Origin of the sequence: Paraglaciecola hydrolytica (genome assembly GCF_001565895.1) — a bacterium.
Classification (GTDB): domain Bacteria; phylum Pseudomonadota; class Gammaproteobacteria; order Enterobacterales; family Alteromonadaceae; genus Paraglaciecola; species Paraglaciecola hydrolytica.
Window position 1 is genome coordinate 283684 of record NZ_LSNE01000002.1, and the last position, 48334, is coordinate 332017.

Sequence of the window (48334 nt, forward strand, 5' to 3'; positions counted from 1 at the left end):
TAATATTGTTTAATTTTTGTGCCACTAGTTCAAGTTCTTCGACAGTGAGTTCCTTTACTGCACCTTGTAATTTTCTTCCATGAGTTAATATAGCTACAAATTCAGACATACAACCTCAGTTTTAATTGTTTATGGCCTATAAAAATATAACTCAATATTAAATTAGGCAATAAATAAAGCGAGAATTATCTCGCTTTATTTAATTAATCTAAAAATAACTTTAATTATTTACATATTGGGGTAATTCGGACCACCGGCTCCCTCCGGTACCACCCAATTTATATTTTGCGTAGGATCTTTAATGTCGCAGGTTTTACAATGTACACAATTTTGTGCATTGATTTGCAGAGCCTTTTCACCTTTCGCATTATCAATAATTTCGTATACACCAGCAGGGCAATAACGTTGGGCAGGTTCGTTATATTTGGCTAAGTTAATTACAATGGGAACAGCAGTATCGATAAGTTGTAAATGACAGGGTTGGTCTTCTTCGTGATTGGTATTGGATAAAAATACTGACGATAATTTATCAAAACTTAATATGCCGTCCGGTTTTGGATAAACAGGTTTAGTGCAATCTGTGGCTAATTTTAATTGTTCATGATCTTTGTGTTCATCACGTAAAGTTACAAATAAGTTACCGCCAAATATATTTTGTTCCAATGTATTAAAGGCACCCCCCCAAAACGTACCAAATTTATGGATCGCCGGGCCAAAATTACGTGAAGTGAATAATTCTTTATATAACCAAGATTGTTGGAAGTTTTTGGTAAAAACAGTTAAATCTTTACCTCCAATTGATTCAACTTGGCTTAGCTCAGAAAATAAAGTTTGTGCAGCGATCAAACCAGATTTCATTGCAGTATGATTACCTTTAATTTTGGCAAAATTTAAGGTGCCGGCATCACAACCTAACAATAAACCACCAGGAAAGGTCATTTTAGGCAGTGAATTAAAGCCGCCTTTTGCTATGGCTCTGGCACCATAAGTGACACGTTTACCGCCTTCCAGATATTGTTTAAATATCGGGTGATGCTTAAGACGTTGAAATTCATCATAGGGACTTAAATGTGGGTTACTGTAATTAAGGTCCATAATTAAACCGACCAAGACCTGATTGTTTTCAGCATGATACAAGTAGGCACCACCAGAAGACTCTGTTAATGGCCAGCCTGCACTATGTACAACCAAACCTTCTTGATGTTTAGCAGGATCAATGTCCCATATCTCTTTGAAACCAAGACCATAATGTTGTGGTGATTTACCCTTATCTAACGCAAATTGTCTGATTAACTGTTTGCCTAAATGGCCTCGGCCCCCCTCGGCAAAAACTGTGTATTTAGCTCTAAGCTCCATGCCCGGCATAAAGGAGTCTTTCGCGTCTCCTTTTACGTCAATACCCATATCGCCCGTGATAATACCAGCCACACTGCCATCTTCATTGTATAGGATGTCTGATGCGGCAAAACCTGGGAAAATCTCCACGCCTAATTCTTCGGCCTGAGCGGCTAACCAACGACAGATATTGCCCATACTGACTATATAGTTGCCATGGTTATGCATGGTCTTTGGCACAATTAAGTTGGGCAATTTAGTGGCTTTTTGTCCATCTTTTAACAAATAAATATGATCTTCTGTCACTTTGGTATTAAGTGGCGCACCACGTTCTTGCCAATCAGGGAATAGTTCATCTAGGGCTCGGGTTTCAAATACTGCACCCGATAAAATATGCGCGCCGACTTCAGAACCTTTCTCCACTACACAGACTAGCAATTCTTGTCCTGCCTGTTTAGCTAGCTGCATTAAATGACAGGCTGTTGAAAGTCCCGCGGGACCAGCACCGACTATAACTACATCAAACTCCATCGATTCTCGTTCCACTATGTGTTCCTCTTTTATATTTATCTATTCATTAAAAAAATACTGGTTTTGTTACAAATATTAGCGAAATAGGGGTTAAAACAGGCAATATTGATATTGCTATCATGTTTGTACAACTAAATTATAATTTAAAAATGTTATAAAGTTTTTAACATCTGTTTTTAATATTCTTAGCTTAAATTTCAAATTTATCAATTACATAGCTCGCTATCGTTAATGAAGTGTAGTGTTTTTTATAGCGATTTGTGGAGTAAATTACTTAGTCATCATACGCGACCTTGGCTATTGTCAAAATGTGTATACAGTATAAAGCTAACTACTGTGTTGTAAGTTGACGTTTACGTCAACTTTACGTAAATTGTCGGCCAAGCAAAAAACATCAGTGATGCTTATCCAATTAATCGACATCTATAGGTAGAGGTAATAATGAAAATTTTAGTGCCAATCAAGCGTGCTATTGATTACAACGTGAAAGTCAGGGTAAAAGCTGATAACACGGCTGTCGATTTAGCTAATACCAAAATGTCACTCAATCCCTTTTGTGAGATTGCTGTTGAGGAAGCCGTTAGGTTGAAAGAAAAGGGCATAGCTACAGATATCTTAGTGGTTTCTATTGGTGATAAGTCTTGCCAAGAACAAATCCGCACAGCTCTGGCTCTTGGAGCCGATCGCGGTTTGCAAATTGATACCAGCGAAGCTTTAGATTCGTTACAAATTGCTAAGTTGTTACAAAAGGTGGTTGAACAAGAAAGCCCTGATCTGGTGATACTTGGTAAACAATCCATCGATTCTGACAATAATCAAACAGGCCAGATGCTTGCTGCATTAACTGGCATGCCACAAGGTACCTTTGCATCAAAAGTTGATTTGGCTGATGGCAAAGTGCAAGTGACTCGTGAAATCGACGGTGGTCTGCAAACACTTAGCCTAAGTCTCCCAGCAGTTGTGACTACTGATTTACGCTTAAATGAACCACGTTATGCGTCTCTACCCAACATCATGAAAGCAAAACGTAAACCTCTTGAGGTTAAGGCCGCTAGCGATTATGGCGTGTCATTGGTTTCGAACGTAAAAGTATTAAAAGTGGAAGCTCCAGCCCAGCGTAAAGGTGGTATCAAGGTGGCTAATGTAGCCGAGTTGGTTGATAAATTGAAAAATGAAGCGAAGGTGATCTAATGGCTATTTTAGTTTATGTAGAACATGATAATCACGAACTGAAATCTGAATCACTTAAGCTCATCCATGCTGCGAGTCAGATTGGTGGCGATATTCATGCGTTAGTCGTAGGAGCAGATTGTCAGAATGTGGCTAAACAAGCTGCTGAAGTACAAGGTGTAACGAAAGTATTATGTGCAGATAATGCGCAATATTCCTATCAACTAGCAGAGAACGTCGCGGAATTGGTGGTCGAACTTGGTAAAAGCTATAGCCACATTTTAGCCCCAGCAACAACGACCGGCAAAAACTTTTTACCGCGAGTCGCTGCTTTGTTAGATGTCGCGCAAATATCTGATGTTATTAAGGTTATTAGTGCTGACACCTTTTTACGTCCTATTTACGCAGGTAATGCGCTAGCTACTGTGCAAACAAGTGATGCCATTAAAGTACTTACCGTTAGAACCGCAGCTTTTGATGCTGCAGCATTAGGTAACACAGCTCCTATTGAGGCTTGTGCTGAGGTTAAAAATGCAGATAAATCAACTTATGTCAGTGCTGAGCTTACTAAGTCAGAACGTCCTGAATTAACTGCTGCCAGTGTCATCATCTCAGGTGGTCGTGGCATGCAAAACGGTGAAAACTTCAAATTACTTGAGGGGATAGCCGACAAACTCGGTGCCGCTATGGGCGCTTCGCGTGCTGCAGTTGACGCGGGTTTTGTACCTAACGATATGCAAGTAGGTCAGACGGGTAAGATAGTCGCCCCCCAATTATACATAGCTGTCGGGATCTCCGGAGCCATCCAACATCTCGCAGGGATGAAAGATTCGAAAGTTATCGTTGCTATTAACAAAGACGAAGAGGCACCTATTTTTCAGGTGGCGGATTATGGACTTGTTGGTGATTTATTTACCGTCTTACCAGAGCTTGAAGCACTACTTTAATATGTATTAGTAGTTATATAACTTAAAAGCCACAGTAAGTTTACTGTGGCTTTTCTTTTATATTTTAAAGTTAAACCTGTACTACCGAATTGTTATCAAATGACATTGCCGAAGGCACATAAGCATCTGCAGACCAATCGTTTTCCCACTCGCTATCATTGAGTAAATACCTAAATTGGTATTCAGCATCTTTAGCTAACTCGACTGTGGCAGTAAAACTACCATCTTTAAGCTTTTTCATTGGGGCAGTGGTTTTATCCCAATCATTAAAGTCACCCACTAAACGCACACTTTCTGCTTCATGAGCTTCATCTTTACTGATCTTGAAGGTCACTTTGCATACTGCTTTGGATTTAAGGTATTGCTTTTTAAAGGCCATATAAGCTCTCCGGTTGCTAATTAAAAATGTAATGTTGTTAAAAATTCAGTAACGAGTTAACCCGTCTCACCGCTGTTTTATTAATACTTGTTAAACAAAGACTGTTTTTATTTTGTACAAAATAAAGGCAGACATGATTCATTTTGGTGCGCGTGGCAACTTTCTAATATTTTCCCATTTTTGCAAATTAAGTTATTAATATTTATAGTTATATTTTCAAAATAGGGTGTTTTATTGACACATAGTATACCTGTCTTTCGTGACAGTTTAGTAAATATAACCAGCCTGCGCATATTAACAGCAATTTTTATGCATATTTTTTGTGGTATCAAAAAATACAATTTTTTTGCTTAAAGTCGTCAAGAAACAATGTCTTTAGCGTTTAAATTTTTTAGCGTACTGGCTTGGCGATAAACCTGTGTGTTTTTTAAAAAGGCGAGTAAACGAACTTAAATCGTCATATCCAACATGGTTAACAATACGCTGGGCATTGTCGTGAGATTTTTCGAGGAGTTTTTTTGCTGCTTCAATACGTAAATTTTGTAGATATTCCAGCGGATTTTGCTCGGTAGCTTGTTTAAAACGGCGGTTGAGTGTGCGAGAGGTTAAATTGACTAAGTTTGGCAGTTGGCTGATTTGGATTGGTTTTACATAGTTGGCTTCGAGCCATTCCTGCACTAATAATACTTCAGGATCTTGATGATACTTTTTGGCTCTGATACTCGCATAAGCAGCTTGTTGTCCACGGGATAAATCTATTACATGGGCTTTGGCTGTGGTGCTTGCTACGTCGTGTCCACAATATCGTTCAATCAATAACAAAGCTAAATCAAACCACGCCATACCACCACCAGCGCAATAAATATTTTGCTGAGAAGTAATGAGTTTTTCGGCGCAGAGTTTTACCTCTGGATAACGTTTTCGGAATAGCTCGGCATAACCCCAATGAGTGGTGGCTTCTTTACCATTTAATAATCCGGCTTCGGCCAGGAAAAAGGCGCCACTGCAATTACTCGCAATATCAGCACCTAAATCAAAATGACGTTTTATATGGGGTAACAAAGCTTGGTTATCGGCCAGCACATTCAGTAACGATCCGCCAATAGTAGGGATCAATAACAAGTCGGTTTGTTTAACGTCTTCGATGGCAATATGACTACGTATTTCTAGTTGATTTATGCAGCGTAGGGGTTGTTTTTTAATCGTCGCAATTTGTACATTAAAATAAGGAGTGGGACTAATGCCTTGCATACGTTGCCAAGTCACCCCGGCTAGGGCAAAGAGATCTAAAGCCCCGGTAATGGCGCTCGCATAAGCTTGATTGAAACCAAGAATAGTGACATTAAACACGATTTGACTGCCTACATATAAAAAGAAAGTGCCTGCATAAACGTAGGTGTTGAGCCATTATAATCAAAATTTATCGCTGTCTTAAATGACCATTAATGTGTCATAAATGACAATTATTGTCAGTAACAATTTTTGTCAAGCTAGAGGTATCAAGCACGACAAAGCGATGAATTACATTTTATGCACAGCGAATTAATCAAAGATAAAGAATATCAGTTTCAGTTGTATGAGTTGTTGGATACACAAGCCCTGTGTGGCAGAGAACGTTTTAGCGAGCACAACAAAGAAACCTTTGATGCAGTCTTAGATACGGCTAATAAAATTGCGACTGAAAAATTTGCTCCGCACAATGCCAAAGCCGATGCTAATGAGCCTACTTTTGATGGTGAAAAAGTCACTATGATCGCCGAAGTGCAAGAGGCCTTTGACGCTTATGTCCAAGCAGGTTTGCTTGCCGGTCGTTACGATTTTGACGAGGGAGGAATGCAACTGCCCGAAACCATTATGATGGCGAGCGCCGGCTATTTTATGGCAGCTAATCCATCAACCACTGGATACCCATTTTTAACCGTGGCTGCGGCCAACGTTATTCGAAATTTTGCTTCTGACAAAATTAAAAGCAGCTTTATGCCACGTATGTTAAGCGGTGAATTTACCGGCACTATGGCCTTAACTGAGCCTCATGCAGGTTCTTCGCTGGCTGACATTCTTACCACTGCAATTAAGACCTCCGACGGTGAATATCGTATAAAAGGCAATAAAATGTATATTTCGGCAGGTGATCATGAACTATCTAAAAATATTGTGCATTTGGTATTGGCAAAAGTTCAGGGTGCGCCCGCTGGCGTGAAAGGTATTTCTTTATTTGTCGTGCCTAAATATCGCCTAGATAACCATGGACAGCCGAGCGAGCGAAACGATGTGGCATTGGCTGGGCTAATTCATAAGCTTGGTTATCGTGGCACCACCTCTACCGTGTTAAATTTTGGCGAGCAGGGTGACTGCCATGGTTACTTGGTGGGTGAAGAACATCAGGGGCTGCGTTATATGTTTTTGATGATGAACGAAGCGCGGTTGGGAGTGGGTTTTGGAGCCGCGATGATAGGTTATCGTGCTTATCAATATTCACTGGTGTACGCCAAAGACAGAACTCAAGGACGTATCCCACCTAATAATAAACCGACCGATAAAGCCGTAAGTATTATTCACCACGGTGATGTAAAACGTATGCTGCTGGCGCAAAAATCCTATGTTGAAGGCGCTATGGCTCTGTGTTTTTACGCCGCCCGCTTGGTAGATGATAGTCATACTTTAGAAGACGAGGCACAACGTCAACACGCTTTAGAGTTACTGGATTTACTTACGCCCATCGTTAAAGCCTGGCCATCCGAATATGGCCCTAAAGCCAATGATCTGGCGATTCAAATTCTTGGTGGCGCCGGTTATACCCGTGAATATCCGGTAGAACAATGCTGGCGCGATAATCGTTTGAATCCAATCCATGAGGGCACTAATGGTATTCAAGCACTCGACTTACTCACCCGTAAATTATGGCAAGCACAAGGCGCAGGTCTTAAGCTTTTACAACAGCGTATGCAACAAGACTTTAGCCAGATACAAGGGCCGGCTTGTCAGTCTTTGCTAAAACGACTACACCCTTATATTGCACAAATGGCTCAGTTGATCCCGGCTTTGGCACAGGGATTAGCCAATGATAAACAGCCAATTTTGCTAGCCAATGCCAGTTGTTTTATGAATGTATTTGGCCAAATTGTAATGAGTTGGATGTGGATCCGTCAGGCCAATGTGGCTGAGCAAGCTATACATCAAACTGACTTGAGTGGCGATGATCAGGCTTTTTATAGGGGCAAAATACAGGCAGCTAAATACTTTGTTCATTGGGAATTACCTACCATAGCAAGAGACTTGAGCTTATTAAGCGAATTAGATGATAGTTGTGCGGCAATGCACAGCGAATGGTTTTAATTTTTTATCACTTTACAAAACGCAGGACAGCAAATGAAAAACAAACAATTTTTACTTAAATCACGCCCCGTCGGCAAACCTACTCGCGATAACTGGGATTATGTTGAAAACGACGTTCCTGAGCTAACAGACAATCAGGTATTGATCAGAGTCGATTATATTTCACTTGATCCGGCGATGCGCGGCTGGATGAACGAAGGTAAGTCTTATATCGAACCTGTGCAGTTAGGTGCGGTCATGCGTGCTGGCACGGTAGGTCAGGTGCTTAAATCCACCGACAGTAAATTTGCCGAAGGTGATTATGTCTATGGTCACTGTGGGGTGCAGCAATACGCGGTAGTAGGTACACCAGGTTTGCATAAAATTGATCCAGCCTTAGCGCCTCTTGAACGTTATCTAGGTGTATTGGGCATGCCGGGTATGACAGCCTATTTTGGTCTGCTTGATACCGGTTTACCTAAAGCTGGCGAAACATTAGTTGTATCGGGCGCTGCTGGAGCTGTGGGTACTGTAGTGGGGCAAATCGCTAAAATAAAGGGTTGTAGAGTCATTGGTATTGCCGGTGGTGCGGATAAGTGTAAATACCTAGTTGATGACTTAGGTTTTGATGGGGCGATTGATTATAAAAATGATGATCTTAAAAAAGCCCTTAAAGAACACTGTCCAAAAGGCATTGATGTTTATTTTGATAATGTCGGTGGCGAAATTCTCGATACAGTATTAACCCAAATTCGTATGAAAGCCCGCATCGTTATTTGTGGTGCTATTAGCCAATACAATAATACGGCTCCAGTTAAAGGGCCTTCAAACTATCTCAGTTTGTTGGTCAATCGTGCGCGTATGGAAGGTATAGTGGTATTTGATAATGCCGCCAATTATGGCAAAGCCGCAGCCGAAATGGCTGGCTGGATCTCTCAGGGTAAATTAAAGGCCAAAGAGCATGTGGTAACAGGTTTTGATAATTTCCCCGAAGCCTTATTGATGTTATTTAACGGCGAAAACACCGGTAAGTTAGTCCTTAAAGTTGGAGCTTAAATAATTAAGCAAATAGGAAATAACATGCATAAAGAACTATTTGATTTAAGTGGTAAAGTCGCGCTCGTAACCGGCGCTAGCCGTGGTATTGGTGAGGCCATTGCTCGTTTACTCGCGGCTTATGGTGCTAGAGTCATAGTATCCAGCCGTAAAATAGATGCCTGTGAGGCAGTGGCTGCGAGTATTCGCGCACAAGGTGGAGATGCTAGCGCTATGGCCTGTCATGTAGGGGATATGGCACAAATAGACGCTATTTTCAGTGAAATAAAAGATAAGTTTGGTCGCATAGACATACTGGTTAATAACGCCGCTGCCAATCCGTATTTTGGACATATTCTAGATACCGATTTAGCCGCTTATGATAAAACGGTTGATGTGAATATCCGTGGTTACTTTTTTATGTCAATTGCTGCCGGCAAAATGATGAAAGAGCAGGGCGGTGGCGTGATCCTCAATACGGCCTCGGTAAACGGTATTTCACCGGGTGCCATGCAAGGTATCTATTCCATCACCAAAGCCGCGGTGATCAGTATGACCAAAGCTTTTGCCAAAGAATGTGGACCATTAAATATCAGAGTAAATGCTTTGCTTCCTGGCCTAACCGAAACCAAGTTTGCCTCGGCGCTTACTTCTAACGAAAAAATCCTCAAAACGGCCTTAAAACAAATCCCCTTGGGCCGCACCGCACAACCTGAAGAAATGGCCGGTACGGTATTGTATTTAGTCTCAGATGCATCAAGTTACACCACCGGAACCACTATTACGGTGGATGGCGGATACTTAAGTTAAAACTGTTTACCTTCATACTTTTGAATAAACACATACCTTTCTATAAAATAGAAAGGTATGTGGTATTTAATGCGCTTTTTATTCTTATTGGTTCACATAAAATTGCTCCCATCTTAATTGGAGTGAAAAGCATGAAAAATATCTTAGTGGTTAATAGCAGCTTAAGCAGCGCAAATGGTAACTCTAACAAGCTAACGAGTAAGTTAGTGACACGTTTAAAATCTGAGCATAGTGATTTGACAGTGGTTGAACGCAATCTCAACGACATGAATATCTCCCATTTAAGCATGGAAGAAATGATTGCTTGGAGAACGGATAAATCGACTAGAACCTCTGCCCAGGAAGCGCTGGCAGCTTTATCTGATACCTTGATTGCCGAGTTACAGCAAGCTGACGCAATAATTATTGGAATGCCCATGTACAACTTTGGTGTCCCCAGTACGTTTAAGGCGTGGATTGATCGAGTTGCCCGTGCCGGTATTACCTTTAAATATACTGAAACTGGGCCACAAGGTTTGTTGGCTAACAAAAAAGTTTACGTACTCGCTGCTCGTGGTGGTAAATATGCAGGTACTCCCAAAGACAGCCAAAGTCAGTATTTAAATGATGTACTTGGTTTTATTGGTTTGAACGATGTTGAGTTTGTTTATGTAGAAGGTTTGGCCATGGGCGGCGATGCCGCTGAATCAGCTTGGTCCTTTGCTGAACAACAACTAGAGCGTTTAAGTGCTTGATGTTTAGTATAATTTGACAATTAAGCCTTAGCTTTACATTAAGCTCGCCCACATTGCTAATATGGGCGGGCTTTTTGTATTTTAATTTACATGGTATCTACGGAACAATTCGCACCCTTGATTATTTTGTGTCTTTCGTCTGTATGAGCATTGAAATAAATCTAAGCTATACAGAGAGTTAAAGACTATGTTAGAAATACAGTTTGATTGATAGCAAACATCACCAAGGATAGCTGTATGAGCTACATAGAAGAGTCGTTGTCAAAAGACGAAAAAATTCACGAAATTTTTAACTTACACTGGTTTGCAAAAATACCTATGGTGAGTTGGATTATAGTGGCCATCCTCGCATTAGGACTTACCCTGGTAGGTGGCAGCGACACAGGCCTAGGAGGGCTTGGTCTCGTTGTATGTGGCATCACTCTGATTCTGGCACTTTGGGAATGGTTAAAACTCAGAAGTCTGGAGCAAGGTGTCACCAACAAACGAGTTGTTAGAAAAACCGGCATCATCTCGCGTAAAACCGATGAAATGAAAATAACTTCTATTGAAACAGTTGAAATCAATCAAGGAATTATCGGTCGTATCTTTGGTTTTGGTAATGTGAAAATTACCGGCCGCGGTATTAGTGACGTCGTCTTTGTTAAAATTGATGAGCCGCTGAAAGTGAAAAAATCCATAGAGAGTGTTGACTCGATTTAAGTCGATAAGCCCAAACTCCCCATCCTATTCGTTTAAATGAACTAGATGGGGAGGTGACATAGGCTCATGTACATAAAACCTAAGTTATTTCGCCAGTGTTTTTTCTAAAGTAGCAATAAAATCTTCATCGTTGGGTTTGGTTGTTGATGCATAAGATTCAACCACATTGCCGTCTTTATCCATGAGGTATTTATAAAAATTCCACTTGGGTGTGGTACCGGATTTTTTGGCTAACATACGATAAAGTGGATCAACATCATCACCACGTACCGCGATAGTTTCAAACATCGGGAATTTAACCCCATAGGTTAATTCACATAATTCTGCCGTTTTACTTTCGTCAGCAAACTCTTGTTTAAAATCATTAGACGGAAAACCCAGTACCACTAATCCTTGATCTTGGTAATCAGTGTAAAGTTTTTCCAGTCCTTCAAATTGTGGAGTAAAACCACACTTACTGGCGGTATTTACAAACAATACGGTTTTGCCTTGATAAGCTTCACACATGTTGACGGTTTCCTGAGAATTCAGTTTACGTTTCATAAACTTAAGTAAATCCGGGCAGTCAGCTGCATTAGCTAAACCCGAACATAACAATAAACTTGCGATAATACCTTGTTTCATAATTTTCCTAGCCTGGCTGGTTTATTAATTTATACAATCAAAAAGTGATTTTGGATCATTTACTTACGTTTCTTTTTACTTGTTGATTGACCGAAAGGGTTTAATAATACTTTCGACATCCGCAATAAAAATATAATTTGGAATAATAACTATGCGCCATTTTAAACGCTGTGCCTTGGTTGTGGGCATGACAAGCATGTTGCTTGCTTGTGCTGCGACAGAAAGCTCAACCACCTTACTCAACCCTACACCACAAACAAATAATCAATCTACGCTAGCCACACAAACTATTCAATCTAGCCAAGTGTTTGTCGCTGAGCAAGGTTTGACCATAGAGCAAATCATGGCTGATCCAGACTGGATAGGCAATGCGCCAGAACAAGCTTATTGGTCTGATGATAGCCAGCAGGTTTTTTACCAACGCAAACAACAAGGCACTCCTTTAAGTGATTTGTGGCTAAAAAGCCTAAGTGATAGCAGTAACGGACAGATCGTGACTTTGTCTGAGCAGCATAATGTCGCTTATAAAAACAGAGTACTTAGTTTTGATAAAAAATTCAGTGCATGGGTTTATGAAGGCAATATATTTTATAAAAATTTAGCCACCGGTAGCCTTAAACAACTTACTCAAGACAGCAACAAAGCCTACAATTTGCGCTTTTTACTCGACGGTAAGCTGAGCTTCCAGTCGGGTGATAGTATTATGGTATTGGATCCCGAAAATGGTTTTCGTGAGCAGCGTGTAAGTTGGAAGTTTGCTGATGAGCCGAAGGCTTTAGAAGCACCTAAAGATTATATAGCTGAGCAACAACAACGTTTGATTCAAGTTATAGCGAAAAAACGTGCTGACCAAGCCCTACGCTTTGAACAACAGCAACAATTACAAAAGCAAAATTCTAGTTTAACTGCGCAAGCGTTTTATCTACCCAAAGGCCATCAGACTGTTACCGCCAGGTTGTCTCCTAACGGACAATGGTTATTGTTGGTTGAAGAAGTTGAAAATAAAACCCGCAGTGATAATGACATTATGCCCAATTACATTAATGAAGACGGGCGAATTAAAACGGATAACGTTCGCCAACGTGTGGCAGATGGTAAGCCCGTTGAGCAAACCTTATGGTTATTAGACCTAGCAGGCCATAAGGCTCAACAACTGCCATACACTGCCTTACCTGGATATAACGAAGACGTACTCGCCGCGGTAAAACGCGAAAACGCAGTGGTCAAAGGCGAGACTTATCAGGAAAATCGACTACCTCGTACTATCGGTTTAATTGATGATTGGCGCTGGTCACAAAGTGCTATTCAATGGAATAGCCAAGGTGACAAGGTGGCGGTAATGGTCGCAGCGTTTGATAACAAAGATCGCTGGTTAACTACAGTTGATATTAAGGAACAAAAACTGCTTACTCAGCATCGTTTACATGACGATGCGTGGGTTAATTATCAATTTAATGGTTTTGGTTGGTTAAATAACAGCGATAGTTTGTATTATTTATCTGAAGAAACAGGTTACGGCCACCTTTACTTAAAATCATACACTGGCAAAGCAAAAGCCCTAACTAAGGGCAAATTTGAAGTAGATAGTTTGACATTATCTGCTGATGATCAGTTTATGTATTTTCAAGCCAATAAAAAACACCCGGGTATCTATGAAATTTACCGCGTTAATTTAGCCTCTGGCGATATTGAAGCCTTAACCGACTTAAACGGTATGACAGAGTATGTATTGAGTCCAGATGAGCAATCACTGTTGTTAACCCATTCTAAGGTAACGATGCCACCAGAGTTATATGTTAAAGCACTTGCTAAACCCGTTGCAGAGCAACTAACTCATACGGTTAGTGAGGCCTTTTTAGCCATTAATTGGTTAGCCCCAGACATAGTCCCTATAAAGTCTTCACACACCGACCAGCCAATCTATTCGCGGGTGTACGCTACCCCTATGACTGAAGGTGAAGCGAAACGCCGTGCTGTGGTATTTACTCACGGAGCAGGTTATTTACAAAACTCCCATTTAGGCTGGTCAGCCTATTTCCGTGAATTTATGTTTCATAACTTTTTGGTGCAACAAGGATATGTGGTCTTAGACATGGACTATCGTGCATCCGCCGGTTATGGCCGAGATTGGCGCACAGCCATATATCGCCATATGGGCAAACCTGAAATTGAAGACTTACGTGATGGTGTTAATTGGTTGGTCGCCAATACTGGTGTAGATGCAGCGAAAATAGGCACCTATGGCGGCTCTTACGGTGGTTTTATGACTTTTATGGCCTTATTTACCGCCCCTGATCTATTTCAAGCTGGTGCAGCTTTACGGCCAGTAAGTGATTGGGCACATTATAACTATGGTTATACTTCCAATATCTTGAATACCCCAGATGTCGATCCAATCGCTTATGAGCGTAGTTCACCGATTTATTTTGCGGAAGGTTTAGAAAAACCCTTATTGATCAACGCACCTATGGTTGATAACAATGTGTTTTTTGTGGATACCGTGCGTTTGGTTCAACGTTTGATTGAACTCGAAAAAGTGGACTTTGAAACGGCTATTTTTCCGGTTGAGTCCCATGGTTTTGTGCAACCTAGTTCATGGTTAGATGAATACCGTAGGATCTACAAATTGTTTGAGACTAATCTCTAACAATCCTCAGTATTTTAGAGGCCAATCCGGTTGATTTGTCGCCGGATTGGTTTTGACTTCTCTTGAATCCTTATCTTTTTATATTTTTTAAGTACAACAACAAAATAATGACTAAGGCACTTAAACTGCCGTATAAATGAGCATCAATGGCAACATTAGCGCCAATTAGTTCAGCAATATCATCACTAGCGCCATAAAATTGTTCATGGGCGACTTTCACCAGTACACCGATAAGCAACAACCAACCACTTAACAAACCATGTTTAATGTCAAAATAAGCACCCAATATAAACAAGCCATGTAAGGCACCAGACAAACCAACATACCAGCGTAATTGTGGAGCAAACCCATAAATACTTAAGGTAGTGCCCAAACACAATAGCGTCATAAACAGTAAATATTGTTTAGTTTTGAAATACTGACCATGTAATGCCCAAAGTAACAAGACGCCAGCGCTGTTTAATAACAGATGGTTTAAATTAGTGTGAAGTAGATTGCCACTGAATAGACGCCAAAATTGCTGTTGTACGATAAGGTCACGATCAAAAGCTAGCCATTCGCTGCTAATGGGCTCAAACAAAAACAGGCTCCAGCACAAAGTCAGTAAAATAATAGGGCCGATTATAAACGGGCGAGATAAGGGTAAATTTAACATGGTAAAGCCGTTTTACTTTTCATAGCTTATGTTAACACCCTATGATTAATTGGCGATAAGTCAAAATTGGCGTCTTGTGTGGTTGCAAAACAATTACGTGCTGGTTAGTGTGCAGCATATTATCTATTTACTAATGCAGAGGTCACGTGCCGATCCGATTTTACTTATCAATAACTTGCTTAGTCTTGAGTTTAGCGACTCCCGTTTTGGCTCAGCAACGAGAAGATCGTGAACCAGAAGCTGCGACAGGTCGCCATGAAAAACAGGCATTTAGCTCAAAAACCTTTATGGTGGTGGCGGCTAATCCTTACGCGTCTTGGGCTGGGAAAAACATCTTAGTTAAAGGTGGCAGTGCTATTGATGCGGCGGTTGCAATACAGGCCATGTTGACCTTAGTAGAACCCCAATCTTCGGGCATTGGCGGTGGGGCTTTTATCTTGTACTGGGACAATAAAGCTAAAAAATTAATCGCAGTTGATGGCCGTGAAACTGCACCTAAAGCGGCAACTCCCGATCTGTTTATGCAAGGTAAACAAGCCATGGCTTGGCAAGATGCCGTTATGGGAGGTAAATCCATCGGTGTGCCTGGGGTGCTAAAAGCACTGGACATGCTGCACAAAGAATACGGCAAACAACCTTGGAATAGCTTGTTTAATGATGCAATAGTTAAAGCGTCTGAGGGCTTCAAAGTATCAGACAGACTGGCTAAATTATTGGCTGCTAATATCCACCCTGGGCTAAAACAATTTCGTAGTTCGGCGATATATTTTTATCCAGAAGGTATACCTTTGGCTAAAGACAGCCTCAAAAAAAATAGCCTATTAGCCAGAACATTAACAACCATTGCCAATGAAGGGGCTGATAGTTTTTATAAGGGCGAATTAGCAACTAAAATGGCCAGTGCCGCACAATTTTCTACCATCAATCCTGGTGTATTAAGTGCAGAGGATTTTGCCGATTATCGTGCGATAAAACGTTCCGCCGTGTGCGGCCCTTACAAAACCTATCAGGTATGTGGCATGCCCCCACCCAGTTCTGGCGGGGTTAACGTATTACAAATTTTACGTATGTTAGAACCTTTTGAATTAGCCCGTTATCCCGCCAATGATCCAGATGCACTGCATTTGTTTACTCAAGCATCTCGTTTAGCTTTTGCTGATCGTGATATGTATATTGCTGATAGTGATTTTAGTCACCTACCTTTTGGCGCACTGATTAGCCAAAGCTACGTCAGTGATAGAGCTAAGCAGATTAACCTGGAAAAGGATATGGGTAGGGCAGGTGCAGGGCAACCATTTCCGACCTTCGATTTTGCTGACGACAATGCCTACGAGCTGCCTAATACCAGCCATTTTTCTATTGTAGATCAAGAAGGTAACGCGATCTCCATGACCACCAGTATTGAGTTTGCCTTTGGTTCAGGTGTGTTTGTTGAAGGTTTTTTACTGAATAATCAAATGACCGATTTTTCTTTAGTTCCTTATCGTCACAATCGTCCAGTATTGAATCGCATAGAGCCACGTAAACGCCCCCGCAGCGCCATGAGCCCAACCATGGTGTTTGATAAATCTGGCAATTTATCCTTGGTCTTAGGTTCGCCCGGCGGCAGTCGTATTATTGATTATGTGGCCCAAACCTTAATTGGGGTATTGGATTGGAATCTTGATATCCAACAAGCGATAAATTTACCCCATATCACCAATCGTAATGATTACACCGCACTGGAAAAAGATACTGCCGCAGAACGATTAGCTCCACAACTTAAGGCCAAAGGTCACGAGATAAAAATTATTGATTTAAACAGTGGTTTGCACGGTATTCAAATTCAAAACGGCGTCTTGATTGGTGGTGCAGATCCACGTCGAGAGGGGGTAGCTGTCGGTTTGTAAGAGAAGAAAGAATTGACCAAGCAAATAGCGTGGTCAAGTTATTTTATATACCCAAACAACCTGGAAATGCGAGTTTCAGCGTTTCTGAGGGGACTTAATTCAAGGCGAACTGATGCAGGAATGGCTTTACCCTTTCAAATCAGTTCAACACCGAAGTAAGTTCCCTCAGAAGCGCCATGCTGGTGGGTTTAAATCCGTTTTATACCGCGTTAAATGCTTTCGATTTAGGGCCACTAGACCTTCAATCATTCGCCTTGTCTAAAACGGATTTAATTCCCACTGAATCCAGCATTTCCAGGTTGTTTGGGTATAGTGGTTGGAGCTTAGTTACTTAAGACTGATTTTATCTACTTTCCATTTGTCATCGATGCGGACCAAATCCACAATTCGCATGTCTTTAATGACATTGCCATTGAGTTGGCCTTCAAAAAACACAAAAATTTTGGTTTCTTTGGAAAACTCATTACGCCCCGCGCTACCAGCATGGGGGGTGATTTCAACTTTATCAAAACGCAAATTGAGTATGTGGCGCTGTACGTTTTTATTGGTGTTATAGGATTTGATTAGTCTTTCAAGACTGGGGCTGGCTAATTTTAAGGCTTCTGTCAGATTTTCATCGTGATAGATATGATCAAAAAATTCTACCGCAGCGTACTCAGGAATATTGGGATCCATCATACCGTATTTACCGACCCGAGGCTTCTCATCACCACAGCCAAGCAGAGCAGTGACTAATAAAAGGAAAAGGCTTAGTTTTACGATCTTCATGTGACTACAATCCATACTTTGCTTGGTAATGCCGAATGTTATAACCAATAGAAAAACAAAAGGGAAGCCTTTGCTTCCCTTTTATAATGCTTAAGCTAAGGCAAGTGCTTATTGCACGGTTTCTGCTTCTGAAAATTCACCGGCAAATAATGGGCTACTTAAATAACGCTCGGTGCTACTAGCCAGAATAACTACAACGTTTTTATTGGCGTTTTCAGGCTTTTCGGCCCAACGTTTAGCCGCAACTACTGCTGCACCAGAAGAAATACCCACTAATAGGCCTTCCTCTTTCATGAGGCGGTGACACATGGCCATACACTCTTCATTGGTGACTTGCTCAACTGCATCAACAATATCTAGATCTAGGTTGCCTGGAATAAAACCAGCGCCAATACCTTGAATTTTGTGAGGACCAGGGGTTAAGGGGAGGCCGGCTTTGGCTTGCGTAATAACCGGCGAGTCTGCTGGTTCTACCGCTACCGATACAATGGCTTTACCTTTGGTTTTTTTCAGATAACGGCTCACACCAGTAATAGTACCGCCAGTACCTACACCAGCAACAAAAATATCAACATTACCATCAAGATCGTTCCAAATTTCAGGACCTGTGGTGAGCTCATGAATTTCTGGGTTAGCTGGGTTTTCAAATTGATGTAAAGGCACGTATTTATCAGGATCAGAGGCCACTAACTCATTTGCTGCCGCTAACGCACCTTTCATGCCTTTGGCTGCTTCGGTTAATACTAAGGTTGCTCCCAATGATTTAAGCAACTTACGGCGCTCTAAACTCATGGAACTTGGCATGGTTAAGGTTAATTTATAACCACGAGAGGCCGCGACAAAAGCCAATGCTATACCGGTATTACCACTGGTTGCTTCAACTAACTCTTTACCTGCAGTTAATTTACCTTTTTTTTCTGCATCCCAAATCATGTTTGCGCCAATTCGGCATTTAACACTAAAGCTTGGGTTACGTGCTTCTATTTTTGCATATACATTACCGCCTGTTACGCGATTAAGTTTTACCAGCGGGGTTTTACCTATGGATAATGAATTGTCGTCGTAAGTTTGCATTATTATTTCCTAGCTGTTTTTAGTTTTGCTCAATCCTATCAATTAGAAATTATTCATAGAATTGATACATATGAGACATAGATCTGTTTTACCATGACAAGATTAAGGCGAAGTTGATAAATTCAAAGTGCTATTTCGCTATATCTTATGGTTAATCTTTTGTTAATTTGGGATTGAGGTAAATGATGTCGTTTAAAGGAACTGAAAAATATATCGCCAGTCGAGAGCTACAACTGGCTGTAAACGCAGCGATTACACTGCAAAAACCACTACTTATTAAAGGTGAACCGGGCACCGGTAAAACTATGTTGGCAGAAGAGTTAGCCTCAGCTTTGCAAGCTGATTTAATTCAGTGGCATATTAAATCCACCACCAAAGCCCAGCAGGGCTTGTATGAATACGATGCGGTATCTCGTTTGCGTGACTCACAATTGGGCGATAGCAAGGTACATGACATCAGCAATTACATCATCAAGGGTAAACTGTGGCAGGCTTTTGAAGCTCAAAAACGCACTATTTTATTGATCGATGAAATAGATAAAGCTGATATTGAGTTCCCTAACGATTTGTTACTTGAGCTGGATAAAATGGAGTTTTTTGTCTACGAAACTCAACAAGTAGTTAAAGCCCAACAGCGCCCAATCGTTATCATCACCTCTAATAATGAAAAAGAACTGCCTGATGCGTTTTTACGCCGCTGCTTTTTTCATTATATCCAATTTCCAGATGCCGATGAGATGCGCCGTATAGTCGATGTGCATTTTCCTAACATTAAAAAAGACTTGTTAAATCAGGCCTTAGAAGCCTTTTTTGGCTTGCGTGATATTCCCGGATTGAAAAAGAAACCTTCTACTTCTGAACTCATCGATTGGCTCAAGCTGCTGGTAGCAGAAGATATTTCACCTGAAGCGCTACAAAACAAAGATGGCAAAAAGTCTATTCCGCCCTTGTATGGCGCCTTACTTAAAAATGAACAAGATATTCATTTGTTCGAAAAACTGGTTTTTATGGCCCGTCGCTAATGTTAATTGATTTTTTTGGCAAATTACGGGAATACCAACTGCCGGTCAGTTTACGTGAATTACTTGACCTGCTGAATGCCTTGCAACAGGGGGTGATCTTTGCCAGCCTCGATGATTTTTATTACTTGTCCAAAATGATCATGGTCAAAGATGAAAGCCAGTTTGATAAATTTGATCGGGCGTTTGCTGATTATTTCAAAGGGGTACAGAGTCTCGATTTGTTTGGTAAAGACATCCCAGCAGATTGGCTTAATAATGCCTTAGAGCGTAATTTTAGCGAGGAAGAAAAAGCGCGGATCAAAGCATTAGGTGGTTTAGATAAACTGCTCGAAACCCTAAAGGAACGTTTGGCCGAACAAGAAAAACGTCATCAGGGTGGTAGTAAATGGGTGGGCACTGGCGGTACCTCTCCCTTTGGCGCGAATGGTTATAATCCAGAAGGTATACGCATTGGCCAAGAGGGCAATCGTAATTTTTCCGCCGCCAAAGTATGGGAAAAACGCGAGTTTAAAAACCTCGCTGGTGATGTTGAACTCGGTACCCGCAATATCAAAATTGCCCTGCGTAAATTACGTTTGTTTGCCCGCACGGGCGCAAGTGAAGAACTTGACATAGGTACAACCATAGGTGCTACGGCCAAAAACGCTGGCATGTTAGATATCCACATGGTTAAAGAGCGCCATAATGCGGTTAAAGTGCTAATGTTTTTTGATGTGGGCGGCTCGATGGACGCTCATATCAGTGCTTGCGAAGAGTTGTTTTCAGCGGTGCAAAGTGAGTTTAAACATCTTAAGTACTTTTATTTTCACAATTGTGTATACGAAGGGGTATGGAAAGATAACCGCCGTAGAAGCCGTGAAACCTTGTCGGTATGGGATGTTATTCATAAATATGGTCGTGATTATAAATTGATTTTTGTCGGTGATGCGACCATGGGGCCTTATGAAATTACTTATCCCGGTGGCAGTGTCGAACATTGGAATGAAGAAGCAGGGGCTACTTGGATGCAACGTTTACTTAACCATTTTGAACATGCGATCTGGCTTAATCCACAAACAGAAAGTTATTGGTCTTATACCCATTCTATTACTATCATGCGGCAGTTGATGGGAGAACGTATGTTTCCGCTTACTTTAAATGGTTTAAGTGATGGCATTAAACGTTTATCAAAACGCCAATAAATAACAGGTAGAACATGGAAAAAATTAGTAATAACAGTTCATTAGATGAAAAAAAAGATACTCACCATCTTAGTCAAAAAGAAACTCGTCAAATTGTTACTCCTTATGCATTTCATGTGTCGCCAGAGTTGTTTGGTACCGCGTTGGCAAGGCCTAAAAAACGCGCCATGGCCATAGGTATAGACCTGCTATTGGTGGCTATATTGTCCCAGTCGGCTAGTTTTGTTTTAGCTGGTGTCGCCGCGGTAACATTTTTTAGAGCAGGTAATCGCCTTAATCTTAAAAAACGCTTTAATAGCGCGCGTTTAGGTTTGCGTTTTATGGCGGCCTTTTTGTTGTTTGTTTTTGCTTGGGGATTATTTGGTGAGTTTGAGGATAAAGATAACTTTGCAACTACAGACAGTGCCATTGTATCGGGAGTAAATGGCATCGCATTGGCGGCGATCAGTGCTAAATATTTGCTGGCTGCTAACACACTGGTTGAGGATGTTAATGCAGCAAAATGTCAACCAACCTATGAATGCTGGCAAACACTAGGTGACGAATTTGTCGCTGCCTTAGTTGAGATTTCAGCGACTAAAAATGATTCAAATGATTTACTTGAGGCGTTTTTAGAGATTAGTGATGAGCAACTTTCCTCCACCGAAAAAGAGCAATTGAGTGTTCATTTACAGCAGCAAATTCCACGAAACAATCTAAACCTACCAGAATTTAAGAATCCTTTTGAAAATCCACTAAAAAATGCAGAGGAGCAAGTCACAACCACTAACAAATTGACTGAGCAAATTCCAGCAGAAAAAGAGGAGCCTAAGGTGGGCATAATTGCTTGGGTTGAGAGTTTGATCGAGGATTTGGGGCTAGGCTTTGGTTGGGCGGCATTCTATTTTAGTATTTTTACTGGCTGGTGGAAGGGGCAAACACCGGGCAAAAAACTGATGGGTATTAAAGTGATTAAACTTGATGGTTCAACTCCAACCTTATGGGAAAGCTTTGGCCGTTATGGTGGTTACGGCGCTGGTTTTGCTACAGGTCTGTTAGGTTTTTTACAGGTTTATTGGGATCCAAACCGCCAGGCCATTCAGGATAAAATATCAGAGACGTTAGTCATTGATTTACGCATTGCCAAAGTGCCATTTTTCCCAGAGCAAAACGAAAAAACACAAGTAGCACTAATCGATGGCTAATCGTATTGATCAATTATTAAGCCAGTGGCAGGGCACTAAAGATCAGCAGTGGGTATTGGCCACCATCATTAGTACTGACGGCTCATCTTATCGAAAGGCCGGTGCCATGATGATGATCAATGAAAACGGTCAATATTTTGGTTTATTAAGTGGTGGCTGTTTAGAGTCTGACATTATGCGTCAGGCACGACGTTGCTGGGATGATGGACTCAATCGCATTATTAAATACGATATGCGTGAAGAAGAAGACCTCGCCTGGCAGTTAGGCATAGGTTGTGGTGGCATGGTCGAAATACTGTTACAGCCGGTTAACGCTGCTAATCATTATTTGCAGTTAGATGGTTTATATCAGCAACTGCAACATAATCTAGCTGCTGGCTATAAACAAAACATCAATAATACTGTGCCCAGCAACCAACTCATTAACGAGCTAAATGAATTAACTCAGCTCACAAAAGGTAAACATGGTGAGGGCGATCTTTCTTATTTTTATCAAGTCATTAAACCGGCACCATTGTTAGCCGTATTTGGTGGAGGTGTAGATGCGCGCCCTGTAGTGGCTATTGCTGCGCAACTTGGTTGGCAAGTTATCTTGTGTGACTCACGCATGAGTTACGCCCGAGAGGGATATTTTAATGGTGCACATTCAATCTGTAGACTGCCCTTTGCTGAGCTTAGCTTAGCCCCTTGGTTACAAACCCTAGATGCGGCATTAGTCTTAACCCACAATGTAAAACTAGATGGCGAAGCCCTTAAACTGTTAACACTCAGCAAGGTGAAATATGTGGGTCTATTGGGGCCCTTGCACCGTACCGAGAGGGTAATGCAAAACGCCGAGTTAGACCCAACAGCGTTTAATTTTGTCTTGGCCAATCCAGTTGGATTAAGGCTTGGCGGAGAATTACCCGAGTCTATTGCTTTGTCTATGCTCTCAGAAGTACATGCTTTTCTGGAAAAAACTGACGCCTTATCAATCAGTGACGCGCTAAATTATGATACTTGAAGCGGTAATGCTTGCTGCTGGCAAAAGTCAGCGTTTTGCTGGAGTTAAACAATTAGCGTTAATAAATGGCCGTACAATGTTGGAACATTGTCTCAGCCAGTATTTTATTGGAGAGATGTTAATACCACAGATCACAACCATGACGGTGGTACTTGGCGCTAATAAAAGCCAGCTAGAGCAGTGTGATCTATCTCAAGTAAGCGTTTTTACGGCAGCCAACTGGCAGCAAGGAATGGGCGCTAGTCTAGCTGATTTTGTTAAACAGCTCCCTGTAACAACAAGCCATTTACTGATTGGTTTGGCTGATCAAGTAGCGCTAAAAACGCCAGACTTTGTGGCCTTAATTGAGTCTTCACAGCAAAACCCCGAAATGATAATTTGCGCGCAATATGGGCACGTGCAAGGTGTCCCTGCTATCATACCTCGCCGTTTTTTTGCTGAACTAAGTCAGCTTAATAGTGACAAAGGGGCGAGGGCCTTAATCAATCAATATCCAGAGCATGTACACAGCCTTGCCATGCCTAATGCCGCCATTGATATTGATACCCAACAAGATTTAAATTCACTGAGTAACTTTAAATTCTGAATATGCCGCCCAATATAGGGTGAATGAAGGAAAATAAACGTTTTACTCAATGTCTACTTTATAGCCTGTTTGCGGTGTCATTCTTATGGTGCATCAAGTCTGCGCAAATTCTATTTCACTGGGATCTGAGCTGGATGGGCGTGCATCCCCATGAACCCTTTGGGCTGATCGGCATTATCACCGCGCCCTTAGTACATGGCTCTCTTGAGCATTTATTCAATAATACCTTGCCGCTGATCATTATGAGTACAGTGTTAGCTTTTGGTTATCCCAAAGCCTTTTGGCGAGTACTGGGTTTAATTTGGTTAGTGTCTGGGCTTGGGGTGTGGTTATTTGCTCGCGAGGCCAATCACATTGGAGCCAGTGGCATAGCCCATGGTTTGTTTTTCTTTATTTTAGTTGCCAGTATTTTCCGCCGTGACAAAAGCTCAGTGGCCATCATGATGATCGTATTTTTATTATACGGAGGCATGACCATGACAATTTTACCCCGCGAAGAACACATCAGTTTTGAATATCACTTTTTTGGCGCGGTAGCCGGTTTTATTGCGGCTTTAATATGGCGTAATCGCGACCCTAAACCCGTCATCAAACCCTATGCTTGGGAATTAAAACCCGATGATGATCCTATTATTGGTGATGATTGGCAGGTGAGTGAAGAGTTTGAAAACCTGGTAGAACAAGATAAACAATCTCAGCCCATCGACATTAAATATCACTAAAAACAGCAACTCGTAGCGAGTAAATAGATACTAGTTAAAAGCCAAACACCTTTCATCTTCGAGAAGTTGTTAAGAGCCAAATTTGCTAATTTGGCTCTTATCTTGGTAATCCTAAACCCTGCAGCACTTCCAGCAAAACATCGAACGCAGTTGTGTTAGATATGAGGCTTGCGCAGGGTAAGTTTGACTGCTGCTTTTAAACAAGCCGACTTCGTCAGGCATATTGTTAGTTTTGCTGTAGTACTTAAAGGTGCCAAATAGTTGATCCCAGACAATTAATGCATGGCCATAATTGCAATTGGCTTGGGCGGCGCGCGCAGAATGATGCCAGCGGTGTAGCTCGTTAGTGCTAAACAAGTAATTTAACACACCGTTTTTCAAGTCAATATTGGCGTGTTGCAACATGATGATGGGCAACGACAATGCTAAATAAGCTAGTAATAAATCCCCAGGTACACCCAACAACATCAGTGGAAAGGTGCTAAACATAAACATCAATATATAATTCAGCGGATGAAAGCGAAAATTGTTTAGTGTATATAAGCGAGTACTGCTGTGGTGCATGGCGTGTAACCACCATAGCCAGCCGAGAGTGTGATGCAATCTGTGCAACCAGTAACGGGCCAACTCAATAAACAACGTAATCAGCAGCAATTGCAGCCAAAATGCCGTGTCACCAAACAATCTGCTGTAGGTAGAGGCTAGATCTAACACTGTGTATAGCGCCACTGCGGCAACAGGGCTTATATATTTGAGCAAGGGATCGATTAGGGCAAACAATACGGTAGTGCTGGTTACATCGGTGCGGATGTCATTGTGTTTATGATTCCATTGGGCTCGAAATGGCAGCCAGCGCTCTAATAGCATGGCTAATACTAAAATGCTGCTTGCAGCGCCAGTCACTACCAGCTCTAGGTTAAGGCCCCATGCTCGCGCCGTAAAAAAGGCGAGCAAACAGGTGATAATAGCGAAGGTTAACAAACCTCTAGCGACAAGCGTTTTTAATAAACCTTTTGATTCATTTTTGGTGATGGTTTTACCTTGAATAGTGGACATTGGCAGCTTCCTTAATAGCAAATAAGCTAGAGGATAAACCTTGCCCTTAGGGGATGAGTCAATAGGAAATGTACCAACAATTACACAGAAAAAATGAAAAAGTGACTTAGGCAAGTGGCGCTGGGCAGTTTGGATCGTCATCCAAACATACTCGAATTGCGCGTTGTTGATTATGTAGTAGCAGGCGTTTGTGTTCTAGTGCAGTTATTTCATGGTTTATAAGTTGTAGTTTTTGCTCAATCAACGTGTTAATTGTCAGCCAGGGGATGCCATCTTTACTACGATTAAGGGCTTGAGTCATTTCTGCCAAACTAAAACCAAGCTGCTGTGAATGTTTAATTAAACGTACGAGTTCAATATCTTTTTCACGGTACAAACGATAGTTACCTTTACGTTCTGGCGTCGGCAATAAGCCTATCTGCTCATAGTGGCGAATTGTTTTGGTTGTAACCGCACATAACTTTGCTAATTTTCCGATATACATAATTCCCCATTTTTGAGCATAAAGCACGGCTCCAAACGTGCGATAAAGTTAAAAGTTATCTACACCTTTAACACTGCAAATGTTTGATTGTTGACCACAGTTAAGTAACCCAATTCCCCCAGTCAAACAGGAACATTCATTTTATGTGCACTACACTCTTTCTTCCTACCTAGGCTTTTGGCAACAGTAGTTTTTATTGGCTTGCCAAAATCCATATCAATCAGACGAGGTGAACTACATGTTAAGACGTCAATTTTTAAATGCAATAGGGCTAAGTGTAGGGGCGAGTATCATTGCCCCAAGCAGTTTGTTGGCCTCCTCATCCAGCAATAATGCGCTAAATCTTCCAATCAAAGCGGGAGACTGGACAGCCTTACGCAATTTATTTCCGCTGACGCGCAGTTACATACAATTAGCGACTTTTCTGCTCGCATCACACCCTAAACCTGTGGCGGACGCCATCGAAAAACACCGTCGTGCTTTTGATGAAAATCCTGCCGACTATTGGCATCAACACTTTTTAACTATTGATGCCCAAATTAGTCAAGCGGCGGCTGATTATATGGGCGGTAAAGCGGAAAATATTGCCCTGACTGACAGCACGACTATGGGCTTAGGTTTGATTTACGCAGGTTTAACCCTGCAAGAAGGGGATGAAATATTACAAACCGTGCATGATCACTACTCCACGGATATGTCATTGGCTTATAGAGCAAAGCGCACTGGCGCTAAAGTTAACCGTATCGCTTTGTATGATAATCCTGCGCAAGTTGATGTGGCACAGGTAGTGCTACGTTTAAAAGCCGCAATTAATAGCAATACCCGTGTGGTAGCGGCTACCTGGGTGCATTCGTCCACAGGCGTTAAATTACCTATCCGAGTCATGGCCGATACTATTACTCAGCTCAATACTCAGCGTAAGGCCCATCAACAAATATTGTTTTGTGTCGATGGCGTACATGCTTTTGGTATTGAAGATCAGGATGTGAGTCAATTAGGCTGTGACTTTTTTGTCGCCGGTACGCACAAATGGATATTTGGGCCAAGGGGCACAGGGGTAATTTGGGGAAATGAACGTGCTTGGGCACAAACCGAGCCTGTGATCCCAAGTTTTAGCGCGTCTTATGAAGTGTGGCTGGGTGGTATGACTCAGGATCAAGTGCCTATTGGTGAACATATGTCGCCCGGTGGTTTCCATTCTTTTGAGCATCGTTGGGCTTTGCCAGAGGCTTTTAAATTGCATCTGCAATTGGGTAAAGACAAGGTGCAAGCTCGTATTCACCAGCTAAACCAACAAACCAAACAAGGTCTGGCAAAAATGCCCCATGTCACGCTTTACACACCGGCGAGCAGTGAACTGTCTTCAGGCTTGGTTTGTTTTGATGTTAAAGGTATGAGTGCTGACGCCGTGGTGGAAAAAATGCACGGTAAAGGCATTATTATGAGCAGTACTCCATATCGACAAAGTTACGCTAGATTTGCCCCCTCATTGATCAACAATGAACAGGAAATTGAGCTAGCGTTGGCACAGATAAGGGCTATGGCATAGAGCCGCGAGCAATTAAATGGTCTACCTAGTGAAGTTCCGTTTTTTGTTAAATTTCAGTTGTAGCAGCAAGAAAGTCTAGTGCTTGGTTTTGATCTAAAAACTGTTGGCTAAGTTGCTGCAGACTACGTTCTATTTCACTTATATTCACCAATGCCTCTGTGGGTTTATGTTGAGTCGCCACAAATCGTCCGTAACCGGCTAAGAGGCAATACCAAGACACTGCCGAATAATAGCCAGCTATCTGTTGTTGGTTTATTTCGGCTAATAAATCACCACCTTTATCCCAACATTCTAAAATCGCCTGCAACGAATTTGACATATTGGTGTTTGCACGATTATCTCGCCAGTAAGCACTGTCGTGACGTTGGTTAACTTTATAATGGCAGACTATGTAGTCGCGAATGCCATCAAAACGAGCGTTTATACGTTGATTAAACTGGGCTTGATGTTGTGTGCTGAAATTACCCGCGCTAAAGGCGCTAATAAATGATTCAATAGTATGCTGGACTAAATGCAGAGCAGTAGCTTCCAACGGTTCGATAAAACCTTGCGACAGCCCAACAGCCAAACAATTGTTGTTCCAATGCAGTGCCACACGGCCGACTTTCATTTTTAAGTGTTTGGCAGCAACTGGGTAGTTGATCATGTTTAGCTTTTGGCGTAATTCAGTTTCAGCTTGCTCGGCACTGCAATAGTCACTGCTATAGACATAACCATTGCCGGTACGATTGCTGAGTGGAATTTCCCACGCCCAACCATGGTTAAGTGCCGTTGCAACAGTCTGTGAAGTTAAAGGAGTTAGTTGAGTTGAGGGTAGGGCAATGGCGCTATCGTTAAATAATTGCGAACGGTAGCTGATAAACTCAGTGCCTAAGGTTTGTTGAATTAACAGGGCTTTAAAACCACTGCAATCCACAAAAAGTTCAGCCTCAATAACTTGACCATCAGCCAATTGCAAAGATTTAATATCACCATTGAGATGCAGTTTTATACCAACAACAGTACTTTTTATATGTTGCACACCTTGTTTTACTGTCAGTTTTTGCAAGTACTTCCCAAGAAGTACTGAGTCAAAATGGTAACCATAACTTATACCCACAGCGCCGGATTTTAATATTGGCGAACGGTTTTGTTTAGCTAGTTGTGCTGCCAGAAAAAAACGATCCGTTTGGGTGTCAACATTGCGCCCTTGTTGTTTAGCTATACAATGTTGCAAAAAACCACGGGCGGTGTGTTGGTCAACGGCCGAGGGAAAGGGATGAAAATACTCTCGATGATCTTTATCTACAGACCAATTTTTAAAGCTAATACCATTTTTATAGGTAGCATGACATTGTGGCATCCATTGAGACTCGGTAATGCCTAAGGCGCTAAAAAAACTTTTAAGCTGAGGAGTTGAGCCTTCACCTACGCCTATTGTTGGAATGTCTGGGCTTTCAATTAAGATGCAGTTAAAACCAGAAGAGCCAAGTTGTTGTTGCAACATATTGGCTGCCATCCAGCCGGCAGTGCCTCCACCAACAATGACGATGTTTTGCCTTGTATTCATTGTTTTTCCATTGCTGCGTAAGTTTTATCGCGCCGTAAAATACTGCTAATAACATGAAATTATTAAATTTTTTAAATTTAATTAAGTGAATACGTATGCAATTAGTTGTTGAATCAAAGTGACAACGGGTAGTCTAGCAACTTTAAAATATTACGATATATTTACAAGCCATTAACCTTGCGGCTTAACTGGCGCAAACAAAAAAATAGCTCACCACGAAGAGAATAATAAATGAACAAGTCTCAACCCTCGTTGAATTTTTGGCAAATATGGAACATGTGTTTCGGTTTCATGGGGATCCAGTTTGGTTTCGCTCTGCAAAATGCCAACGTAAGCCGAATTTTTGAAACCCTTGGGGCCGATTACAACAATATGGCGGTGTTGTGGGTCGCCGCGCCAATTACTGGTTTAATAGTGCAACCGATTATTGGCTATTTTAGTGATAAAACCTGGAATCGATTAGGCCGTCGTCGCCCTTATTTTTTGTTTGGCGCCATCGCTGCCAGTTTAGCTTTGTTTATCATGCCTAATTCACCGGCCTTGTGGGTGGCGGCCGGTATGTTGTGGATCATGGATGCATCAATCAATGTGTCGATGGAACCCTTTCGCGCTTTTGTTGGCGACATGTTACCCAAAAAACAACGCCCCATGGGTTATGCCATGCAAAGCTTTTTTATTGGTGTGGGTGCGGTGGTTGCATCAATGTTGCCCTGGATGATGAGTAACTGGTTTGGTATCGCTAATACGGCCGAGGCCGGTGTGATCCCAGAGTCGGTTAAGTTTTCGTTTTACGCTGGTGGTACGATATTTTTACTTTGTGTTTTGTGGACGGTTTATTCCACCAAAGAATATTCACCTGAGGAATTAGCCGAGTTTGAGCGCGCAGAGAAGGGCGTTGAGGCCGACAAACTGGCCAATCCTCCACAACGCAGCGCCGCAAGTTATCTAAAAGGTGGCGCTCTTTTTACTATAGTGGGTGGTATTTTAGCGGCCATTATTGCCATCAATATCGAGAATTTGGATAAAAACTTGTATATCGCGGCCGGTATGTTGTTAGCTTTTGGTGCATGTCAATTAGTGGCAGGTTTAATGGCAAAAAACCAACAAAACCAAAATGGATTTGCGGAAGTAATGAACGATCTATTTGCGATGCCTCAAGCTATGCGCCAACTCGCGGTAGTGCAATTTTTCTCGTGGTTTGCGTTTTTCGCCATGTGGATCTACATGACATCAGGCGTTGCTGCTTTCCATTTTGGAAGTACAGACACAAGTTCCTTGGCTTATAACGAGGGGGCTGACTGGGTTGGTGTACTCTTTGCGGTTTACAACGGTACGTCTATTTTTGCGGCGATCTTAATTCCTGTCATCGTCAAACTGACTAATTTACGTTTCGCGCATTTAATTAATCTGGCGCTGGGTGGCATCGGGTTTATTTCGTTTATGTTTATTCGTGATCCTCAATGGTTGGTATTGTCGATGGTTGGTGTGGGTTTTGCCTGGGCCTCGGTTTTATCGGTGCCTTATGCTTTGTTATCGAATGCTTTACCGGTGAAAAAGCTTGGAGTTTACATGGGCATTTTTAACTTCTTTATCGTTATCCCGCAAATTTTAGCTGCCAGCATTCTGGGGTTTATGGTGACCAAACTATTTAATAATGAACCGATTTATGCCGTGGTCGTCGGTGGTGTCAGTATGTTGATTGCCGGTTTGATGACCTTACGTGTGTCTAATCCGGTTGAAGAATAAGGGTTTGTTTATGTTGAATTCTTTCCAAAATATTAAACAAAAAAAGTTGCCCACAACTTTTTTATCTTTATCTATCATTTCAATTTTAAGTGCTTGCCAGCCCGCTCCATCGGAGTTGGTTAAAAGCACAAAAGCGGAATTTTACGGCACAACTCAGCCTTTTGTTAAAGATGCGATTTATTTTGTCATGACAGACCGCTTTGTTGATGGTGACTCAAGCAACAACCATGAAGATCAGGGCGGTGAATATCCAACCTTTGGATTACCCATTGAAGGCGACAACGACGAAGTTGCTTATGTTGGTTATATGGGCGGGGACTTAAAAGGAGTACTTAACAACGGTAAATATATTGCTGACATGGGGTTTAGCGCCGTATGGTTAACTCCAATTCTAGATAACCCAGATGAAGCCTTTAGTGGTGGTGAACCGATTACTTTTGGCGGTGCCTTTAAAGATGGGGGCAAAACCGGTTATCACGGTTATTGGGCCAATAACTTTTATCAAATTGACGAACATTTACCCTCAGAAGGGCTGGGATATAAAGAATACACTCAGCAAATGCGTGAGCAATTTGGTTTAAAGTCGGTATTTGATATTGTGGCTAACCATGGCTCACCGTCTTTTAGTATGCCAGTTGATCAGCCAAAGTTTGGTGAGCTTTATGATATCAATGGGGTTTTAGTTGCCGATCACCAAAATCTGCCGACTGAACAACTTGATAGCAATAATCCCTTGCACGATTTCTACCATAAATTCCCTGATATCTTGCAATTATCCAATCTGGATGAAAGCAACGCCGCGGTGAAAGATTATTTAATTAACTCCTATTTATACTGGATAGAGCAGGGCGCTGATGCTTTTAGGATAGATACTATCCGCCATGTTCCACATGCCTTTTGGAAAGAAATGGCGGATCGTATTCGTACTGTGCATCCTGACTTTTATATGTTTGGCGAAAGTTTTAATTATGACGCTAACTTTATTGGCCAGCATACCCTTGCTAAAAATGGTGGGATCAGTGTTTTGGATTTTCCTGGTCAAAAAGCCATCGTTACTACCTTCGAAAACCCCGCGAGCGATTATGCTGAGCTTGAAAAAGTCTTGTTTTTAACCCATGGCCCTTATCTTAACCCCTATGAGTTAGCGACCTTTTACGACAACCACGATATGCCACGCATGAACGCATCCGATGAAGGATTTATAGATGCCAATAACTGGTTGTTTACCGCCCGTGGTATTCCAGTGGTATATCAAGGCTCGGAATTAGGTTTTATGCGTGGTAAGGCCGAACACATGGGTAACCGTAACTACCTTGGTCAAGACAACATCGAACTGGCAAAACATCACCCGATACACAATGCCTTGAGTCGTATTGCTCAGGTGCGCAAAGCTGTGCCAGCTTTACAAAATGGTTTACAAGTTAATATCGAGTTTACTGGCAATAAAGCTGCTTTTTATCGGGTACTTGTCAAAGACGATGTGACTCAGACGGCCTTAGTTTTACTAAACAAAGGTGACACAGCAGCTGACTTTAGCATTAGTAAATACCTGCAAGGTGGACGTTGGCAGAGTCAGCTAAGTGATGACACCATTAATATTGGTGCGAGAGACAACCAGCTTAATACCAGTGTGGCAGCACATGGTGTGCAGGTTTGGCTTAGAGAAGGGAAAATAGAAAACACTGACTTACTCAGCCAACTTGAAAAACTAATGGCTAATAAATAATACACATCTAATAAAAAATAGCGCAAGGTTTAAGCACCTTGCGCTATTATTTTAGAGACTAGAGACTAGAGACTAGAGACTAGAGACTAGAGACTAGAGACTAGAGACTAGAGACTAGAGACTAGAGACTAGAGACTAGAGACTAGAGACTAGAGAATGCTATTCCACAAGATTGGCGTACCACCAAATCTACCGGCATTAACGTTTGCGGTACTTCTTGACCGTTAATCAACTTGATCAAACTATCTACTAATATTTCACCGGCTAATTTGGTGTTTTGTTGCACAGTGGTCAGGGCTGGGTTAGCAAAACTCGAGATCGGAATATTATCGTAACCTGCTATTGCTACTTGTTCAGGAATTGTCAGTTTGTGTTCCCGTAGTGCCCGCATCGCGCCCATTGCAATTAAATCACTGGCACAAACTAGAGCATCAATTGACTTACCTTCTGCTAACAAGGCCGAAGTGGCTTGATAGCCTGAATCTTCAGTAGAAATAGCTTCAATTTGTAAGGATGAATCATGGGGCAAACCGGAATTTTTTAAGGCATTACAAAAACCAATATATCGATCTAAAAATTCAGGGCAGTGTTTATCCGCACCACCAATAAAAGCAAATTTTTTGCGGCCTAGGTTGATCATGTGCTGAGTAATATCAAATCCACCTTGCACATTATTGCTGCCGATAGAAATACCGGGATGATCAACATCATGAGCCCCCCAACGCACAAAATGGGTCTTTTGCTCTTCTAGCTTACTGAGTTTGTTGCGGTAATCCACATAATCACCATAACCTAACAAGATAAGTCCATCGGCTTTATTGGAGTCTTCATATTCAGCGTGCCAGTCATCATTGAGATTTTGGAAAGACACTAATAAATCATAACCTGCTTTAGCGCTGGCTTTGGTAATGCTACCCAACATCGACAGAAAAAACGGATTGATCAGTGAATCATCGGACGTAGGATCTTCAAACAACAACAAAGCTAAGGTGCCGCTTTGTTGCCGACGTAAATTACTGGCGTTTTTATCAACCTTGTAATTAAGTTCTGCGGCAATGGCTTGCACTTTTTCACGAGTTTCTAGATTGACTAAGGGGCTGTTACGTAAGGCTCTTGATACGGTAGATTGGGATACACCTGCGCGGTGGGCGATGTCAAAGGAGGTTGCTTTATCTCTCATAGCTACTTTATTTTTTCCAATACATCAAAGTGCAGTAAGTGCACCTTGCAGACTAATTCGTGACTTTTATACACCAGCTTAAAACTTACTGCCTTAACATTCTGCATTTTTAGTTAAATATCTAAAAGTTGTATAGCCAAAATCATTGGAATTGCGCGGCGGCGGCAAATGAATGAGGCCCCATGAGCTTAACGGTACTCAGTGATTGGGGGAGAGCAGCCAATAACGCTGCAGTTGTAAAGGTCAAGGGGATAACAGTAAGAGTATTTTAAAAATCCTTATGCAGTCACTTTATCCTGTTATAATATGCGCCCTGTTAAATACCTGTAATTGCTAAGAGGAAATGCTTAATGGCCGAGACTGAAAGTCGTCCGACCAACTTTATTCGTCAAATAATCGACAACGATCTTAAGAACGGTTTACACACTAGCGTTCAAACTCGCTTCCCTCCAGAACCCAATGGTTATTTGCATATAGGCCATGCCAAATCAATTTGTTTGAATTTTGGTATAGCTCAAGATTATGCCGGTCAGTGTAATTTGCGTTTTGACGATACTAATCCAGAAAAAGAAGACATTGATTACGTGAATGCTATTCAGCAGGACGTGAGCTGGTTAGGTTTTCACTGGGATGGTGAGGTGCGTTATTCCTCTGATTATTTCCCGCAATTACATGCTTATGCAGTAGAGTTGATCACTAAAGGTTTGGCGTACATGGATTTTTCTAGTCCTGATGACGTACGTCGTATGCGTGGTTCACTTAAAGCGCCAGGTGAAAACAGCCCTTATCGAGATACCTCTGTCAGCGAGAATTTGGCCTTATTTGAAAAAATGAAAAATGGCGAATTCAAAGAAGGTGAGTGTTTATTACGTGCCAAAATTGATATGGCCTCACCTTTTATGTGCATGCGTGATCCGGCTTTATACCGCGTTAAATTTGCCCATCATCATCAAACCGGTGATGCTTGGTGTATTTATCCCATGTACGATTTTACCCATTGTATTTCGGATGCGATTGAAGGTATTACTCATTCGTTATGTACCTTAGAATTTCAAGATAACCGCCGCCTATATGATTGGGTGATCAGCAATATTACTATTGACTGTGAACCGCGCCAGTATGAATTTTCACGCCTTAATCTTGAATATACCGTATTGAGTAAACGTAAACTTATTCAGTTAGTTGAAGAAGGTCATGTTGAGAGTTGGGACGACCCACGTATGCCTACTATTGCCGGTTTACGTCGCCGTGGTTTTACCCCAAGTTCAATCCGTGAATTTTGTAAACGCATCGGCGTGACCAAAATGGACAATATGGTTGAGATGCCCATGTTGGATGCCTGTATCCGTGAAGAGCTAAATGAGCTTGCCCCACGTGCCATGGCGGTAATTGAGCCGGTGAAGCTGATTATCGAAAATTACCCCGTCGATAAAGTAGAAATATTAACAGCCCGTAATCATCCTAATGATGAGGCTATGGGTAGTCGTGAGCTGCCTTTTACTCGTGAAATTTATATTGAAGCGGAAGACTTTAAAGAAGAAGCCAATAAAAAGTTCAAACGTTTAGTTTTAGGTAAAGAAGTGCGTTTACGTAACGCCTACATTATTAAAGCCGAGCGAGTTGATAAAGACGATGCAGGTAATATCACCACGATTTACTGTACTTATGATGATGAAACCTTAGGTAAAGATCCCGCTGATGGCCGCAAAGCTAAAGGTGTTATTCATTGGGTATCGGCCTCACATGGTATTAAAGCAGAAGTCAGACTATATGACAGATTATTTACGGTGCCAAACCCCGCGGCACAAGATGATTTTTTAAGCACGATAAATCCTGACTCGTTGTTGGTTAAAAATGCCGTAGTAGAGCCTAGTTTGCGTAATGCAGAGTTAGGTAAACCTTTGCAGTTTGAACGTATGGGCTATTTTAGCCTTGATAGTGATAGCAGTGCAGAAAAACTGGTGTTTAATCGTACCGTTGGTTTACGAGATACTTGGGCTAATAGCGAACAAGACTAAGTTTTTACCTTAATGATTTAAACTAAAAAAGCAGACATCTCAGTCTGCTTTTTTGTAGGTCCTTCCTTCGTACCTATATAAAGAATGCCATTAAGCTCCGATTTTTACGATCTTAAGACAGACTTACATTCGACGATGTGCTTATTCAAGCTTGCGCATGTAGGGTAATACCATGCTCAGTACAATTTTCTGCATCCATCAAATACAGATAGTAAGACATAATATCATCAGGGGTAAGCAGCAGCGTATTGTCTTCGGCCGGATAGGCTTTTGCACGCATGTTGGTGCGAGTTGCACCTGGATTAATACAGTTTATCTTAATACCACTGTTTTCAAATTCATCGGCCAATACTTCCATCATGCCTTGAATAGCAAATTTAGATATTGCATAGGCCCCCCAATAAGCTCGGGCTTTTAAGCCAACACTTGAGGTGGTAAAGATCAATGAACTGCTTTTAGCTTTTTTAAGCAAGGGCAGTAGGGCTTGGGTTAAATTAAACTGGCTAGTGACATTCACTTGCATCACGCTTTGCCAGTCTTCCTGACTAATAAGCAAAAAAGGACCTAAGTCAGTTAACTTACTGGCATTGTGTAATAAACCATCAAGCTTACCAAACTGCTGTTCAATGGAACCTGCCAAGCCTGCGTAATGATTTGGTGTGGCTCCGGCTAAATCCAGTGGCACTATGGCAGGGTCTGCACCGCCGTTTGCAATGATTTGATCGTAAACTGCTTCGAGTTTTTTAACGGTTTTACCGAGTAAAATCACTGTCGCACCAAAGCGTGCATAACTTAGGGCGGCTGCTTTGCCTATGCCATCGCCGGCACCAGTAACTAAGATGATTTTATTCTTCAAAAATTGGGGTTTGGGATTATATGTAAACATGAATTAACTACTGCAATATCGAGCACAGGATAGTACCACTGATAGTTATTTTTTTGCACCTACTGTGCGAGCCAATTGTGATATCGCTAGCCTTACAAAAAATTAACAAAGCTTTGCAAAAAATCATTAAAGCCAATAATATGGCTCTTCATCAACTGGTCTTACATGTTGGCTTGCAAGTCTTAATTACGCGCTAACATGGTAAGCTAAATTACCTTTAAAATAATAAACATCATACATTGGAATGTGAGGAACGCAGAATGAAAAAAATACTACTCAGTACGAGTATTGCAGCGGTAATGGGATTGTCAGGCTGCGGAGGCGGGGATACAGTCAAGGAGCAAGATGCTAATACAGCAAAAGATAAGCCCTATGTCAGAGTAGTATTTGATCCCGCCACGAGTAATTTAAATATTCCTAATGATTTATTAATGATACCTAATGATGATCTTTTTGATTTTACGTTAGCTACAGAAGGCAGTGCGGATCTTAACCCGGCTAACCCACAACATGCATTGAGTATGTTAGATGGCTGGTCAACCAATCATCCCTTCCAAATCCGTTTAACACTTGCCGCAGGTGTTGATGTTAACCCAGCCACTGTAGGTCCAACTTCCATTCGTTTATTTCAAGCCACTCAGGCTTTAGAAGGGACTTCGGCTACGTGTCAGGCTATTGCTGCACAAGTTCAAGCACCGGGTATACCTTGTGAATTAGGTGATGAATTACAATATGGTGTTGATTTTGTAGCGGCTTATACTGCCGGCTCTGGGGCTATTTCGGTAGTGCCCTTAAAACCAATGAAGGCAGCACAAGGCCATATGTTGGTGGTTACTTCGGAACTAAAAGATACTGATGGTAAGGCTGTATTGGGTTCAAGTTCATGGGAATTAGCCCGTCAGGATATTAATACTTTGCCACTTAGCTCACCGGATCAACTGCAGTTGCAAGGGCTGGTTAATTTTCTGGTTAATGTCTTAAAACCGGTTGGTTTAGAAGCAACACAAGTATCTTATGCCGCTTATTTTTCAACCCAATCGACTACTAGTGTGCTGGCCACTATTAAACAATTGCAGATTGGAGGTTTTGCGCAAGCCCTACAAGGCGCATTAGCCACTGGCGCGACTTTGCCTGCAGCTCAACAATTTGCTGCCCAATATTTGCCAGCAATAGTGACTCAAGCACCCGTTAAAGGGGCAACTGCCTTTGAATATCTAGCACCCTTATTACTGCCTGCTGAGCAATTAGCTCAACTAAACGCAGTGGGTTTGGATACTTGTGCGGGCTTAATGAATACCTTGGCAAATCCTGCATCACCTCTATTTACCACGGCTCAGCAAACCTTTACCACCGCAGGTCCACTATGTGCAGCTAAACGAGTTGAAGGCACTATTAATCTGCCTTATTACCTTAATCCAACCAACCCCTTAGGTGATTGGTGGAAAGCCGCTTGTACTAGCGGTGCGATGTTAAAAGCCATGGGTGCGGCAAGTGTAGGTGCATTATTACAAGGTGGAGCGGCTGGCCCGAACAATGCCTTATGTCAGGCAGCGTCTGGTGGCCAATTATTTGATCTTAATTTGGCGGCTATTGGCATTAATGATCCACGTAATGTAACGAAATATAGTCCTATTCCACAAGCTCGCGGTCGTAATATGGATAACGCTGCTACGGTGTATAACGAAGCTGGGACTGAGACCCTAAACGTGCAGTTTACCGTGCCCGATGAGGCAGTGATTGCTGCTTTAGCTGCAGCCAGTGGCGGGGCGATTAGTCCCGTTACTAAACCGGCAGGTGGCTGGCCTGTTGTGGTATTCCAACATGGAATTACCGGTAGTAAAGAAAATGTGTTAGCTATGTCGGCAGCCCTCTCTTTGGCAGGTTTTGCTTCGGTTGCTATTGATCATCCTTTACATGGCGAACGTGAATTTACCCTTGATAATGGTGATGTAGTAGGGGCATCTAGTCATACTCCAACAGACTTTATGAACCTACAAAGTTTGTTAACAGCTAGAGATAACTCACGTCAGAGTATTGTTGATACTATGGCATTACGTTTGTCATTAGTGGCAATCGCCGATACGACCGGAATGGTTGATGTTAATGCTAATGACGTGCATTTTATCGGTCAAAGTTTAGGGGCAATTACGGGCACTGGCACAGTAGGTTTATCTAATGCGAGTTTGCCAGAAAGCCTAGCTAGCCTGAATAGTATGTATCACTTTAATTCGGCAGTGTTTAATGTACCGGCCGGTGGTATTGCATCATTCTTGTTTTCCTCTGCTGATTTTGGCCCCTTGATTAAAGGCTCTTTGTTAGCGGCTTCTTCAGATGCTTTTGTGCAGTTTTTAACCCAGTACGCTATGGCAAATCAACTTCCAGTTAACGACGCTATTCGTCCCGCGTTTAAGGCATTTGAAGCTAGTTTAGGTGCTGCAGATTTGGCTGCTATTAATGCTACCTTTGCTGCCTTTAATTTCGCTGCACAAACCATATTAGATAGCGCAGACCCGATTAGCCTAGCGGGGATAACTGCATCCAATACCCCATCACTAGTGCAATTAATGGTAGGTGGTGGCACTAACGATGATGGCAGTACCGCTTTGACGGATCAGGTAAATTCGGTCGATGTGCCTAATGCACCTTTGTCTGGTGGTAATGCATTAGCCAATATCATTATGGGTTTACCTGCCGTGTCATCTACCACTCAAGGTAGTGGTGTGGTTAGGTTTAGCACAGGTGAACATCAATCCTTGTTAACCCCTATACCTAGCCAAGCGGCAACCACGGAAATGCAGATGCAAGCTGTTGGCTTTTTTAGTACCGATGGCCAAACCATCGTCATTAATAATCCTGCCGTGGTGCAAAACTAATAATTATCTTTATTTAAGAGCCAAGTCTGTGACTTGGCTTTTTTTTTGCTGATCCGCCCCCATAAACAGGAAAACAAAAACAGGAGTAAGAGCATTTGGAATTTTTATACGAATATGGGCTGTTTCTCGCTCAAGCAATCACTATTGTTGTGGCGATTTTACTCGCCTTAGGCGGCATTATAGGTCTAGTGAGTAAACAAAAATCCGGTAAAGGACACTTAGAAATTAGTTCTTTGTCAGAAAAATTAGAAGACTTGGCTAACTACTCTCGCAGCATGTTGTTAAGCAAAGAGCAGTTAAAAAAATTTACTAAAGAGCAAAAGAAAGCCGCTAAACAACAAAAGAAAACCGCAGAAGACAAACCCGCGGGTCAACTGTTTGTGGTTGATTTTAAAGGCTCAATGGATGCCCATGAGGTTGATTCATTGCGCGAAGAAATCACCGCTATCTTAACCGTTGCCAAAGCAGAAGACGAAGTACTCATACGTTTAGAAAGTGGTGGCGGAGTCGTGCATGGTTATGGTTTGGCTGCTTCGCAATTGCAACGTTTACGGGACAAAAACATCAAACTCACTGTGGCAGTAGATAAGGTAGCTGCTAGTGGGGGGTATATGATGGCTTGTGTGGCTGACCATGTATTGGCGGCTAAATTTGCCATTATCGGTTCAATTGGCGTTATTGCACAATTACCCAATTTTAATAAGCTATTGAAAAAGAGCAATATTGAGTGGGAACAACACACTGCCGGTGAATTCAAACGTACCCTTACCATGTTTGGTGAAAACAACGATCAAGGCCGTGAAAAATTCCGCGAAGAATTGGAAGAAGTGCATCAGATGTTTAAAGGTTTTGTGCATGAACATCGTCCGGCATTGGAAATAGCGAAAGTAGCAACAGGCGAATATTGGTATGGCAGTAAAGCCTTAGAGTTAGGTTTGGTTGATGCTATTCAAACGTCTGATGACTACTTATTACAAGCCAATGAAACTAAAAAGATCTTCATAGTTAAGTACGCAATCAAAAAGAATGTGGCTGAACGTTTAGGTTTAGCTGCCAGTACTATGTTTGAATCTATCACGATGAAATTATGGGATTTTCAGCAAAAAGCCGGTAAATAACTTATTTTTTGCTCATTGTTGTATTTCGAAAATCCGCTGTCTATCAGCGGATTTTTTATATATACCCAAACAACCTGAATCCTGCATCTTCAGGTTGTTTGGGTATATATCCTTGAAATTGTTCGTTTTTTAGCTGTACTCATTCACAGCCTCAGTGTAAATCCAATGACACAAAAACCAGTACAGGGTGTTTACGCCTGAAGGCTCTCCTACAGAGGGTGGGGGGTTGTCTTTTGTAGGAGGGGACGTTAGCCCCGAATATCTTGTCGCCCTTCTTTGTTATAAAAGAATGCCGTCAAAGTTGTGTAATCAATGGGGGCTAATTTGCATTAACTAGACAGCCCGTTATAATCCGCGCCTTTATTTATTCCTCGTTCAAATGAGTTTTAGACCTATGAAGTTTATTATCAGACTACATCCAGAAATTATCATCAAAAGCCGCAACGTGCGTAAGCGTTTTACCCGTTTACTCGAAGGCAATATACGTCTGATATTTAAACGCAATCATTTATCGGTAGAAGTACGCTCGTCATGGGACAAATTATTGTTGCTGGTTAATCCTTCAGCCCAAGACAAACAAGAGCAAATTATTGAGTTATTACAACGCATACCCGGAATTGATCAAATTTTACTGGTACAAGAAAGTACATTCAGTGACCTAGATGATATTTGTCGGCAAGTGAAAGCGTCATGGCAGGCAGTTTTAGTTGGGAAAAGTTTTGTTGTCAGAGCTAAACGTCGCGGTAGTCACCCATTTTCATCCTTAGAGGCCTCTCGTTACGTTGGTGGTTATCTTAACCAAAACTGCGACAGTGCAGGGGTTAAACTTAAAAATCCTGATGTAACTATCGAGTTTGAAGTGGATGGCGATAAACTGATCCAAAGCCATTGGCGGATTAAATGTTTAGGTGGCATGCCTTTGCCCAGTCAAGAAGACGTTTTATCTCTGATATCAGGTGGTTACGATTCGGGAGTGGCAACTTATCAGATGATCCGCCGCGGTGCCCGCACTCACTATTGCTTTTTTAATTTGGGTGGCCGTGAACATGAGATTGGGGTGAAACAAGTTAGTTATTATCTGTGGAAACGATACAGTGAATCTCACCGTGTTAAATTTGTTGCTGTAGATTTTGCACCGATCGTAGCTGATATCCTCGAAAATGTTGAAAACAGCCAGATGGGGGTGGTGCTCAAACGCATGATGGTCAGAGCGGCCTCCCTCGTCGCCGATAAACTGGATATTTGTGCTTTGGTCACGGGTGAAAGTTTAGGCCAAGTGTCGAGTCAAACCTTGACCAACTTAAGTGTCATTGATAGAGCTACAGACAAACTCATCCTGCGGCCTTTGATCTGTATGGATAAACTCGAAATTATTGATGCGGCAAAACATATAGGTACCGAAGAGTTTGCCAAAATAATGCCCGAGTATTGCGGAGTAATATCCAATAAACCGACCATAAAAGCCGATCTCAGTAAAATAGAAGAAGAAGAAAGTAAACTCGACTTCAATCTACTAGAAAGAGCGATCATGCTGGCTAAAATGCGTGATATTCGCACTATCGCAGAAGAAACTGAGCAAGAAACCCAGGTGGTAGCCAGTGTTGATGTATTGCCTGTGGACAGTATCGTACTCGATATTCGCTCGCCGGATGAGCAAGATGAAAAACCCTTGCTGTTGCCAAATGTCACTGTGATGCATATTCCATTTTTTAAATTGGCTTCGCAGTTTCCATTATTGGATACCGATAAAAAATATTTTTTGTATTGTGATCGTGGGGTCATGAGCCAGCTTCAAGCCTTGTTGTTACACGAACAGGGTTATGACAAAGTGCAGGTATACCGGCCATAAACCAGAATTAAGCGCATAAGGCGATGTTATGATAAGTAAAAAAACTAGCACTTGTGCCAATAATGAGAATTGTCATTGAGAAATAGAAGACCACAAGGCCGTCAGGCCAAACCGCAAGTTTTAGGGCTTCCACAACGTTTCTACGTTGATGGGATAACTCATGAAGCCAATGGGGTTGCTCGCCTGGATGGCAAAGTCACTTTTATCCAAGGGGCATTACCAGGGGAGTTGGTAGAAGCCAGAGTGAGCAAAGCTGGTAGTCGTTTTGATCAAGCGATAGTGACTCAGATCATCGAAGCTAGCCCACATCGCATCACTCCGCCTTGTCCGCATTATGCCGAGTGTGGTGGGTGTAGTTTTCAGCATTTATCTGAGCCACAACAACTCGCCGCTAAAAAACACTGGTTACAAGGTCAGTTACGTAAAGTACTTGGTGATCATGCAATCAGTGAATTGAAAGAGCAAGGTTTTGCTTATCGTCGCCGTGCGCGCATTGCGGTATTTGTTAAAGACGGTCAGCTTTTTATGGGCTTTCGCGCCAAAGCCTCTAAACATATAATCTCGATTAATAACTGTATGGTGCTGACGGAGTCATTGCAGCAGGTTTTTAGTCATTTAAAACAGCGTTTGAGCAGTAATGAGTTGGCTCCATGCTTAGGTCATATTGAATTATTAGAAGATAGCCAAGGTACTGCTGTGTTGCTGCGTTTAACTCATGACATTAGTACTGAGCTAAAATCGAGTTGGCAACAATGGGCGCTAACTCAACAAGTCGCACTGTATTGGCAACATCCCGGCGAAAATCAAGCTCAAGTAGCTGAAACCGAATTGCGTCATTATCAGCTTGATGGTTTAACTTTGGCTTATCATCCTCAGGATTTTATTCAGGTTAATGCCAGCATGAATGAGTTGATGGTGGCACAGGCCATGGAATGGTTGGCACCATGTAAACAAGATGTGGTACTCGACCTATTTTGCGGGGTAGGGAATTTTTCGCTGCCCTTGGCTAAACGAGCCAAACAAGTGATCGGTGTCGAGGTGCAAGACAGCATGGTTGCTGCCGGTCGAAAAAATGCTCAACTTAATAAGCTCAATAACCTCAGCTTTATTGCCGCTGACTTAACTAAACCAGTTGCCAATGAATTTACTCAACGTGGTATCACTAAGGTCTTACTTGATCCGCCCAGAGCTGGTGCAAAGGAATTTTTAGATACCCTGATAGCACTAAAACCCCAACAAATACTCTATGTATCTTGTGATGCAGCCACGTTGGCGCGTGATGCGGAATATCTGGGAAATAAAGGCTTTAAAGTGCTACGCGTAACCGTTATGGACATGTTTCCACAAACTTCACACGTCGAAACTATGATGTTGTTGGAATATCAAATCAAGTAATGGTAAGAAGTAAAAAATGCCTAGCAGTTTAGGGTACTGCCACTTTATTCCAACCAAGAACCAGCTGTTTTCCACGTTGTTATCCATTGAACAATTTCATTACCTGGCATGGGGCGAGCGATCCCATAACCTTGAGCCAATTCACAACCAAGTTGTAATAGTGCTTTTCCATGTTTGGGCGTTTCTACACCTTCCGCAATGACCTGACGTTGGAATGCTTTTGCTAAGCCAACAACACCTTTGACGATGGCTAAATCATCGGCATCCTCTAACATATCCCGTACAAAGCTCTGATCGATTTTAATCAAGTGAGCAGGTAGACGTTTTAAGTAGGTCAGTGATGAGTAGCCCGTGCCAAAGTCATCTAGCGCAAAACTGACACCAAGCTGGTGACATGCCGTCATCGTTTCAGATACTTGGTTAGTATCGTGTAATGCACTGCTTTCGAGTATTTCCAATTCTAAAAAATTTGCCGGCACCTCAGGATGAGCGGCTAACAAAGCAGCAAGACGGGTTGTAAAGTTAGTTTGCTGTAATTGATAGGCGCTGATGTTGACACTAATAGGTAGATTCAAACCTATCAATCGCCATTGTTTAATTTGTGTTAACGCCGTATCTATGACCCATTCACCTAATTCAAGACTCACTACGTGCTCTTCAATCACGGGTAAAAACGCTAAAGGCGGGACTAAGCCTCTGACTGGATGCTGCCAACGAATTAAGGCTTCGACACCTATCACCGCGCCAGAATGCATGTTTACCTTAGGTTGGTAATGTAATACAAATTGATCTAGTGCTAATGCTGAATATATATCGTCAATATTTTTGCGGTGAGAATGTATTGCGCTGTCTTTTGCAGTATCAAACAAGTGATAACAGTTTTTACCCGCTTGTTTAGCAACATACATGGCTTGGTCAGCGTGGCGCATGAGTTGTTCAGCATTGACGCCGTCTTGAGGATACAGAGTAACACCAATACTCGCTGAAACTTGTAATCGTGTTTCACCAAGAAGGATAGGGTCTTGAGCCGCTTTTAACAGGCGTTTTAGTACCAGCTCGCTATCCTCAAATTTATCTATGTCAACTATAATGGCAATAAATTCATCACCGCCAATACGTGCCAAGGTATCCCCTTCACGTAAGGCTTCTTTCATACGTTGTGATACGGCAATTAGTAACTCGTCTCCTACATCATGACCGTGGTTGTCGTTAACCGCTTTAAAGCCATCTAAGTCCATAAAGGCCACAGCCAAAGATAGTTGGTGGCGTTGACATTGCGCCATAGCTTGACTGAGGCGATCAGCCAGTAATTCACGATTAGGCAGATTAGTTAAGGTATCGTAATGGGCGATCCGTTCGAGTTGGCTCTGATAGTGTTTCATCGGGGTTATATCAGTACTTAACGAAACGTAATGCTGCACGACACCAGCCGAATTTTTTACTGCGCTGATAGTCAGCATTTCTGCATATAATTCGCCATTTTTACGACGATTCCAAATTTCACCACGCCAGTAACCATGGGTTAATATGGTATCCCACATTTCGACATAAAATTCAGGGCTTTGGCGCTTTGATTGAAGCAATCTTGGGTTTTTACCGAGTACTTCTGCTTCTGAGTAACCTGTCATGCGACTAAAACTAGCATTGACTTCAATAATATTGGAATTCGCATCGGTCAGCATGATGCCTTCATGGGCATGGGTAAATACACTTGCTGCACGTGTTAACTTTTCTTGGGCTTGTTTTTTTTCAATGGCGATGCTGGCTAAACTTGCGGTTTGCTCGATCACTGCAAGATCCGCGGCGCTTGGGTGGTTAACTTTGTGATGGTAAATGGCAAAAGTACCAAGAACTTTTCCGCTAACTGAGCGTATTGGTTCTGACCAACATGAGCCTAATCCTGCGCTTTGAGCCAATTCTTTATAAGGTGCCCAGTAAGGATGGTTTTGAATATCATCCACAATAACTCGTTTGTTTGTATACGCAGCAGTGCCACAAGAGCCAACCCCTAAGCCAATCTCGATACCATGAATCGCTTCAGTGTAAAAACCAGGAAGACTGGATGCGGTGCTGCTTAACAGGTGTTTACCAGCATCATCCAATAACAAAATACTGCATAACATGTTTGGGTTTTCTTGTTCAACAGCTCCTACAATGGCTGCCAGAATATGGTTTAAGGGTTCACCACTGGTAATGAGTTCTAATATTTTAGTGCGGGATTTTTCGCGTTGTTCAGTTTGTTTGCGTTGGGTGATATCGTGAATTACTCCGACCAGAAAATAGTTGCCATAGGCATCGATAAAGCGGTTTTTTCTGGTTAGAATGTTCTTGGTTTGCTGGCCGTTAGTGGTTAGCGTCTCTTCGCATAAAATTTCATTCCCTTCTTTTAATACTTGTAAATCGATGGCTAAAAAATGCTCTCTTTCACTAGCTGGTACTTTTTCGGCAAGGGTTTTACCTATTATTTCTTCTCTGGGTAAACTAAAAATTGAACAAAAGGCATCATTGACAAGGAGCAGCCGACAATCTTGATCTTTAACGAATATTGGATCGCCCATGTTGTTAAAAACTGCCCTAAGGTACATCTCATTTACGTTAGCATTTTCGGCAAATGACGTTAACGTGTTTGTATGTAAATTTTGCTCAGACGTCATCTTATCTAGTTCCTTGTTAGATAATGCAAGAGGTAAATCAAAATACCTATGTCCTTATAAGGATTAACAAGGCGAAGGATAAGTAAATTGGCATATTACTCTCACTTATGACTACCACTGATTGCATTTCAACCCTACAACCAATCCTGAAATTTTGCAATTTGTAGTATTCTGGAATATCCGAAAACTGTCCAATTTAAATGACATGATCTTCCTAATGGATATGATGTTTGATATTCAGTGAAAAAAACCGAACAAACTAGCTTAAGTATTTCGGCCTAAATAAATCGCAATAAAACACTCTAATTTTTTAGTTTGAATTACACTGAGTACTACAGTGATTTTCACTAAATAAATGGAGGATAAAGCCATGTTCATTACCAGTACAGCGCATAAAAGAGTGCCAAGTTCAGCGTCACAAAGCGAACAAGTCAAAACATTGAATGACACCAGTGATAAGGCATTTACGTTTAATATTAAACGTTTGCTCGTCGCTGCAGGGCTGTTGATAATATTGCTTGCGTTTGCCATTGGTACCGCTTTTTTTGAGCAACTTGCGCAAATCCACACGATGCTGCTACATGCTTTTGAATTAATTTTGGGTATGGTTGCAGGATTGTTGGGTGGAGAAGTTATTGCCAAATCAGAGAAAAGCTAATGGAATTTTAATCTCAATAAAAAGTGGTCGTAGCTAATTAAAACGAAGATTGACTTTTTGCCTTGCAGTCGTGTGCGGAGCCGCATGCAGGGTGTTGTGGAGGCAGGAGGCTAGATACCTCCGGCTACCAGATTAGGCTTAAAGTCACTCAGCAACACAGGTAAAAGTAAGCTCTGCATTTAACGGAGTCCAACCTCTAGCACCATGAGTTTCCCAATCACCTTCCTTCATGTACATGCCTTTAGCTTTGCAAAACTCATTAGCTTTGGATAGAGATAATCCTTTTACATCTGACCAACTAGGAAATTGACCACTCATTTCAGAGCTAACTCGATAAGTATCTTTACCTACAGGCATCACATTACTAACAGATGAGCAACCTATAAAGAATAGAGAACCAACTAAAACAAGAATAGTACGCATAACTTTCCTTAAACCTAATGCTTATTAACGAGCAAAGCTTATTTGTAACTGCTCTGTTTGATTATTTTTCGTCATTTTCAGTGCTTGCCTTATGATTTTATTACGTATTTATTACTTCAAATTAGCCAAATCTGCGGCAGATCTAAAAAACAAAAGGAGCCTGACTTTAACGAGACTTTTTGCGCTTCCTATTAAAAACCATGTCAAAAATATTTTCCATAATTAAATTAATAACAGCGATTTTCTGAAAAACATAGTGAGACCTAATAAATTTATTTAATAGGAAGAAAAATTGAGTTTTTTCACAAAATATAATTACACCTGTTTTTATATGCAGCAAATTAAAGCAAGAAAAGTTGGGTGATTCGTTTTATTCAGGTTTGCTTTGAGCGGAGTAGAAGGCACAGACAATTTGTATACTAACGCCCAAAGCTGTTATTCGAATTGAGTTATATACAAACACTTCTCTGATGATCGGAACCCAGTCCTCACATCCAAGTGAGGCCGTTCACTCCGGGCGCTAATGTGTAGCTGAAACATCTGATAAAAATTGCGGAATGAATAAAGCTTTAATTGTTCTTCGAATTTAGAGAGTCAGAAACACGTCCATGATGATCTTCCTCCAGTCAAGACCTCCATGTCCAGCCGTTCACTCGGGCGCTACTGCGTAGCTGAAACATCTGATAAAAATTGCGGAATGAATAGAGCTTTAATTGTTCTTCGAATTTAGAGAGTCAGAAACACGTCCATGATGATCTTCCTCCAGTCAAGACATCCATGTCTTGCCGTTCACTCGGGGCGCTACTGCGTAGCTGAAGATCCCTCGTTTACCCAACCGCATTGGCGGGGTTGGTTTT

General features: G+C 41.8%; 39 protein-coding genes. 24 read left to right on the forward strand and 15 right to left on the reverse strand.

All coding sequences use genetic code 11. The features are described from left to right. A partial coding sequence (locus tag AX660_RS23515; protein ID WP_456095287.1) for an H-NS family histone-like protein occupies positions 1–109 on the reverse strand: 109 nt, incomplete at its 3' end. Between the two features lie 119 nt (positions 110–228). Further along, a complete protein-coding gene (locus AX660_RS02100; RefSeq protein WP_068371755.1) occupies positions 229–1881 on the reverse strand; it encodes an electron transfer flavoprotein-ubiquinone oxidoreductase in 1653 nt (550 codons plus the stop codon). Between the two features lie 426 nt (positions 1882–2307). Here AX660_RS02100 and AX660_RS02105 point away from each other — a divergent pair, with 426 nt between their 5' ends. Both AX660_RS02105 and AX660_RS02110 read left to right on the forward strand, forming a co-directional pair. Further along, positions 2308–3057, forward strand: coding sequence for an electron transfer flavoprotein subunit beta/FixA family protein (locus AX660_RS02105; RefSeq protein WP_068371758.1), 750 nt, complete (start codon positions 2308–2310; stop codon positions 3055–3057). After that, positions 3057–3983, forward strand: coding sequence for an electron transfer flavoprotein subunit alpha/FixB family protein (locus tag AX660_RS02110; RefSeq protein WP_068371761.1), 927 nt, complete (start codon positions 3057–3059; stop codon positions 3981–3983). The genes AX660_RS02105 and AX660_RS02110 overlap by 1 nt, the downstream gene beginning before the upstream one ends. Positions 3984–4053: 70 nt before the next feature. Here AX660_RS02110 and AX660_RS02115 read toward each other — a convergent pair whose 3' ends face one another. Both AX660_RS02115 and AX660_RS02120 read right to left on the reverse strand, forming a co-directional pair. Continuing rightward, positions 4054–4362, reverse strand: coding sequence for an isoamylase early set domain-containing protein (locus AX660_RS02115; protein WP_068371765.1), 309 nt, complete (start codon positions 4360–4362; stop codon positions 4054–4056). 375 nt (positions 4363–4737) lie between these two features. After that, positions 4738–5712 carry a GlxA family transcriptional regulator gene (locus AX660_RS02120; RefSeq protein ID WP_068371768.1) on the reverse strand — a complete coding sequence of 325 codons (975 nt, stop codon included), beginning with the start codon at positions 5710–5712 and terminating at the stop codon, positions 4738–4740. Between the two features lie 180 nt (positions 5713–5892). On the opposite strand from AX660_RS02120, the gene AX660_RS02125 reads away from it, so the two are divergent. The 5 genes from AX660_RS02125 to AX660_RS02145 all read left to right on the forward strand — a co-directional run bounded on the left by AX660_RS02125 (position 5893) and on the right by AX660_RS02145 (position 10958). Next, positions 5893–7698: an acyl-CoA dehydrogenase gene (locus AX660_RS02125; RefSeq protein ID WP_068371771.1), complete on the forward strand. Its 1806-nt coding sequence runs from the start codon at positions 5893–5895 to the stop codon at positions 7696–7698. Positions 7699–7731: 33 nt separating this feature from the next. After that, entirely contained in the window at positions 7732–8733 is a 1002-nt protein-coding gene (locus AX660_RS02130; RefSeq protein ID WP_068371774.1) for an NADP-dependent oxidoreductase, read from the forward strand. Between the two features lie 24 nt (positions 8734–8757). Continuing rightward, the gene (locus AX660_RS02135) at positions 8758–9522 is read left to right on the forward strand and encodes an SDR family oxidoreductase (RefSeq protein WP_068371777.1); all 765 of its coding nucleotides are present in this window, start codon (positions 8758–8760) and stop codon (positions 9520–9522) included. A 131-nt stretch (positions 9523–9653) separates the two neighbouring features. Beyond that, positions 9654–10256: an FMN-dependent NADH-azoreductase gene (locus AX660_RS02140; RefSeq protein WP_068372080.1), complete on the forward strand. Its 603-nt coding sequence runs from the start codon at positions 9654–9656 to the stop codon at positions 10254–10256. A 237-nt stretch (positions 10257–10493) separates the two neighbouring features. Continuing rightward, positions 10494–10958 carry a PH domain-containing protein gene (locus tag AX660_RS02145; protein WP_068371783.1) on the forward strand — a complete coding sequence of 155 codons (465 nt, stop codon included), beginning with the start codon at positions 10494–10496 and terminating at the stop codon, positions 10956–10958. A gap of 84 nt (positions 10959–11042) precedes the next feature. Here AX660_RS02145 and AX660_RS02150 read toward each other — a convergent pair whose 3' ends face one another. Then, positions 11043–11582: a glutathione peroxidase gene (locus tag AX660_RS02150; protein WP_068371786.1), complete on the reverse strand. Its 540-nt coding sequence runs from the start codon at positions 11580–11582 to the stop codon at positions 11043–11045. Positions 11583–11733: 151 nt separating this feature from the next. On the opposite strand from AX660_RS02150, the gene AX660_RS02155 reads away from it, so the two are divergent. Beyond that, positions 11734–14229, forward strand: a complete 2496-nt coding sequence (locus AX660_RS02155; protein WP_068371790.1) for a S9 family peptidase — start codon at positions 11734–11736, stop codon at positions 14227–14229. A 70-nt stretch (positions 14230–14299) separates the two neighbouring features. Here the strand turns inward: AX660_RS02155 and rrtA are convergent, their stop codons facing one another. Then, a complete protein-coding gene (rrtA, locus tag AX660_RS02160) occupies positions 14300–14884 on the reverse strand; it encodes a rhombosortase (protein WP_068371793.1) in 585 nt (194 codons plus the stop codon). A 185-nt stretch (positions 14885–15069) separates the two neighbouring features. On the opposite strand from rrtA, the gene ggt reads away from it, so the two are divergent. After that, on the forward strand, positions 15070–16773 hold the full coding sequence (gene ggt, locus AX660_RS02165; RefSeq protein ID WP_235594634.1) for a gamma-glutamyltransferase: 1704 nt from the start codon (positions 15070–15072) through the stop codon (positions 16771–16773). A gap of 327 nt (positions 16774–17100) precedes the next feature. Here ggt and AX660_RS02170 read toward each other — a convergent pair whose 3' ends face one another. Both AX660_RS02170 and cysK read right to left on the reverse strand, forming a co-directional pair. After that, on the reverse strand, positions 17101–17541 hold the full coding sequence (locus AX660_RS02170) for a hypothetical protein (RefSeq protein WP_068371798.1): 441 nt from the start codon (positions 17539–17541) through the stop codon (positions 17101–17103). A gap of 108 nt (positions 17542–17649) precedes the next feature. Further along, complete coding sequence (gene cysK, locus AX660_RS02175; protein ID WP_068371801.1) at positions 17650–18615, reverse strand: cysteine synthase A; 966 nt, start codon at positions 18613–18615, stop codon at positions 17650–17652. Positions 18616–18800: 185 nt separating this feature from the next. Here cysK and AX660_RS02180 point away from each other — a divergent pair, with 185 nt between their 5' ends. From AX660_RS02180 to AX660_RS02205, 6 genes are read left to right on the forward strand one after another with little or no spacing between them, the layout of a single operon-like run. Further along, on the forward strand, positions 18801–19637 hold the full coding sequence (locus AX660_RS02180; protein ID WP_068371804.1) for an AAA family ATPase: 837 nt from the start codon (positions 18801–18803) through the stop codon (positions 19635–19637). Then, positions 19637–20818, forward strand: a complete 1182-nt coding sequence (locus AX660_RS02185) for a vWA domain-containing protein (RefSeq protein ID WP_068371808.1) — start codon at positions 19637–19639, stop codon at positions 20816–20818. Before AX660_RS02180 ends, AX660_RS02185 begins: the two co-directional genes overlap by 1 nt. Positions 20819–20832: 14 nt before the next feature. Beyond that, positions 20833–22002 (forward strand): RDD family protein, encoded by a 1170-nt coding sequence (locus AX660_RS02190; protein ID WP_068371812.1) that lies wholly within the window; start codon positions 20833–20835, stop codon positions 22000–22002. Further along, on the forward strand, positions 21995–23005 hold the full coding sequence (locus AX660_RS02195; protein WP_068371815.1) for an XdhC family protein: 1011 nt from the start codon (positions 21995–21997) through the stop codon (positions 23003–23005). The genes AX660_RS02190 and AX660_RS02195 overlap by 8 nt, the downstream gene beginning before the upstream one ends. After that, a complete protein-coding gene (locus AX660_RS02200; RefSeq protein WP_068371818.1) occupies positions 22995–23591 on the forward strand; it encodes a nucleotidyltransferase family protein in 597 nt (198 codons plus the stop codon). Before AX660_RS02195 ends, AX660_RS02200 begins: the two co-directional genes overlap by 11 nt. Positions 23592–23614: 23 nt before the next feature. After that, the gene (locus tag AX660_RS02205) at positions 23615–24313 is read left to right on the forward strand and encodes a rhomboid family intramembrane serine protease (RefSeq protein WP_068371821.1); all 699 of its coding nucleotides are present in this window, start codon (positions 23615–23617) and stop codon (positions 24311–24313) included. A gap of 111 nt (positions 24314–24424) precedes the next feature. Here AX660_RS02205 and AX660_RS02210 read toward each other — a convergent pair whose 3' ends face one another. Together AX660_RS02210 and AX660_RS02215 are read right to left on the reverse strand one after the other, a co-directional pair. Then, positions 24425–25369, reverse strand: coding sequence for a sterol desaturase family protein (locus AX660_RS02210; protein WP_068371824.1), 945 nt, complete (start codon positions 25367–25369; stop codon positions 24425–24427). A gap of 106 nt (positions 25370–25475) precedes the next feature. Further along, positions 25476–25853 carry a MerR family transcriptional regulator gene (locus AX660_RS02215; RefSeq protein ID WP_068371827.1) on the reverse strand — a complete coding sequence of 126 codons (378 nt, stop codon included), beginning with the start codon at positions 25851–25853 and terminating at the stop codon, positions 25476–25478. 238 nt (positions 25854–26091) lie between these two features. Between AX660_RS02215 and AX660_RS02220 the strand changes: the two genes are divergently transcribed. After that, complete coding sequence (locus AX660_RS02220) at positions 26092–27402, forward strand: aminotransferase class V-fold PLP-dependent enzyme (RefSeq protein WP_068371830.1); 1311 nt, start codon at positions 26092–26094, stop codon at positions 27400–27402. Positions 27403–27448: 46 nt separating this feature from the next. Here AX660_RS02220 and AX660_RS02225 read toward each other — a convergent pair whose 3' ends face one another. Then, complete coding sequence (locus AX660_RS02225; RefSeq protein WP_068371833.1) at positions 27449–28951, reverse strand: tryptophan halogenase family protein; 1503 nt, start codon at positions 28949–28951, stop codon at positions 27449–27451. Between the two features lie 231 nt (positions 28952–29182). Between AX660_RS02225 and AX660_RS02230 the strand changes: the two genes are divergently transcribed. After that, complete coding sequence (locus tag AX660_RS02230; RefSeq protein ID WP_068371836.1) at positions 29183–30697, forward strand: MFS transporter; 1515 nt, start codon at positions 29183–29185, stop codon at positions 30695–30697. A gap of 10 nt (positions 30698–30707) precedes the next feature. Continuing rightward, a complete protein-coding gene (locus AX660_RS02235; RefSeq protein WP_068371839.1) occupies positions 30708–32423 on the forward strand; it encodes an alpha-amylase family glycosyl hydrolase in 1716 nt (571 codons plus the stop codon). A gap of 142 nt (positions 32424–32565) precedes the next feature. On the opposite strand, the gene AX660_RS02240 is transcribed toward AX660_RS02235, so the two are convergent. Beyond that, entirely contained in the window at positions 32566–33603 is a 1038-nt protein-coding gene (locus AX660_RS02240; RefSeq protein WP_068371842.1) for a LacI family DNA-binding transcriptional regulator, read from the reverse strand. Between the two features lie 350 nt (positions 33604–33953). Between AX660_RS02240 and glnS the strand changes: the two genes are divergently transcribed. Beyond that, positions 33954–35621 (forward strand): glutamine--tRNA ligase, encoded by a 1668-nt coding sequence (glnS, locus tag AX660_RS02245; protein ID WP_068371845.1) that lies wholly within the window; start codon positions 33954–33956, stop codon positions 35619–35621. Between the two features lie 145 nt (positions 35622–35766). Here glnS and AX660_RS02250 read toward each other — a convergent pair whose 3' ends face one another. Next, a complete protein-coding gene (locus AX660_RS02250; protein ID WP_068371848.1) occupies positions 35767–36507 on the reverse strand; it encodes a YciK family oxidoreductase in 741 nt (246 codons plus the stop codon). Positions 36508–36767: 260 nt separating this feature from the next. Between AX660_RS02250 and AX660_RS02255 the strand changes: the two genes are divergently transcribed. The 4 genes from AX660_RS02255 (at position 36768) to rlmD (ending at position 43742) form a co-directional block, all read left to right on the forward strand. Continuing rightward, on the forward strand, positions 36768–39380 hold the full coding sequence (locus tag AX660_RS02255) for a VolA/Pla-1 family phospholipase (protein ID WP_068371851.1): 2613 nt from the start codon (positions 36768–36770) through the stop codon (positions 39378–39380). Positions 39381–39475: 95 nt separating this feature from the next. Then, on the forward strand, positions 39476–40498 hold the full coding sequence (gene sohB / locus AX660_RS02260) for a protease SohB (RefSeq protein WP_068371854.1): 1023 nt from the start codon (positions 39476–39478) through the stop codon (positions 40496–40498). A gap of 394 nt (positions 40499–40892) precedes the next feature. Then, entirely contained in the window at positions 40893–42347 is a 1455-nt protein-coding gene (gene thiI / locus AX660_RS02265; RefSeq protein WP_068371857.1) for a tRNA uracil 4-sulfurtransferase ThiI, read from the forward strand. Between the two features lie 75 nt (positions 42348–42422). Beyond that, on the forward strand, positions 42423–43742 hold the full coding sequence (rlmD, locus tag AX660_RS02270; RefSeq protein WP_082768699.1) for a 23S rRNA (uracil(1939)-C(5))-methyltransferase RlmD: 1320 nt from the start codon (positions 42423–42425) through the stop codon (positions 43740–43742). A 44-nt stretch (positions 43743–43786) separates the two neighbouring features. Here the strand turns inward: rlmD and AX660_RS02275 are convergent, their stop codons facing one another. Then, complete coding sequence (locus tag AX660_RS02275) at positions 43787–46396, reverse strand: bifunctional diguanylate cyclase/phosphodiesterase (RefSeq protein WP_068371863.1); 2610 nt, start codon at positions 46394–46396, stop codon at positions 43787–43789. Positions 46397–46766: 370 nt separating this feature from the next. On the opposite strand from AX660_RS02275, the gene AX660_RS02280 reads away from it, so the two are divergent. Continuing rightward, entirely contained in the window at positions 46767–47054 is a 288-nt protein-coding gene (locus tag AX660_RS02280) for a hypothetical protein (RefSeq protein ID WP_068371866.1), read from the forward strand. A gap of 144 nt (positions 47055–47198) precedes the next feature. Here AX660_RS02280 and AX660_RS02285 read toward each other — a convergent pair whose 3' ends face one another. Further along, the gene (locus tag AX660_RS02285; protein WP_068371868.1) at positions 47199–47477 is read right to left on the reverse strand and encodes a hypothetical protein; all 279 of its coding nucleotides are present in this window, start codon (positions 47475–47477) and stop codon (positions 47199–47201) included. Positions 47478–48334 lie beyond the last annotated feature (857 nt).

Bases quoted from the DNA above. Each gene is read 5' to 3' on its own strand.
- AX660_RS02225 (WP_068371833.1), bottom strand. From the start codon at position 28,951: ATGAATACAAGGCAAAACATCGTCATTGTTGGTGGAGGCACTGCCGGC.
- AX660_RS02280 (WP_068371866.1), top strand. From the start codon at position 46,767: ATGTTCATTACCAGTACAGCGCATAAAAGAGTGCCAAGTTCAGCGTCA.
- AX660_RS02150 (WP_068371786.1), bottom strand. From the start codon at position 11,582: ATGAAACAAGGTATTATCGCAAGTTTATTGTTATGTTCGGGTTTAGCT.
- AX660_RS02240 (WP_068371842.1), bottom strand. From the start codon at position 33,603: ATGAGAGATAAAGCAACCTCCTTTGACATCGCCCACCGCGCAGGTGTA.
- AX660_RS02255 (WP_068371851.1), top strand. From the start codon at position 36,768: ATGAAAAAAATACTACTCAGTACGAGTATTGCAGCGGTAATGGGATTG.
- AX660_RS02125 (WP_068371771.1), top strand. From the start codon at position 5,893: ATGCACAGCGAATTAATCAAAGATAAAGAATATCAGTTTCAGTTGTAT.
- AX660_RS02105 (WP_068371758.1), top strand. From the start codon at position 2,308: ATGAAAATTTTAGTGCCAATCAAGCGTGCTATTGATTACAACGTGAAA.
- AX660_RS02190 (WP_068371812.1), top strand. From the start codon at position 20,833: ATGGAAAAAATTAGTAATAACAGTTCATTAGATGAAAAAAAAGATACT.
- cysK (WP_068371801.1), bottom strand. From the start codon at position 18,615: ATGCAAACTTACGACGACAATTCATTATCCATAGGTAAAACCCCGCTG.
- AX660_RS02210 (WP_068371824.1), bottom strand. From the start codon at position 25,369: ATGTCCACTATTCAAGGTAAAACCATCACCAAAAATGAATCAAAAGGT.
- AX660_RS02250 (WP_068371848.1), bottom strand. From the start codon at position 36,507: ATGTTTACATATAATCCCAAACCCCAATTTTTGAAGAATAAAATCATC.
- AX660_RS02145 (WP_068371783.1), top strand. From the start codon at position 10,494: ATGAGCTACATAGAAGAGTCGTTGTCAAAAGACGAAAAAATTCACGAA.
- AX660_RS02200 (WP_068371818.1), top strand. From the start codon at position 22,995: ATGATACTTGAAGCGGTAATGCTTGCTGCTGGCAAAAGTCAGCGTTTT.
- AX660_RS02115 (WP_068371765.1), bottom strand. From the start codon at position 4,362: ATGGCCTTTAAAAAGCAATACCTTAAATCCAAAGCAGTATGCAAAGTG.
- AX660_RS02110 (WP_068371761.1), top strand. From the start codon at position 3,057: ATGGCTATTTTAGTTTATGTAGAACATGATAATCACGAACTGAAATCT.
- AX660_RS02195 (WP_068371815.1), top strand. From the start codon at position 21,995: ATGGCTAATCGTATTGATCAATTATTAAGCCAGTGGCAGGGCACTAAA.
- AX660_RS02170 (WP_068371798.1), bottom strand. From the start codon at position 17,541: ATGAAGATCGTAAAACTAAGCCTTTTCCTTTTATTAGTCACTGCTCTG.
- AX660_RS02130 (WP_068371774.1), top strand. From the start codon at position 7,732: ATGAAAAACAAACAATTTTTACTTAAATCACGCCCCGTCGGCAAACCT.
- AX660_RS02285 (WP_068371868.1), bottom strand. From the start codon at position 47,477: ATGCGTACTATTCTTGTTTTAGTTGGTTCTCTATTCTTTATAGGTTGC.
- AX660_RS02135 (WP_068371777.1), top strand. From the start codon at position 8,758: ATGCATAAAGAACTATTTGATTTAAGTGGTAAAGTCGCGCTCGTAACC.
- AX660_RS02235 (WP_068371839.1), top strand. From the start codon at position 30,708: ATGTTGAATTCTTTCCAAAATATTAAACAAAAAAAGTTGCCCACAACT.
- AX660_RS02275 (WP_068371863.1), bottom strand. From the start codon at position 46,396: ATGACGTCTGAGCAAAATTTACATACAAACACGTTAACGTCATTTGCC.
- AX660_RS02155 (WP_068371790.1), top strand. From the start codon at position 11,734: ATGCGCCATTTTAAACGCTGTGCCTTGGTTGTGGGCATGACAAGCATG.
- AX660_RS02215 (WP_068371827.1), bottom strand. From the start codon at position 25,853: ATGTATATCGGAAAATTAGCAAAGTTATGTGCGGTTACAACCAAAACA.
- AX660_RS02180 (WP_068371804.1), top strand. From the start codon at position 18,801: ATGTCGTTTAAAGGAACTGAAAAATATATCGCCAGTCGAGAGCTACAA.
- AX660_RS02205 (WP_068371821.1), top strand. From the start codon at position 23,615: ATGAAGGAAAATAAACGTTTTACTCAATGTCTACTTTATAGCCTGTTT.
- AX660_RS02220 (WP_068371830.1), top strand. From the start codon at position 26,092: ATGTTAAGACGTCAATTTTTAAATGCAATAGGGCTAAGTGTAGGGGCG.
- AX660_RS02140 (WP_068372080.1), top strand. From the start codon at position 9,654: ATGAAAAATATCTTAGTGGTTAATAGCAGCTTAAGCAGCGCAAATGGT.
- glnS (WP_068371845.1), top strand. From the start codon at position 33,954: ATGGCCGAGACTGAAAGTCGTCCGACCAACTTTATTCGTCAAATAATC.
- AX660_RS02185 (WP_068371808.1), top strand. From the start codon at position 19,637: ATGTTAATTGATTTTTTTGGCAAATTACGGGAATACCAACTGCCGGTC.
- AX660_RS02230 (WP_068371836.1), top strand. From the start codon at position 29,183: ATGAACAAGTCTCAACCCTCGTTGAATTTTTGGCAAATATGGAACATG.
- rrtA (WP_068371793.1), bottom strand. From the start codon at position 14,884: ATGTTAAATTTACCCTTATCTCGCCCGTTTATAATCGGCCCTATTATT.
- thiI (WP_068371857.1), top strand. From the start codon at position 40,893: ATGAAGTTTATTATCAGACTACATCCAGAAATTATCATCAAAAGCCGC.